We start from the raw sequence: 56,676 nt of genomic DNA on the forward strand, positions 1-56,676 counted from the left end.
CATCGACCCCATTCCAGCCTTGGCTATCTGCCTCCCGTCAGCCGGCTGCCCTTACTGAACAACCTGGTGGCTTTACACACCTAGACCCGGGCCGCCAGACGCAGGGCGGCGATGCGGTTCACCTGGGCCACCGCCGTGGCCCGCTCCGTATCCGGATCGTTGCGCACCCGCGCTTCGAAGGCGGCAAGAATGTCGCGACGATGCAGGCCGCGCACCGCAAGGATGAAGGGAAACCGGAAACGCGCCTTGTATTCCTCGTTGAGCGCCTGGAAGCGCTCGAACTCCGCCGGCGTGCACTGATCCAGGCCGGCACCGGCCTGTTCGGCGCTGGAGTCGGCGGTGAGCACCTCGCCCACCGCCAGCTTGCCGGCCAGGTCCGGGTGGGCGCGCAGCACCGCCAGTTGGGCCGCCGCGTCGGCGGCGTCGAACACCGCCGCCAGCCGCGCGGCCAGGGCCGCCGGGGAGTCGTCATCCTCGCCCAGGCCCTGCCGGTGGGCCTGGCGGGCGATCCAGGGGGAGTGTTCATAGACGTCGCCATAGCAGGCCACGAACGCCTCCTCGTCCAGGGTGCTGGGGCGTGGCGACAGCAACGGAGTATCAGCCATGGTGCTCCATCCAGTGGCGAGCGATGTCGATGCGGCGCGTCACCCAGACGTCCCGGTGGGCGCTCACATGCTTGAGGAATTTTTCCAGAGCGGCGGCGCGGCCGGGGCGCCCGGCGAGCCGGCAGTGCAGCCCCACGGACAGCATGCGCGGCTGTTCCGCGCCTTCCTGGTAGAGGTAATCGAAGCTGTCGCGCAGGTAGTTGAAGTACTGCTCGCCGTTATTGAAGCCGGCCGGTGACGAAAAGCGCATGTCATTCACGTCCAGGGTATAGGGCACCACCAGATGGCGGCGGTCGGCCACCCGGGTCCAGAACGGCAGTTCGTCGTTGTAGTCGTCGGCGTCGTAGAGGAAACCGCCGTGCTCCACCACCAGGCGCCGGGTATTGGGGCTGGTGCGGCCGGTGTACCAGCCCAGGGGCGGGGTGCCGGCGGCGCGGGTCAGCGCCTCCACGGCGCGGCCGATGTGCTCCGCTTCCACCGCCTCGGGCACGTACTGATAGTCGATCCAGCGGTAGCCGTGGCTGCAGATCTCATGGCCCTCGTCCACCAGGGCGCGGATGGCGTCCGGATGACGCTCGGCGGCCATGCCCACGGCGAACACGGTGAGTGGCATCCGGTAACGGCGGAACAGGCGCATCAGCCGCCACAGCCCCACCCGGCTGCCGTATTCGTAGAGCGATTCCATGCTCATGTGGCGCACGCCGGGCCGGGCCTCGGCGCCCACCATTTCCGAGAGGAAGGATTCCGAGGCGGCGTCGCCGTGGAGCACGCAGTTCTCGCCGCCCTCCTCGTAATTAAGCACGAACTGCACCGCCAGCCGCGCGCCACCGGGCCAGCGCGGGTCCGGCGGGTGCGGGCCGTAGCCGATCAGGTCCCGGGGATAATCCCCGCCGGAATGCGGTGCGGCCATGGCGTTTCCTCCTTGCTCATTGGTGGTGACGGGTCGGTGACGGTCGATGCGTCCGGATTGTACATGTATACATTTCTATGATTTTATTGTCGACATTGAAATGTACAAATCCGAGGAGCGGCCCATGGGGCGTCTTACCACGCATGTTCTCGACACCGCCTCGGGGCGGCCCGCCGCCGGGCTGGCGCTGCAGCTGTGGCGGCTGGATGACGGCGAACCGCCGGTCCTGGTATCCCAATGCAATACCGATGCCGACGGCCGCTGCCCGGCGCCCCTGCTGGAGGGCGACGCCCTGCGGCCCGGTCGCTACCAGCTGGTGTTCCAGGCCGGCGAGCACTTCCGCCGACAGGGCACCGCCCTGCCGGAGCCGGCCTTCCTGGACGAGGTGGTGGTGCGCTTCGGCGTCGCCGAAGCGGAGCGCCACTACCATGTGCCGCTGCTGCTTTCCCCCTACGGCTACAGCACCTACCGGGGAAGCTGATGGAAGCGCACCTGTATGAATGGGCCAACCTGCTGATCCGCTGGCTGCACATCACCGTGGGCATCGCCTGGATCGGTGCCTCCTTCTACTTCAACTGGCTGGAGAATCAGCTCGAACGGCACGGCGACAAGCCGGACGGCGTGGAGGGCACCCTGTGGGCGATCCACGGCGGCGGCTTCTACCACCTGCAAAAATTCCAGGTGGCGCCGGCGCGGCTGCCGGAGCGTCTGCACTGGTTCAAGTGGGAGGCCTACTACACCTGGATCAGCGGCATTCTTCTGCTGGCGGTGGTCTATTACCTGAACGCGCGCACCAACCTGATCGACCCGTCCGTGGCGGACCTGTCGCCGCTGGCCGCCAGCCTGATCGGCCTGGCCACCCTGGCGCTGAGCTGGCTGGTCTACGACGGCCTGTGCCGCTCGCCGCTGGGGCGGCGGCCGGTGGCGCTGGCGGCGGTGCTGTTCGGCCTGCTGGTGCTGCTGGCCTGGGGGCTGAGCCAGGTGTTCAGCGGCCGCGGTGCCTACATCCACGTGGGCGCGGCCATCGGCACCTGCATGGTGGCCAATGTGTTCTTCGTGATCATTCCCGGCCAGCGCGCCATGGTGGAGGCCATGAAGGCCGGCCGGGAGCCGGACGGCGCCCGGGGCCGGTCCGGCGCCCTGCGCTCCCGGCACAACAACTACCTGACCCTGCCGGTGCTGTTCATCATGATCAGCAACCACTTCCCGAGCACCTACGGCAGCGGCTGGAACTGGCTGATCCTCACCGCCCTGGCGCTGGCCGGCATCGTCATCCGCCATTATTTCAACCGCCGTCACCTGCCCGGCCGGCACTGGGGCCTGATGGCCCTGGGCCTGGCCGGCCTGGCGGCGATCATCCTGGCCACCGCGCCCCGCGCCCCGGACCGCCAGGCCGGCGCCGACACCCCGCCGGTGACCCTGGAAGCGGTCAACGCGGTGGTCGAGCAGCGCTGCGCCGCCTGTCACGCCGCCGCGCCCTCCTTCGCCGGCTTCACGGCGCCCCCCAAGGGCGTGCGCCTGGACAGCGAGGCGGCGATCCGCCAGCACCGGGACCAGATCGGCCAGGTGGCGGTGCGCACCCGCATCATGCCGCCGGGCAACCTGACCGGCATGACCGACGACGAGCGCGCCCTGCTGGAACGCTGGCTGAACCAGCCCGCCGACCCGCCCTGACGCGGCGGCGCCGCGAGTTGCCTCGCCGCCATGCGGTGTATACATTTCGGGCTCGACCAGGGAGATTGAATCTATGGCAACGGCCCCCGATTCCGGCAAGCCGACCGCGGCCCAGGCCCTCGCGCCCGACAGCGGCAACCGCAAGGCCAGCGACCAGAGCATCTATGAGTCCATCTACGAGGCGGTGCTCACCCAGCGCCTGCCGCCGGGCTCGCGGTTGCCGGAGGTGGCCCTCAGCGAGCTGTTCGGCGTGAGCCGTTCAATCATCCGCAAGGCGCTGACCCGGCTGGCCTCGGACCACGTCATCGAGCAACGCCCCAACCAGATGGCCATGGTGGCGCGCCCGGACGTGGAGGAAACGCGCCAGATTTTCGCCGCCCGCCGGCTGGTGGAGGGCGAGGTGCTGCGGCTCACCGCCGGCACCCTGAGCAAGGCGCGCCTGCAGGAACTGAAGCGACTGGTGAAGGACGAGAAGAGCGCCCACCAAAGCGGCCGCGACCAGGACCGGGTGCACTGCTCCATGGAAGTGCACCGTTTTCTGGCCCGGCACTGCCCCAATCAGGTGCTCGGCCGGATGATGCGGGACCTGGTGCTGCGCACCTCCATCGTCATCGCCCTGTACAAGTCACCGGGCATGAGCGCCTGCTTCCTGGGCGACGACCACGCCCGGCTGGCGGAGTTGATCGCCAAGGGCGAGGGGGACCAGGCGGCGGCGCTGGCCCACCGGCATCTGCGCGCCCTGGAAGACCTGCTCGACCTGAACGAAGCGGACGCCGCCATCGACCTGGCCCGCATCCTGCGCCCGGACGCCTGAGCGCGGCGGCCGATTCCGGCACGGCTCCTGCTTGACTGCAATCCGCATCGCCAACTGTATACAAAAAGGCCGAGAGGAGAGCCGCCGCATGCCCCGCACCCTGCTGCTGAAGAACGCCACCGTGGTGGCGACGATGGACGATGAACAACGGGAAATCGCCGACGGCGCCGTGTTCATCACCGACAACCGCATCACCGCCGTGGGCCCCACCGCCGAGCTGCCCGCCGACGCCGACCAGGTGATCGACCTGAGCGGCCACGTGCTGATGCCGGGCCTGGTGAACACCCACCACCACATGTTCCAGTCGCTCACCCGGGCCCTGCCGGCGGCCCAGAACGCGGAGCTGTTCGACTGGCTCAGCGCCCTGTTCCCGGTGTGGGGCAACATCACCCCGGAGATGATGACGGTGTCCGCCCAGACTTCCATGGCGGAGCTGATGCTGTCCGGCTGCACCACGGCGGCGGACCACGCCTATTTCTACGTCAACGGCTCGCGGCTGGAGGACAACCTGGAGGCGGCCCATCGCCTGGGCATGCGTTACCACGGCGTGCGCGGCGCCATTACCCTGGGCCGGAGCCAGGGCGGCCTGCCGCCGGATCACGTGGTGGAGCGGGACGAGGACGCGGTGCTCAAGGAAATGCAGCGGGTGGTGGAAGCCCACCACGACCGCGCCGACGACGCCATGATCCGCGTCGCCCTGGGGCCTTCCTCGCCGTTCACCGTGAGCCCGGACCTGATGCGCCAGAGCGCCGTGCTGGCCCGGGATCTGGGCGTGCTGATGCACACCCACACCGCCGAGAACAGCAAGGACCTGGCGTTCAGCCAGGAGCGCTACGGCATGACCCCGGCCCAGTTCGCCGAGGAAACCGGCTGGGTGGGCGACGACGTCTGGCACGCCCACTGCGTGCACCTGGACGACCATGGCATCAAGCTGTTCGGCCGCACCGGCACCGGCGTGGCCCACTGCCCCTGCTCGAACATGCGCTTGGCGTCCGGCATCGCGCCGGTCCGCAAGATGCTCGATCACGACGTCAAGGTGGGGCTGGGCGTGGACGGCACCGCCTCCAACGACGGCAACGACCTGCTCGGCGAGGCCCGCCAGGCGATGCTGGTGGCGCGCGTGCGCCACGAGGACCCCACCGCCATGAGCGCCCGGGAAGCCCTGTGGCTGGCCACCCGGGGCGGCGCCCGGGTGCTCGGCCGCGACGACAACATCGGCCGCCTGGCGCCAGGTTACTGCGCCGACCTGATCGCCTTCGACCTGGGCGACATCGCCTATGCCGGCGGTCAGATCGACCCGCTTGCCTCGCTGCTGTTCTCGGCGCCACGCCGGGTCGCCTACAGCATCATCAACGGCCGCACCGTGGTGGACCAGGGCCGGCTTACCCCCATTGAGCTGCCGGCCCTGGTGGAGCAACACAACCGCCTGGCCCGGCAACTGGTCGACGGCTGACCATGGCCACCCGGCTGCGCGTTCACTCGCCAGCGGTGCTCTACTTCGACGCGGTGCGGCGCGCCGGCTCCATCCGTGAAGCGGCGCGCCGCCTGCACGTGGCGTCGTCGGCGGTGAACCGGCAGATCCTCAAGCTCGAGGACGAGATCGGCGCGCCCCTGTTCGAGCGCCTGCCCGGCGGCCTCAAGCTCACCGCCGCAGGCGAGGTGTTCGCCCGCCACGCCATCGTGGTGCTGCAGGACGCGGAACGCGCCCGCTCCGAGCTGGACGCCCTCAAGGGCCTGCGCACCGGCCATGTGGAGGTGGCCACCGTGGAGGGCGTCACCACGGATCTGCTGCCCACCGTGATCGGCCGCCTGCGCGAGGACTTTCCCAACATCACCATCGGCATCGCTACCCTGGGTTCCCAGGCGATTCCCGACACCGTGGCGAGCGGCGCCGCCGACCTGGGGCTGGCGTTCGCCCTGCCGCGCACCGCGGAACTGCGCCAGCTCACCCTGGCGCGCTTCCGGCTCGGCGCGGTGGTGCCGCCGGACCATCCCCTGGCCCGCCGCCAGGAAGTGAGCGTGGCCACCTGCATGGCCTACCCACTGGTGCTGGCCAAACAGGACCTGTCCGTGCACCACCTGATGCGCCCGGCCATGGAACGGGCCGGCGCCGACACCCGGGGCGTGGTGCGCTCCGGCTCCGTGGAGCTGAGCAAGGAACTGGCCCGCCGGGGCATCGGCGTGGCCTTTCAGACCCGCATTGGCCTGGAGGCGGACCTGAACCGGGGCAGCCTGGTGCATCTGCCGCTCAACGACGCCGGCCCGGTGTACAGCGACCTGGGCATCTATGCCCGCGCCGGCCGCGCCCTGCCAGTGGCGGTGGACGCCTTCGCCCGCCTGCTGGGCGAGGAAATGGCCCGCCGCGAGGCCGCCGAGGCGGTGCAACTGCCGGCCCCCTCCTGACCGGCCCGGCCACCGGCGCCGATGCCGATTCGGCATCACCGTGGTCGATATTCTCTGCTTTGGCGTACAGCCCGGCCGGCGCACACTGAATGCCGGATTAATGACCGCCAGCCTTGCCCGGAGGGCAAACCACCATGAACGCCGATTTCGAAGCGATGCGAGTGTCCCAGGGCGCCCTGCCCATCATCGACGTGTCCGGCCTGCGCTCCCCGGACCCGGCGGAACGCCGGGCGGTGGGGCGGGCGCTGCGCGCCACCTGCACCGACAAGGGCTTTTTCTACATCCGCAACCACGGCGTGGACCCGGCCCTGCAGGCGCGGGTGTTCGACGCCAGCCGGCGCTTCTTCGCCCGCCCCATGGACGAGAAGAACCGGGTCGGCATGGCCCGGTCCGCCGCCAACCGGGGCTATGACCCGCTGCGCGGCCAGACCCTGGAGGCCGGCGCGCCGCCGGACCTGAAGGAAAGCTACTACGTGGGCGAGGAACGGGGCCCGGACGACCCCAAGGTGAAAGCCGGCAAGTTCAACCACGGCCCCAATCAGTGGCCCCAGGGCGTGGAGGACTTCCGCCCGGCCATCGAAGCCTACTACCGGGCCATGACCGAACTCAGCGAGCTGATCATGCGCGGCCTGGCGCTGTCCCTGGATCTGGACGAACACTACTTCGACGACTTCTGCGTGGACCCCCAAGCCATCGTGCGGCTGCTGCACTACCCGCCGCAGCCCGCCAACCCGGCGCCCAACGAAAAGGGCTGCGGGGCGCACACGGATTTCGGCGGCATCACCCTGCTGCTGCAGGACGACAGCCCCGGGCTGCAGGTGTGGAATCAGGCCCGCGGCACCTGGATTCACGCCGACCCGGTGCCCGGCACCTATGTGGTCAACCTGGGCGACATGATCGCCCGCTGGACCAACGACCGCTACCGCTCCACCTTGCACCGGGTGGTGAACATCTCCGGCAAGGAACGCTACTCCATCCCCTTCTTCTACTCCGGCAACCCGGACCACCAGGTGCGCTGCCTGCCCGGTTGCCTGGCCGAGGGCGAACGGCCCAAGTACCCGCCGGTGACGGTGGAAGAGCATCTGATCGAGATGTACCGGCGGACCTATGCCTGAAAACATGCCCGAGCACCTGATTCTGATCCACGGCGCCTGGGCCGGCGGCTGGGTGTGGGAGCGCCTGCTGGCACCCCTGCGCGCCGCCGGCTTCCAGGCCCATGCCCTGGAGTTGCCGGGCAACGGCCATGGCCCGCGCGGCGACCTGGACGCCGGCCTGGACGACTACGAACACACCGTGATGGAAACGCTGGCGGCGCTGCCCGGCCGGGTCGGCCTGGTGGCCCACTCCGGCGGCGGCGTCACCGCCACCCGGGTGGCGGACCGGGCCCCGGAGCGCATCACCGGGGTCGCCTACGTGGCCGGCATGATGCTGCCCTCCGGCATGGGCTTCGCCGAGCTCACCGCGCCGCTCAAAACCGCCGACCCGGACGCCGCCGGCATCGTGCCGCACCTGCAATGGGACGCCGAACGCCGCGCCAGCCGGGTACCGCCGGAGGCGGCCCGGGCGATCTTCTTCCAGGACCTGCCCGACGCCGAGGCCGAGGGCGCCGCCGGGCGGCTCACGTCGCAGCCGGAAAAAGCCCGCGCCGCCGCCCCGAGCTGGAGCACGGAGCGCTTCGGCCGGGTGCGCCGGCTCTATGTGGAAGCCCTGCGCGACCGCTCCGTGGTGCCCGCCGCCCAGCGTCGCATGCAGGACCTGGTACCCGGCGCCCGGGTGGTGTCCCTGGACACCGGCCACGCCCCCCAGGTGTCCGCCCCGGACGACCTGGCCGCCGCCCTGACCGCGTTTTTCGGGTCCGCCCGGCCCTGAACGGGCACGCCCATTGCATACCGAGATGTATACAACATAAATATCGAGGAGTGACGCCATGACGTTCCGTGCCCTGCGATCCGTATTGCTCGCCTTGGGGGTGAGTGCCCTGTCCGCCACCGCCGGCGCCGCCGACAAAATCCGCTGGTTGAACGACTGGCTGCCCGCCGGCGACAAAGCGGTGATCTACCTGGCCGTGCAGGAAGGCCTGTTCGAGGACGCCGGCATCGAGGTGGAAATCAACAGCGGCCGGGGCTCCAGCGACGTGGTCACCAAGCTGGGCACCGGCGCCGCCGACATGGGCACCGGCGGCCTGTCCGCCCTGATGCAGGCCCAGGCCGGCGCCGAGGTGCCGGTCACGGCGGTGATGTCGATCTACACCAAACAGCCGGACGCGGTGTTCGTGGCCAAGGGCGACGGCATCGACAGCCTGCAGGATCTGAAGGGCAAGACCCTGGCCACCGCCACTTTCTCCGCCTCCAACGTGACCTGGCCGCTGGTGCTGGAAGCCAACGGCATGGAGCCGGACGCGGTGAAAGTCCTCAAGGTGGACCCGGGCGCCATGGGCCCCATGTTCGCCACCGGCCGGGTGGACGGCACCATTAACTGGCTCACCAAGCTGCCCGCCTTCGCGGCGCTGATGAACGACGCCGGCAAGGAAATCCAGGTGCTGCCCTGGTCCGAGTACGGTTTCAACGGCTACGGCCTGTCGGTGTTCGCGTCCGACCGCCTGATCCAGGAGAACCCGACCCTGGTGGCCAAGGTGCTGGACATCTACAAGAAGGCCCTGCGCATCGCCATCGACGACCCGGCCAAAGCCGGTGCCGCCCTCAAGGCCATGGTGCCGGACGTGGACGCGGACATCGCCGCCGAGGAATTCGCCGCCTCCGCCCGCCTGATCGACACCGACCTGGCCGAGCAGGACGGCCTGGGCGCCTTCGAGCCGGAACTGCTGGCGGAGACCTGGCGTTGGGTGGCCAAGGCCCAGGATCTGCCCGAGGACAGCCTGGATCCGGAAACCTCGGTGACCCGCGAGTTCATCCCGGAGTAACGCCATGACCACCCGCATCGAACCGGACGGCAGCCGCCCGGCGATCCGCTTCGACCGCGTCGGCCAGGTGTTCAGCGGCTCCGACGGCGGCAGCGTGACCGCCCTGGAGGACGTCAGCTTCACCCTGCGCCGCCACGAATTCGTGGCGGTGATCGGGCCCTCCGGCTGCGGCAAGTCCACCCTGCTGCGCATCATCGCCGGGCTGGTGAAGCCCACCGGCGGCCAGGCGGAAATCTACGGCCTGCCGGTGACCGGCCCCCGCGAGGAGGTAGGCATCGTGTTCCAGCAGCCCACCCTGCTGCCGTGGCTGAACGTGCGCGACAACGTGACCTTCCCGATGAAGCACAAGCACGGGCGGGTCACCCCGGCGGAGAAGCAACGGGCCGGGGAACTGCTCGCCATGGTGGGCCTGGAGGACTTCGCCACCCGGCGGCCCAACGAACTGTCCGGCGGCATGCAGCAGCGCGTGGGCATCGCCCGGGCCCTGCTCCACGACCCGGACATCCTGCTCATGGACGAGCCGTTCTCGGCCCTGGACGCCCTGACCCGGGACGAAATGAGCTTCGAGCTGCTGCGCATCTGGACCGAACGGCCAAAGACGGTGCTGTTCATCACCCATTCCATTCCCGAGGCCCTGCTGCTGGCGGACCGCATCCTGGTGATGTCGGCGCGCCCGGGCCGGGTGCGGGAAATCATCGACGTGGGCCTGGCCCGGCCCCGTTCCATGGAGACGCTGTCGGAGCCCCGCTTCCATGAAATCGCCAACCATATCCGCGCCCAGGTCTTCCGGCCGGCGGCGCTGGCCTGACATGGGTCGCGCCCTGCTCAAGGTGCTCGACCGGGGCGCCCCGCTGTTCGCCTCCCTGCTCCTGCTGCTGATCTGGGAACTGGCGTGCCGGCTGTTCCAGGTGCCCGCCTACCTGCTGCCGACACCCAGCGCCATCGTCCAGGGCGCCCTGGCGGTGGCCCTGGAAAGCTGGCTGGGCCACATCTGGGCCACCCTGCGGGTGAGCCTGCAGGGCTACGCCCTGGCGGTGGCCATCGGCATTCCCCTGGCGGTGGCCCTGGCCAACAGCCGGCTGCTATCGCGCACCCTGTATCCGCAACTGGTGATCATCCAGTCCACGCCAATCGTGGCGGTGGCGCCGATCATCGTGGTGGTGCTGGGTGCCGGCGACGCGCCCCGGGTGGCGATCACCTTTCTGATCACCTTCTTCCCGATCGTGGTGTCCACGGTCACCGGCCTGCTGGCGACGCCACCGGCGATGCTGGAGCTGTCCCGCTCGCTGGGCGCCAGCCGGCTGCGCGAGGTGAAGAACATCCAGTTGCCGTTCGCGGTGCCCTACATCTTCTCGGCGCTGCGCATCTCCGTGACCCTGGCGATCATCGGCGCGGTGGTGGCGGAGTTCGTGGCCGCCGAGGACGGGCTGGGCTTCTTCATCGCCTTTTCCACTTCCTTCTTCAAGGTGCCCCAGGCCTTCGCCGCGCTGGGGGTGCTGGTCACCCTGAGCCTGGCGTTGTTCCAGCTGGTGTCCCTGACCCAGCGCCTGCTGTTCCCCTGGAGCCTGCCCGACGCGGAGAAATAGCATGACCGACGCCCTCGCGGCCCTGGATCACGAACACTACCTGCGCCTCGCCTTCCAGGTGGCGCGGCGCGCCCTGGACGCCGGCGGCCACCCGTTCGGCGCCCTGCTCGCCGGGCCGGACGGCGAGATTCTGATGGAGCAGGAAAACGCCTTCCTGCCCGACCACGACATGACCGGCCACGCCGAGCGGGTGCTGATGACCCGCGCTTCCATGACCTGGTCGCCGGACGTTCTCGCCGGTTGCACCCTGTACACCTCCGCGGAGCCCTGCGCCATGTGCGCCGGCGCCGCCTACTGGACCGGCCTCGGCCGGGTGGTCTACGGCCTGTCCGAAAAGCGGCTCAAGGCGCTCACCGGCGATCACCCGGAAAACCCCACCCTGGACCTGCCCTGCCGGCGGGTTTTCGACAGCGGCCAACGGCCGGTGGAAGTGATCGGGCCACTGCTGGAGGACGAGGCGGCGGCGCTGCACGAACACTTCTGGTCACAAGCGTGACCGGTCGTCCACTGGCCAAAATAACCGTTCGGCATTAACATATAACCACTTTCTTTACCCTTCCCGCGCCCGCGCCGCCGGGCGCCCGTGGTTATTCGCCGGAGACATCAATGAGCGTCTGGACGCGCCTGCTGCCGTTCCTCGGCTGGCCCCGTCCCACCCGCCAATCCCTGCGCCAGGACCTGTTCGCCGGCCTCACCGTGGGCCTGGTTCTGGTTCCCCAGGCCCTGGCCTACGCCACCCTGGCCGGCATGCCGCCGGTCACCGGCCTGTACGCCGCCCTGCTACCCGGGGTGGTGGGCATTCTGTGGGGCTCCTCGCCGCTGCTGGCGGTGGGCCCGGTGGCCCTCACCAGCCTGCTCACCTTCGCCGCCATCAGCCCCATGGCCACGCCGGAAAGCGGCGAGTGGGTGACCCTGGCGATCTGGCTGGCGATCTATTCCGGGCTGATCCAGTTCCTGCTCGGCGCCCTGCGCCTGGGGCTGATCGCCAACTTCGTCTCCAACGCGGTGATCACCGGCTTTCTCAATGCCGCCGCCTTGATCATCCTGGTGTCCCAGTTGCCCGCTCTGTTGGGCGTGGACGGTGGCGGCCTGCAGAGCGCCTTCACGGCCCTGGGCGGGCATCTGGCCCACCCGGACCCGGCCTGGCTGTGGACCCTGGCCTTCGGCCCCGGGGCCATGCTGCTGCTGTGGCTGCAGAAACGCTGGCTGCCACGGGCTCCCGGAGTGCTGGTGGTGTGCGTGCTGGGCATCGCCGCCAGCGCCCTGCTTGGCTACGCCGGCTTCGGTGGCGCCGTGGTGGGCGCCGTGCCCGCCGGCCTGCCGGAGTTCGGCTGGCCCGCCGGCCTGACCCTGGAGCAGCACCGGGCACTGCTGCCGGCGGCGTTGATCATCGCCCTGATCAGCTTCACCGAGGCCATGTCCAGCGCCCGCTCGCTGCCGTCCCCGGATGGCCGCCTGTGGGACCAGAACCAGGAGTTGGTGGGCCAGGGACTGGCCAAGGTGGCCAGCGGCCTGAGCGGCGCCTTCCCGGTCAGCGGCTCGTTCTCGCGCACCGCCCTGAACCGCTACGTGGGCGCCAACAGCGGCTGGTCGGCGCTGTTCGCCGCGCTCTGCACCCTGCTGTGTCTGCTGTTCTTCACCGGCTATCTGCAACACCTGCCACGGGCCATCCTGGCGGCGATCATCATGGTGCCGGTGTTCGGGCTGATCAGCCCGATGGCCTTCGTGCGCCTGTGGCGCGCCTCCCTGGACGACGGCGTGGTGGCCGTCGCCACCTTCGTGGTGACCCTGGCGTCGGTGCCCTATCTGCACTGGGGCGTGTTCACCGGCTTCGTGCTGGCGATGCTGTTCTTCCTCTACCGCCGCGCCCACCCGCGCCTGATCGAGCTGGGCCTGCACCCGGCGGGCACCCTGCGCGACCGGCGCTTGCACGACCTGCCGCCGCTGGCCCCCGGCGTGCTGTCGCTGCGCCTCGACGCCTCCCTGACCTACCTGACCGCGCCGTTGCTGGACCGCTTCGTGCGGCTGCGCCTGCGCGACGAGCCGGATATCCGGGTGGTGCTGATCTGCGCCTCGGCGATGAACGCCATGGACGCCACCGGCGCGGAAACCCTGGAGCGGCTGCACCGGGACCTGGCCGGTCGCGGCGTGCGGCTGGCGTTCTCCGGGGTCAAGAAGCAGGTCCGCGACGTCATGGAGCACACCGGCTTGCTGGCACGGCTCGGCGAGGACAATCTGTTCGTCAACAACCGGGAGGCCATCGAGGCCCTGGCCGGCCCCGGAACCGCCGCCGGCTGAACCGGTCGAACCGACACATCGACGCGAGGAGCCAGGAATGCACCTTGTCCGCACCCTGCCGCTGGCGCTGCTGGCACTGGCCGGCGCTGTCGCCGCCGACGACTACGACTACATTCGCGGCGACGACATCTACAGCGAGGACTACAATTACGGGCTGAACTACGACCGCCTGCGCAGCGTGCCGGAGACCCCGGACGCCGACCTGGGCGGAGCCGGCGCTTCGCCGGAATCCATCGGCGAGCGCGACGGCGCCATGGGCGCCGGCGACCAGGGCCGCGCCGCCGACGGCGACCGGCAACCCTCCATGACGCGCCGGATTCAGGAACTGCGCCGCGAGACCTACCCGGACCCGCTCAATCCGGGCCTCGACGACGACGGTGACGCCCGGCCGGAAAGCGGCGCGCCACCGGTGCCCGGCCGTTGACCTGACAAGCCGCCCGGTTTCCGGGAAAATCAGGGTCCCATGGACAGGATGCGACATCCCGAATGAAGCGTTTCTTTCTTTCCGTGCTGGGGCTGCTGGCGATCGCCGCCATCGCCTCCCAGCTCTGGTATCTGGGCCAGATACTGCAATTGCGGGGGCAAAACCCCCAGGACACCGCCTTCATGGAGCGGGCCCGGGAACACGGGCGCGTGCTCTACCAATGGCGGGACTACGACGCCATCGCCGACGACCTGAAACGGGCGGTGCTGATTTCCGAGGACGCCCGCTTCGTGGAGCACTTCGGCTTCGACTGGCGCGGCATCCGCCACGCCATGGAGCGCAACGAGGAAGCGGGCCGGCCGGTGGCCGGCGGCTCCACCATTACCCAGCAACTGGCCAAGAACCTGTACCTGAGCAGCGAGAAAACCTATATCCGTAAGGGCCAGGAAGCGCTGATCGCACTGATGCTGGAGCTGACCCTGTCCAAGCAACGCATCCTGGAGCTGTATCTGAACACCGCCCAGTGGGGCAACCGGGTGTTCGGCGCCCAGGCGGCGGCCCGCCACTACTTCGGCGTCGACGCCGACCAGCTGTCGCCGGACCAGGCGGCGCAACTGGCGGTGCTGCTGCCCCGCCCCAGCTACTACGACGTGCGCGGCACCACCGACTACGTGCAGCAACGCAGCCAATGGATCCAGGAGCAACTGCCGCTGGTGCGCATCCCGTCGCCCTGAATTCGCCCGACGGCCACCGCACCGGACGGCGGCCGCCCAACCGACTCGTGGAGAAAGCAGTATGAGACCGCTTTGGTTCGTTCTTCCCCTTTTGCTCACCCTCGCCGCCTGCGACGATCCGGACGCGCCGGCGCCGCCCTCCGGCGAGGCGCCCGTCGCCGAGCCGCCGGCCACCCAGGCGCGCGAAGGGCTGGCCGGCATCTGGCGGCCCCAGGGCGACAGCGACCTGAACGCCCTGGTGCTGGAGGACGAAGGCCAGCTCTACCTGGTCGGCGACGGTGAGCGCCGCGGCCTGCGCTGGGAGAAAAACGGTGACGGCGCCGTCACCCTGCACTATCTCGGTGGCGGCGACACGGTCACCGAGGACGGTCTGCAAGCCACCCTGGACAACCCGGCCCTGACCCTGGAAGGCGATTCCCCGTTCGCCGGCGAATACCGCCGCGACCCGGCCGGCATCGGCACCCTGGAGGGCCGCGTCACCCTGCCCGAGGACGGCGCCGTGCCGGACAAGGGCGTGCTGGTGCTGACCCTGCGCGATCTGTCCGCCGCCGACGGCGACCAGGACGGCCAGCTGGCCCGGCGCCTCACCCGGCTGTCCCTGGAAGGCGACCTGGCCATGCCGTTCCGGCTCTACTTCGACCAGACCCGGGTCGACGGCGCCCACCGCTACGCGCTGGACGCCCGGGTGATCGCCGACGGCGGCACCCTGTTCGCCCTGCCCGCGCCGCGCCGCGTGCTGAACGCCGACGGCGACCGCCAGGGCGTGACCCTGCCGCTGAGCCCCACCAGCGCCAACGCCGGCCTGGTCAACACCTACTGGCGGCTGGTGCGGGTCGGCGACCGGGCCGCGCCGCCGCCGGCGGACCAAGCCGCCCAGGCGCACCTGGTGCTGCACCGCGACGGCGGCCGCCTGAAAGGCGCCACCGGCTGCAACCGCCTCCAGGGCCAGTACCAAACCGAGGGCAATGGCCTTACCCTGAGCAATCTGACCCGCACCGAGAAGGCCTGCACCGGCGACAACGTGGCGGACGACTTCGTCGCCGCCCTGGAAAACACCCGCCGCTACCGGGTACAGGGCCAGCAGCTCACCCTGCTGGACGACCAGGACCAGCCACTGGCGGTGCTGCGGGCGGAATACCTGTACTGACCCGGCCAGGAGGCGGCCCATGCGCGTTCACTATCTGTCCCACGTGCCCTTCGAGAAGCTCGGCACCCTGGCCGAATGGTTCGATGCCCACGGCCACCCGGTGAGCGCCTCGCGCCTGTACCAGGGCGCTCCGCTGCCGGCGCCGGAGGACCTGGACGCCCTGGTGGTGATGGGCGGCCCCATGGGCGCCGACGACGAGGCGCGCTACCCCTGGATGGCCGACGAGAAACGGCTCATCGAGGCCTGCATCCAGGCCGGCAAGAAGGTGCTCGGCGTGTGCCTGGGCGCCCAGCTCATCGCCCGGGTGCTGGGCGCGCCGGTGGCCGCCAACCCGGAACGGGAGATCGGCTGGTTCCCGGTGCAAAGCACCGAGGCCGGCGCCGGCGATCCGCTCGGCGCCCTGTTCAGCGACGGCGCCCCGGTGCTGCACTGGCACGGCGACACCTTCGCGATTCCCGAGGGCGCCGTGCATCTGGCGCGCAGCTGGGGCTGCGACAATCAGGCGTTCCGCTACGGCGACCACGTGCTGGGGCTGCAATTCCATCTGGAGCTGGCGCCGGACAACGCCCGCGCCCTGTGCCGGGAATGCGCCGACGAGCTCCGCGACGGCGGCCCCTGGGTGCAGTCCGAGGCGGAGATGCTCGCCGACCCGGCCCTCTTCCACGCCGCCCGCCAGCGCCTGCACCGCCTCCTCGACCTCTTCTTCGCCTGACCGGCGCGGGGGTGCGGCGCCGGGCCCTCCAGCCGGGACGCGGCCTGGCTGGAGGGAACCAACCAGCACGCTCCCACAAAAAAGCCCGCCCCTCTTTCGAAGGGCGGGCTTTTTCGTGAGCGCCGGGGATCAGGCCTGGGCGCGCACCGGCTGCTCGGCCTCGGCGGCGGCCACCCGGCCGGCGGCGGACAGGATCGCCTGCAAGGCCGCGGCGGTGGTGTCGGCGGCCAGGGCCACGGTGCTCTGCACCTGCTCGCCCACCCGCACCCGCACACAGGCCATGGCGTTGGCCTCGGTGTTGTCGCCGAGGGAGTACTCGTCGAACGCCTCCACCCGGATCTGCCAACCGTGGCGACGATTGAGCGCGTCCACCAGGGCGCCCATGGCCCCCTCGCCGCGCCCCTCGATGTCCTCGGTGGGGCCGTTCTCCTCGCCGATGCTGATGCGGGCACGCACGCCGTCATCGGCCCGGTGCAGGTCGTAGGAACGCAACGTCCAGCCCAGCGGCACGTTCAGGTAATCGCCGTTGAAGCGCCGGTGAATGCGCTCGCCGGTGATTTCGCCGCCGTCTTCCTCGGCGTCGCGTTGCACCACCAGGGCCAGTTCCTGCTGCAACCAGCGCGGCAGGCTGAGGCCGAAGTCCCGCTCCAGCACGTGGGCCACGCCGCCCTTGCCGGACTGGCTGTTGATGCGCACCACTTCCTCGTAGCGGCGGCCCAGATCGTGCGGATCGATGGGCAGGTAAGCCACCCGCCACACGTCGCCGGGCTTGTATTGCGCCAGGCACTTGCGGATCGCGTCCTGGTGGCTGCCGGAGAAGGCGGTGAACACCAGATCCCCCGCGTAGGGATGACGCGGATGGGTGTCGATCTCGGTGATCTCCTCCACCAACGCGCGGATTTCCTTCATGCGCGAGAAGTCGATCTCCGGGTCGATGCCCTGGGCATACAGGTTCATGCCCGCGGTCACCAGGTCCATGTTGCCGGTGCGCTCGCCGTTGCCGAGCAGGGTGCCTTCCACCCGGTCGGCGCCGGCCATCACCGCCAGCTCCGCGGCGGCCACGCCGCAGCCCCGGTCATCATGGGTGTGCACGCTGATCAGCACATGCTCCCGGTAGCGGATGTTCTCGTGAACCAGCTCCACCTGGTCGGCGAACACGTTCGGGGTGCTCACTTCCACGGTGGCCGGCAGGTTGATGATCACCCGCTGGCCCTGGTCCGGCCGCCATACCTCGTTGACCGCGTCGATCACCTCGATGGCGAAATCGGTCTCGGTGGCGCTGAAGGTCTCCGGGGAATACTGGAACGACCATTCAGTGTCCGGCTGTTTCGCGGCGGCGTCGCGCACCCACTCGGCGGACTTCACGGCGATCGCCTTGCAGCCGGCCTTGTCCACGCTGAACACCTGCTCGCGGAAGATCGGCGAGGTGGCGTTGTAGATGTGGACGATCCCCTTCTTGGCCCCCTGCAGGGACTCGAAGGTGCGCTGGATCAACTCCGGCCGGGCCTGGCTGAGCACCTGGATGTGCACGTCGTCCGGCACCAGGTCTTCCTCGATGAGGGCGCGGCAGAAGTCATAGTCGATCTGGCTGGCGGAAGGGAAACCGACTTCGATTTCCTTGTAGCCGAGCTCCACCAGCAACTGGAAGAACTGTTTCTTCTGAGCCACCGACATGGGTTTGATCAGCGCCTGGTTGCCGTCGCGCAGGTCCACCGCCGCCCATAGGGGGGCTTTCTCGATGCGCTTGGACGGCCACTGGCGGTCCGGCTTGTCGATGGCGGGGAAAGGCGCGTACTTGCGATGATCGAAACTCATGGGTTGCTCCTTGGGTAGGTGTGGACCCTGAATAATGACTCGGCGTCGTGGCCACATCCGGGATCACCGGCTGGCGGCGTTCGCCTTCAAGTCGGCCCCGGTTCCCGCCCGGTAAGGCGGGAACCCGACCGGCCGCGGTCGGACTTGTGGTCTTCCCGTGGCGACAAGAAACAGTCTAGGGGAGCGGCCCGGCAATGTGCTTGCTTTTTTCCCCTGAATTCGCCACCGTTGGCAAACATATCACGCTAAAACGATATCTTACGGGATTTTATTGCGTGTCTGAAAAAACACTGGCAAAACTCGACCGAACCGACGTGCGCATCCTGGATGCCCTGCAACGCGACGGGGGCCTCTCCAACCAGCAACTGGCGGAACAGGTGGGCCTGTCGCCCTCGCCCTGCTCCCGGCGGGTGCAGAAGCTGGAGGAGGCCGGCGTGATCCTGCGTCGGGAGACGGTGCTGGACCCGCGCAAGCTGGGCCTGGACCTGACCGCGATGATCCAGATCAGCATGGACCGGCACACCCCGGAGCGCTTCGCCAACTTCGAGGCCACCGTGGCCGAGTACCCCCAGGTGCAGCAGTGCTATCTGGTCACCGGCCAGGAGGCGGACTACCTGCTCAAGGTGGTGGTGCCGGACATCGACCAGTATCAGCAGTTTCTGCTCAACAAGATCACCCGCATCGAGGGGGTCAGCGGAGTGCGGTCGAGCTTCGTGATGCGGCGGGTGATCGATACCACCGCCGTGCCGCTGACATACATTGATTGATGTAGAAGCGGCCCGCTCGCTGCTAACCTGGACGCCATGAAGAATTTACTGATCGTCGCCCATGCCCCATCGCCCAACACCCGCCGCCTGGCGGAGGCCGCTCTGCGCGGCGCCGGCCACGAGGACATCGAGCAGGTTCGCGCGGTGTGGAAGCCGCCCCTGGAGGCGGGCCCGGAGGACGTGCTCGCCTGCGACGGCATTCTGCTTGGCACCACCGAGAACCTGGGCTACATGAGCGGCGCCCTGAAGGATTTCTTCGACCGCACCTACTACCACGTGATCGACGACAAGCAGGGCCTGCCCTGCGCGCTCTACATCCGCGCCGGCCACGACGGCACCGGCACCCGCCGGGCGATCGAATCCATCGTCACCGGCCTGCGCTGGAACTGGGCCCAGGAGCCCCTGCTGTGCCGGGGCGAGTGGCGCGACGACTTCGTCGACCAGGTGGAGGAGCTGGGCCTGTACCTGGCCGCCGGCCTGGACGCGGGGGTGCTCTAGAGGAAGTCCAGCAGGCCGGTGAGCAGGTTGGTGATCGGCGAGAGCAGATCCAGCAGCCCGCCCAGCGGCCCCAGAGCCCGATCCAGCTGGGCGGTGATTTCCCGCACCAGGGTGGCCAGCACCGAGGACAGGGCGTCCCCGGGCAGCGTGGCGCCGTCCACGCTTTCCAGCCACAGCACGTCGTCCACCACCTGCTCCAGAGTTTGCTGAATGGTGCCCACCAGCTGCTCGCCGGTGGCGCTGGTGTCGAGCAGCACCAGTTGCTCCAGGGAATTGGCCACGCCCAGGGACACCGTGGCCAGCACCTTGGTAAGGCCGGAGAGCACCGGCACGTCCGGGGTTTGCTCGTCGATGCCGTCGACGATGTTTTCCAGGTTGCGGGCCAGTTGCACCAGGGGCCCGGCCAGGAAGGCCACGTCTTCCAGGGTGCCGGTCCGTTCGAAGTCGGCGCCGTTGCCGAGGCCGGCGCTGAGTGCCTCGAAGGCACCACCAAGTTGATCGAACGGCGCCGGCAGGCCGGAGGTGTCGATGGCGTCCAGTTGCTGGGCCGCCGCCAGCACCGCCTGGAAGGACTGATCCATGTCGCCGGCGTCGCCGCCGCTCACCGTGGCGGCGGCCCCGTCCAGGGCGCTGAACAGGGTGTCCAGGCCGTCCAGCAGCCGCGCCGCTACTTCCTGTTGGGGGCCTTCCGGCAGGTTGCCCAGGGCCTGGTTGAAGCCGGAGATCAGCTGGTCGCGGAACGCCTGCAGCGGGCCGCTGAAATCCGCGTCGAAACCGTCCGGCAGAGGCAGCGGGAAGCCGCCGCCACCGGCGAAGATGTCGCTGGAGAAGTCATTGCTGGGCGCCAGGTTGGCGGGCGGCTGTTTGTCGTAGCAGCGCGTGTAGGCCGGCGAGGCGTGGGCGCCATTGAGCACGCCCAGGTCGTCCGCGTCCGGGTCCACCACATAGGCTTCCAGGCACAGTTGCGCCGGAGCGCCGGTGTCCGGGTCGGCATCCACCGCCTCCATCCAGAAGAAACCGTAGGCGTCGCCGCGCTGGAACGGCGCCGCGTTGCGCTGGGGATCATCAATGCTACGGGTTTTGCTGGCGGCGCCGCTGACCACGAATTCGGTGCGGCCGCATTCCGGCACCGCGTCGAGCACCTGCAGGTCGTGGTCGTGGCCGGCCAGGAAAAAGTCGGTCTTGTCGCACACCGCTTCCTCCATGAAGGCCCGCCAGCGGTCCCCCGCCAGCACCGGCAGGATTTCGCTGGGCACGCCATCGTAGTTGCCGGCATTGCCGTGGCTGCCATTGGACAGATAGGGGTGGTGGGCCATGGCGATCTTGAATTCCGCCTGGGAACCGCCCACGGCGCTCACCGTCCAGTTGAGCTGGTTGATGCCGTAGGTGTGGTAGGCGTAGTCCAGGTCGGCGTCGGCGAAACCGCCGGCGATGGGGTTGGAATCCAGGGCGAACAGGCTCACCAGCGGGCGGCCGTCGGCGGTTTCACCCTCGTCGTGCTGGAAGTAGCGATCCGGCATTTTCCAGCGGTCGGAGAGGCGTCCGTCGAAGTAGGTGTAGTCCACCTGGAATTCACCGCGCGCGTTGCCGGCGCCGTCACCGCCCACATAGCCGGTGTTGTCGTGGTTGCCGAGCACCATGTAGAAGGGCAGTTGCACCGGCTCGAAGGGTTTCTCGAACTTCTCCGCGAACTGGGGATCGTCGACACTGGTGACGCCGGCCTCATAGATGTTGTCGCCCAGCCCCACCACGAAATCGCAACCGGCCCGCTCGGGCTGATTGTCGGCGCCGGCCTTGGCCGCGCACACATCGGCGATCGCCTGGCCCACGGCGAAGGCGCCGTCGGAGCCGCTGCCGGAATCGCCCATGGTGATGAAACGCACCCGCTCCAGCACGGTGGGCTCCGGTTCCGGCTCCTGGGGCTCCTCCGGCTGCTCCGGTTCATTGGGTTCAGGGGTCTGATCACCGCCCCCACCGCCGCCGCCGCCACCTCCGCCACAGGCGGCCAGGGTCAGACCCAGGGCGGCGGCCAGGGCCAGCCGTTGGTTACTCCAGTTCATGCGGTTTCCTCCCGGGTGGCCGGCACCGGCGGGTGCCAGAGGGCGGTGCGCAGGGTGCGCGGCCGCGACGGACGCAGCCCTTCCTCGCGCAACCGGCTGTCGCCGTCGTAAACGGCCACCAGCTTGGTTTTGCTGTCATCGATCTGGCCGCGCAGGTCGAAGGATTCGATGTCGCGGGCGTAATAGAACTCGGCCTGGGCGCGCTGGCGGGTCACGTCCACCAGAATGAAGCCCCGGGATTTCGCCTCCACGTAGCGAATGTGCGGATTGACCACCGGAATCACCACGCCGGCCAGCTCCGCGGCGCCTTCCGGAAAGCCCGGACTGGTCACCGCCGGGGTGACGAATTCCGCCGCCAGGGGCGCGTCGAACAGGTCCCCCAGCAGCGACGACGGGTTGCGATAGATTTCGCTGGCCCAGGAGGTGTGGATGTCGCCAGTCAGCACCACCACGTTGTCGATGTGGTTGTCGTCCAGATGGTCGAGGATGGTTTGGCGGTCGGCGGCGTAGCCGTCCCACTGATCCATGTTGATGGCCGACAGGTTGCCGCGCAGGCGCACCTGATCCTCGGTGAGCGTGGGCAGCTCGGCGATGTTGAGCTGGGCGAACATCACCTGCTGGCCGATGAAACGCCATTTGGCGGTGGAATCGCTCAAACCGTCCAGCAGCCACTGCATCTGGGTGTCGCTGATCAGGTGCCGGTCCGGATCATTGCGGGCCGGGTCCAGGGGCACGGTGAGCGGCTCGTCGCGGCCTTCCAGGCGGGTGTCGAGCATATGCAGGTCGAGCAGGTCACCGAACCGGAAGCGCCGGTACAGGGTGGCGAAGTCGTCCGGGTTCCGCTCACGCACCGGCATCCACTCGAAGTAGACGCGCTGGGCGATGGCCTTGCGTTCCCGCCAGTCGCCCTCGCTGGCGGGCTGATGGTTCTCGGCGCCGTCCCGGTAGCTGTCGTTGGCGCTTTCGTGGTCGTCCCAGACACAGATCATCGGGTACTGAGCATGCACCGCCCGCAGATCCGCGTCGCCCTTGTACTGAGCGTGGCGGCGCCGGTAATCGTCCAGGGTGACCATCTCGTGGGGCGGCTCCGGGTCCCGGTCGGGCACGTCGCCGTACTCGCCGATGCCGTATTCGTAGAGGTAATCCCCCAGATGCAGCACGAAATCCAGGTCGCCGTGCTCGGCCAGGGTCTTGTAGACGGAGAAGTAACCGTGGGAGATATTGGCGCAGGACACCACGGCGAAGCGGGCCCGATCCACGAACCGGTTGGCGGCGGGCAGGGTGCGGGTACGCCCCACCGGCGAGACGCGGTCGCCCACCCGGAACCGATAGTAGTACCAGCGACCGGCTTCCAGGCCGTCCGCGTCCACCTTGACGCAGTAATCGGTGGCGGCGGAGGTGCTGGTTTCCAGCCGCGTCACCGGTTGATTGAACGCCGGATCCCGGGCCAGGGTAACGGTGACCGGCACGGACTCCGGCGTGGCTTGCTCCGGCGTGGCTTGCTCCGGCGAAATACGGGTCCAAAGAATCACCCGGTCGGCGAGCGGGTCGCCGGAGGCGACACCGTGCTCGAAACGCACCCGGGGCACCGCCGGCTCCTGGGGCGCGGGTTCCTGGGGTGACGGTTGCGACGGCGACGGGCTCTCCGTCGTGCCGCCACCGGAGGACGAGGAACCGCCCCCACAGCCGGCCAGCGACACGGTGCCGCCCGCGGCCAGGGCCTGTACCAGGCGGCGGCGCTGTTGATCCATGATGACTTCCCCCTGAGTTGGTCTCAGTGGGAAGATTAAGCAGGAAGTTGCACGGCGACAGTTGCACGAAAGTGCCAAACTGTTGCCGTCCGTGACGCTGTGCAACCGCCCAGTTAAAGATGACCGGCGCATGACCGTGGCCGGTCAAGGCGGTGACGGATTCACCGTCCGCCGGGGCCGCACCTTGAAAAAACGGCTCCGGGCACGCACAGCATGAGCAGCGATGATCCGATAATCAGGAGGAAACCATGCGCATTACCGTCGAAGGCATCAGCGAAGGCAAGCCGATTCCCGGCCCGTTCGCGTTCGCCGTGCCCGACCCCAAGGAACACATGAACCTGAGCGACAACCGCAACCCCAAGGTGGTCTGGGACGGCGCCCCGGAGGGCACCCGAAGCTTCGCCCTGCTGGTGGTGGACCCGGATGCCCCCACCGACGCCTCCGACGTGAACCAGGAAGGCAAGACGGTGCCCGAGGAACTGCCCCGCGCCGATTTCTATCACTGGGTGCTGGTGGACATCCCCGCCGAGGTACGCCAGATCGACGAGGGCGAGGACTCCGACGGCGTGACCCCGCGCGGCAAGAGCACCGGCCGGGTGGAAAAGGGCGTGCGCGGCGCCAATGACTACACCGACTTCCTGGCCGGCGATCCGGACATGAAGGGCGTGTACGGCGGTTACGACGGCCCCTGCCCGCCGTGGAACGACGAGCGCCTGCACCACTACATCTTCACGGTGTACGCCCTGGACGTGACCAGCCTGGGCCTGGACGGTGATTTCCGCGGGCCGGACGTGGTCAAGGCCATGGAGGGGCACATCCTCGACCGGGCCAGCGTCACCGGCACCTACACCCTGAACGCCAACGTTTAACCCCTGCCCTCCTTGTAGGAGCGGCTTCAGCCGCGATAGCCCGATCGCGGCTGAAGCCGTTCCTACAGCGTCCGGCCGGGCCCGGCGGCGCCGCTCAGACCGCCGTGAAAGCCCCGGGCAGGTGCTGGCGCAGGGTAATCAGGTTCTCCTCGCGCACCGCCATGTCGCCGAAGCAGTTGGCCACCGTGCCCGCGTAATCGAGGCCGTCGGCGCGGATCGCCTCGGCGGTGAGCAAGGCGTGGTTGATGCACCCCAGCTTCATGCCCACCACCTGAATCACCGGCAATTGCAGTTCCACCGCCAGACCCGCCAGCATCTCCCGGTCGTTGAGCGGCACCCGCCAGCCGCCGGCGCCTTCCACCAGCACCAGATCCGCCGGATGGCTGTTGAGCGCGCCACGCACATAGCCCGCCAGCCGGGTCAGGTCGATACGCCGGCCCTCCTGCCGGGCGGCGATGTGCGGCGCGATAGCCGCCTTCAACGCCACCGGATTGACCTGCTCGTAGGGCAGCGTCATCGAGGACGCCGCCATCAGTTGCAGGGCGTCGTCGTTGCGGAGCCCTTCGGCGGTGTCCTCGCAGCCCGCCGCCACCGGCTTCAGGCCGTAACAGCTGAGGCCCGCGTCCCGGGCCCGTTCCAGCAACCGGCAACTGACCCAGGTCTTGCCCACTTCGGTGTCGGTGCCGGTAATGAAGAATACGCCGCGCAGTACCGGCAGCGGCGGCGGAGTGGCGATGGAAGGCTCGGCCATGGGGTCCTCGAACATGGGGTCCTCGAAACGGTCGGGTTGATCAGGGAATCCGGGTGGCGTCCACGAACAGCACGTCCCAGCTGAGCGGCAGGCCGGCGGTTTCGCGGCGCGCCTCGTAGGCCGCCGCCATGGCGCGCCAGGCGCTCTTGCCGGTGAGGCCGGTGGCGCCGCCCTGGACGTGATCCACGCCGGTGGCCTTGAAGGCGCGCACCAGGGTTTTCACGTCCGGGTAGTGCTCGGTGATGCCCAGGCGCTGGTGCCGCTGAATCGCCAGGCCGGCGCCCTCCAGGGCCCGGCGCCAGTCCGATTCCGCCGGCAGCCGGTTGACCCGGGGGCGGCCGTCGGCGGCGGCCCAGCTTTCCGACATTTCCCACAGGGAGCCGGCCAGCGGTACCGCCAGCAGCAGGCTACCGCCGGGCATCAGCACCCGGGCCAGTTCCCGGCTTACCCGGGCGGGATCACACCATTGCAGGGCGAAGCTGGAAAACACCAGGGCCACGCCGGCGTCCGCCAGGGGCAGGTGTTCCGCGTCGGCGCACAGGGGCCGGTAGTCCGGCCCGGTGCGACCCCGTTCCCGGGCCTCGGCGAGCATGGCCGGCGACAGGTCCACCGCCAACCAGCGGGCCTCCGGCCAGCGCGCGCGCTGCTGGCGGGCCAGGGGCGCGGTGGCGCAGCCCAGGTCCACGGCGGTGGCGCCGGGCAGCTGCTCCGGGCCCATCGCCAGCAAGCTGCGCGCGCAGGACAGCTGCAACCCGGCGTGGGCATCGTAGCTGGCGGCGGCGCGGCCGAAACGCCGGCCCACCGCGCCCTTGTTCATGGATTCAGGACGCAACGAAGCGGTGTTGGCGATGGAAGTCATGGATGGCCTGCATGAAAGTGTCGGGGGCGGACAGGAAAGGCACATGGGCGACCTGCTCGATCAGCGCCGTATCACCCTGGTCGTTGAGCAGCGGCTCCACCGCCGCCATGGCCGCCGCCGGCACGATGTTGTCGCGCTCGCCGAAGATCATCCGCGACGGCATGGTCAGTTTCGCCAGGTCGGCGCGCAGGTCGGTATCGCGCAGGATCGCCAGCCCTTCGCGCAGGGCGCGGTGGGCGGGCAAGCCACAGAAGTAGAGAATCTCCTTGAGCCGCGCCACGTCCCGGCGCATGGACTCGGCGCCCTTGCAGTTGAGCGCCAGGAAACGCACCAGGGTGCCCTCGTAATCCTCCCGGCACATTGCCTCGAAGGCTTCCAGAATCTCCGGCTTCATGGCCGCCGGCCAGTCGTCGCTGGCGGTGAAACGCGGCGTGGTGCCCACGGTGACCACGGATCGCACCCGCTCCGGCCGGGTCAGGCCGAGGCGCATTGCCACCAGGCCGCCCAGGGACCAGCCCAGCAGGTGGGCCCGCTCGGGCATCACGGCGGCCACCTGGTCGGCCAGGAAGTCCAGGGTGTAGGGGTCGTTGGGCAGCGGGCTCTGGCCCATGCCGGGCAGGTCCACCACGGTGACCCGGAAGCGCTCCAGCAGCGCCGGCACGATGTCGTCGAACACGATGGCGTGCAGACCCCAGCCGTGCAGCAGCACGATGTCGCCGGCGTCCCGGTCGGCCACCCCGGTGGCGCGGTAGGTGTTGTGGAAGGGAATCAGTTTCGGCACTTGGCGGTCTCCAGGGCGTCCAGCAACCGGTCCACGTCACGTTCTTCATGGGCCGCCGACAGGGTCACGCGCAGCCGTGCCTGGCCCTCGGGCACCGTGGGCGGGCGGATGGCGGTGACCAGCAGGCCGCGCTCCGCCAGGGCCTGGCTCAGGGCCAGGGCATCGGCGTCCTCGCCCACGCGGATCGGCTGGATCGGCGTGCCCGACTCCATCAGAGCGTAGCCCAGCTCGGCGGCGCCGTGGCGGAAGCGGCGGATCAGCGCCGCCAGCCGGTCCCGGCGCCAGGTTTCGGCGACGGCCTTGGCCAGGCTGACCCGGGTGGCGGCGGCCACGGCGGCGGGCATGGCGGTGGTGTAGATGTAGCTGCGGGAAAATTGTATCAGCGTTTCTATCAGTTCCTCGGAACCGGCCACGAAGGCGCCGGAAGTCCCCAGCCCCTTGCCCAGGGTGCCCATGTACACCGGCAGGCGCTCGTTCACGCCCTGGGCGAAAGCGGTGCCCCGCCCTTGCCCGTCGAGCACGCCCAGGCCGTGGGCGTCGTCCACCATCAACCAGGCGTCGGCCGCTTCGCAGGCATCCAGCAAGGGCGCCAGCGGCGCCTGATCGCCGTCCATGCTGAACACGCCGTCCACCGCCACCAGCTTGCGCCCGGCGTCGGAACGGGCCAGCTGCCCGGCCAGCGCGCCGGCGTCGTTGTGGGCGAAGCGCCGGAAGCGGGCGCCGCTGAGCAGGCCGGCGTCGAGCAGGGAGGCGTGGTTGAGGCGGTCCTCGAAGATGGCGTCGCCCCGGCCCACCAGGGCGGTGATCACGCCCAGGTTGGCCATGTAGCCGGTGGAGAACAACACCGCCCGGGGGCGGCCGGTGTGGGCCGCCAGGGCTTCCTCCAGGTCCTGGTGGGGGCGCTGGTGGCCACACACCAGATGGGAGGCGCCGCTGCCCACGCCCCACTGGTCGGCGGCGGCGCGAAAGGCGGCGACCACCTCGGCGTCGGCGGCCAGGCCCAGGTAATCGTTGGAACAGAAATTCAGGTAGTCGCGGCCGTCCACCCGGGCGACACGGCCGCAGGGCCCGTCCTGGACGCGGGGGTGGCGATAGCGGTGCCGGGCGCGCCGTTCATCCAGGCGCGCGCGCAGATCGAAGCCCAAGGGGTCGCTCCCGGATCAGGCGTCCAGGGCCCGGTGGGCCGGGCGGCCGGTGTCCTTGTCGAGCACGTGCTTGGCGGCGCGCTGTTCCTGGCCGGTTTCCAGAGCGTTGTGGAACAGCCCCCGGCTTTCCGCGTCCCGTTCCGCCACCTGCTGGCGCAGCGCTTCCTCGTGGGCCTCGTCGGAGGCCTCGTGGCGCGGGTCCAGCGGGTGGATGCCGAGGCGGTCGAACAGCAGCCGGTCGTGGGTGGCTTCCGGGTTGTCCGTGGTCAGCAGCCGTTCACCGTAGAAGATGGAGTTGGCGCCGGCCAGGAAGCACAGGGCCTGGGCCTCGTCGTGCATCTCCTGGCGCCCGGCGGACAGGCGCACATAGGATTCCGGCATCAGGATGCGCGCCACGGCGATGGTGCGCACGAATTCGAACGGGTCCAGATCGGCCACGTCGGCCAGGGGCGTGCCCTCGATCTTGACCAGCATGTTGATGGGCACGGATTCCGGGTGGTGCGGCAGGTTGGCCAGCTGCTGCAGCAGGCCCACGCGGTCGTCCCGGTTCTCGCCCATGCCGACGATGCCGCCGCAGCACACCTTCATGCCGGCGTCGCGCACATTGGCCAGGGTGGAGAGGCGGTCGTTGTAGGTGCGGGTGGTGATCACCTGGCCGTAGTACTCCGGCGAGGTGTCCAGGTTGTGGTTGTAGTAGTCCAGGCCGGCCTCGGCCAGATCCTTCGCCTGGCGGTCATCGAGCATGCCCAGGGTCATGCAGGTTTCCATGCCCAGGGCCTTCACCTGGCGCACCATGTCCAGCACATAGGGCATGTCCTTAGCGCGCGGGCTGCGCCAGGCGGCGCCCATGCAGAACCGCGAGGCGCCCTTGTCGCGGGCGGCGCGGGCTTCCTCCACCACCCGGGACACTTCCAGCAGCTTTTCCTTTTCCAGCTCGGTGTTGTGGTGACCGGACTGGGAACAGTACTTGCAGTCCTCCGGGCAGGCGCCGGTCTTGATCGACAGCAGGGTGCTCACCTGCACCGCGTTGGGATCGAAATGCTCGCGGTGCACCTGGGCGGCTCGGAACAACAGATCGTTGAACGGCAGGGCGAACAGGGCTTCGATCTCACCCCGATGCCAGTCATGGCGTACAGCATTCAGAGCGGAAGTCGTCTTGGGCGTGGCGGCGGCTACAGTCATGATCACTCTCTCCGAAGGAATAGCGACAGCCTAGCAGTCCGCCGGGGGCTGTCAACTTGAAGAAACCAGGAAGGTTTACATCTGGATGTTTTTTGATCTTTCGAATCAGTGCGTACTGTGCGGGCGCCGGGCCGACTCCGGCCTGTGCCCCCATTGCCACCGGGAACTGGAGCGCCACTGCGCCCTGTCCGGCCCGCTGTGCCGCTGCGCCTTGCCCGGCCCCGGCCTGGACCCCGGGGCCCTGTGCGGGCGCTGCCTGGATCGGCCACCGGGCTTCGCCGCCAGCTATTGCGCCTGGGCCTACCGCTTTCCCCTGGACCGGCTGCTCAACGCCTACAAGCACCGGGGCCGGCTCACCGTGGAGCGGGCCCTGGAAACCCTGACCCGGGCCCAGCCGCTGCCCTGGCCGGAGGCGGATCTGATCTGCCCGCTGCCGGCCCATTGGCGGCGGCGCTGGTGGCGTGGCTTCGATCAGGCGGAACGGCTGGCGGCGAGCCTGGGGCGGCGCTGGCGGCGGCCGGTGGTGCCGGTGCTGACCCGGCCCCGGGCCACCCGCCATCAACAGGGCCAGAGCCGGGCCACCCGGGTGCGCAGCCTGCGCCATGCGTTCCGCGCCGACCCCCGCGCCCGGGGGCGGCGCATCCTGCTGGTGGACGACGTCATGACCACCGGCGCCAGCGCCCGGGCGGCGGCGCGGGCGCTGGGCGAAGCCGGCGCCGCGGAAGTGCGGGTATGGGTGCTGGCGCGCACCCTGCGCAGCGGCGCCGGCGGGAGCTAGCGCTCAGCCCGCTCCCTGGCCGCGCACCACGTCGATGCGCGGCACCGGGTCGAAGGTGACGCCCATCACCAGGGCGTCCTCGCCGCCGTCGGAGGCGGCCATGTCGATGTCCTGGGGCCGCAGCCGGGGGTGGCGGCCGTCCAGGAATTTCTTGGCGGCGAAGGCGTTGCGGGTGCGCTCCCGGGCCTGGTCCAGGCTGATGCCCTCGCCGCCCAGCAGGCCGCGCAGGTATTCCGCGCAGGCCACGTCCTCGTCGCCGGTGGGGTGGGACGCCACCAGCACCACGGTTTCCGGGTTGCGTTCGCGAATGTAGCGGGCGGTGGCGCGGGCGTTGACCAGGGCCCCCACCAGCACCTGCTGGCTGTCCCGGGCGCGCAGGGTGGCGGTGACGCCGTTGGTGGTGCGCATGATCAGATAGCGGTCGCGCACATCGGTATGGCGGATCTCCCAGGGCGAGTTGCCGTGGTCGAAGCCGTCGATGGGCAGCGCCTGGATCTCGCCCACCAGCAGCCCGTCCCGGTAGGTCTCGCGCAGCTGGAAGGCGTCCTCGGCGGTGGCCACCGGGTAGATGTGGCTGGCGCCGCCGAGGAAGGCCTCGTGGCTGGTGGTGAAGGCGCGGATCACGTCGATCACCACGGTGATGCCGTGAATGTTGTGGGGCGGGTTGTGACCCTGGGCGATCTTGATTTCCATGCGCTCGGCCGGTTGCGGTGCGAAACGCGCATTATGACGGATCGGCCACCCGGCTTAACAGTGCGCCGGGGCCTGACCGTTTCCCTCACCGGGGTCGCCACCGATGATCAATGACGGCCCCGGCGGCGCCTGCTAGCGTCCTTGCATCGCAAATCGAACACGGAAACCGTCATGATCGAGTGGAACGAACAACAACGAATGATCCAGAAAATGGTGCGCGACTTCGTGGCCAAGGAAGTGGTGCCCAACCTGGACGACATCGAATACAACGGCGTGCCGCCCTACGACATCCTGCGCAAGATGATCAAGACGTTCGGCATGGACGTGATGGCGACGCAGAATTTCGAGAAGCGCATCGCCCGGGAAAAAGCCGGCGACCAGGCCCCGAGGGAGGACGACGGGGAAGGCGGCGGCTCCGGCGAGCAGGCCGCCATGACCATGATTCCGATCATCGAGCTGAGCCGCCATGCCCAGGGCCTGGTCACCGCCATGGGCGTGTCCATGGGGCTGGCCGGCGGCGCCATCATGAGCAAGGGCACCCTGGCGCAGAAGGAGCGCTGGGCCCTGCCGCTGCTGACCCTGGAGAAGGTGGGCGCCTGGGCGATCTCCGAGCCCAACTCCGGCTCCGACGCCTTCGGCCAGATGAAGACCCTGGCGCGCCGGGACGGTAACGACGGCTACGTGATCAACGGCAGCAAGACCTGGATCACCAACGGGCCGTTCGCCGACACCATCATCCTGATCTGCAAGCTGGACGAGGAAGGCGTCGAGCCCCGGGACCGCAAGATCGTGTCCTTTATTCTCGACAGCGGCATGGAGGGCCTGGAGCAGTCCAAGCCGTTCAAGAAGATGGGCATCGGCAGCTCCCCCACCGGCGAACTGTTCTTCAGCGATCTCAAGGTGGGCGCGGACCGGCTGCTGGGCGGCAGCGAGACCGCCTACGGGCGCTCCGGCGCCAAGGCCACCTTCATGCAGGAGCGCGCCGGCGTGGCGGCCATGGCCCTGGGCATGGTGGAGCGCGCCCTGGAGCTGAGCACCGCCTACGCCCGGGACCGGGAGCAGTTCGGCCGGCCGATCGGCGATAACCAGCTGATCCAGCTGAAGCTGGCGAAGATGGAGGTGGCCCGCGCCAACCTGCAGAACATGGTGTTCCGCTATATCGAGATGACCGCCGCCGGCAAGCGGATGACCCTGGCCGAGGCCTCGGCGATGAAACTGTACGCCGCCCAGGCGGCCATGGAGGTGTCCACCGAGGCGGTGCAGATCCACGGCGGCTACGGCTACATGCGCGAATCCCGGGTCGAGCAGCTGATGCGCGACGCCAAGATCCTGCAGATCTACGCCGGCACCGACGAAATGCAGGTGATCGCCATCGCCCGGGATCTGATCGGCCGCGACTGACCGCCGCCGTGATGGAGAAGGGGGTTGCCTCGCCGCCGGGCGGCCCCCAACCTTACCGGGACGGAGACGAAAACGACCAAGGAGGCTGCCATGTCCCTGCAACAACAACACTGCGAGGCCTGCCGCGCGGACGCGCCGCGCATCACCGAGGACGAGGCCCGCGAGCTGCGCCCGCAAATCCCCGACTGGAAGCAGGTCGAGGAGGACGGCGAGGAAAAGCTGCAGCGCCAGTTCAAATTCGCCAACTTCGCCGAGGCCCTGGCGTTCACCAACCAGGTGGGTGATCTGGCCGAGGACGAAGGCCACCACCCGGCCCTGCTCACCGAATACGGCAAGGTCACCGTGACCTGGTGGACCCACAAGATCGGCGGCCTGCATCGCAATGATTTCATCTGCGCGGCCAAGACCGACGCCCTGTTCGAGGGCCGTTGATCCATGGACGCTCCCGCCCCCTGGCTGCTCACCGGCCGCGCCTTCGTGGCGGCTCTGTCCCTGCCCGCCGACCTGCGTCATGAGCAGGGCGGCGCGGCGGCGGCCCTGGGCGAACCGGCCCGGAGCCCGGCGCTGGTGATGCTGGTGGATTACCGGCGCTCGGAGGTGGGCCCCTACCAGGAGCTGCTGTTCATGCCCGGCCCGTTGCGCTTCCCGGACGGGCGCCGGCGCTGGAGCATCGGCCGCATCTATGTGTCCAGCCAGGCCAGCGCCGACAACGGCAACCGCAACTGGGGCCTGGACAAGAAGGTGGCGGAATTCGACTGGCGGCGCCAAGGCCGCCAGGAAACCGTCACCGTGCATCACCAGGGCCGGGAAATCGCCCATCTGGCGCTGTCCAGGCTGGGGCCCGCCCTGCCCTTCCCGGGCGCCGTGCTGCCGGCGCGCTGGCGCACCCTGGGCCAGATCCGCGATGGCCACCGGTTTCTGTACACCCCCTCGGTGAGCGGTCGCTTGGGCCTGGCACGGCTCACCGAGGCGCGCGGCGACGGCGAGCACTTCCCGGCCCTGCAGCACGGCAAGCCCCTGGCCGCCGCCAGCCTGCCGCGCTTCCGCATGCATTTTCCGGTGGCGCGCATCGATCCCCTGGCCACGCCCACCGACCCCGCCACCTGACCGGAACCATCAGCGCGCTGTCGTTTCCCGCCAGCGCATCCCCGGCCCGCGGCGCCTAGCATGGGGCCAGACAGAAGCGGAGAGACCCCATGGCATTGACCGAAACACAGAAAGAACAAATCAAGGCGGCCTCGGACAAGACCTTCCCGTTCGTGGAGCGCTGCGGCGCCCGCACCCTGGACGTGGAGCGCGGCTACTGCCGCATGATGATGCCCCTGGAACCGAACCTGAACCACGTCGGCATCATGTACGCCGGCGCCCTCTACACCCTGGCGGAATTGCCCGGCGGCGTGATCTACATGTCTTCCTTCGACGTCAGCCGGTTCTACCCCATCGTCAAGGACATGCGCATTCGTTTCCGGCGCCCGGCCACCACCGACATCACCGTGGAGGTCCATCTGGACGAGGCGGAGATCGAGCGCATCCAGGCGGAAGCCGAGGCCAACGGCAAATGCGATTTCGAGTGGGACACCGAGCTCAAGGACGCCCACGGCGAGGTGGTGGCTCTGACCCATAACATCTACCAACTGCGCCGTATCGGTCAGTAGGTCACGCGGATACAAGCGTTAATTGTTTTTAACGCAAAGGGGACAGACAATTTTCCCTTTGGATCAACGATGTTTCCGCAAATAATTGTCACCGATGCAAAAAGAAAGTTGACACCCTTCGCCAAGCAGAGCTAGCCTGCAAGTGCATCCTACGCGGCAGGAAGCCCGGGGGTGTGATTTCGAGTGACATGAGAGTCTGGAAATCTCGCGCGGCCTTCGGGCCGCGCTTTTCATTTTCGGTGAACCATTTCACCAACTTCGCCCTTCCCCCCGGCCTCCGGAGCGACGATGCGCTAGCATGCGCGGTTTCGTTAACGGAGGGCTGTCATGGGTTTCCTGGTCGTCCTGAAGCTGCTGCTTCTGGTCATCGTCATCGGCACCGCGATCTATTCCGGGATCGTCTATTCCGCCCGCCGGCGTGGCAGCGCCAAGGAGCTGTCCAACCTGCGCGAGCAGGCGCAACCCCTGCGGCGCTTGTCCGCCAACGAGCGGGAAACCCTGACCCCTTTCCTGGTACAGCCCCACAAGCCCGGCAAGCCGGTGCACCTGAGCGGGGACGACGTCTTTCCCCTGCGCGGTGAGTACCAGCGCCACGGCATCGAGACCAACGGCCAGCAGACCTGGCACCACATGATTGGCGGCGTGGAAGTGATCCTGCCGTTCGACGCCGACCTGTTTCTGGACCACGACAACCAGGCCGAAGTGGTGTTCGCCGACAAGCTGGCGGTGGTGGTGCGCCTCAACGGCTTCGAACTGCTCGAGGGCGCGGCCCGGGAAGCGCGCCGGGACACCGCCCGCGACCAGTGGCGGGAAGGCGCCCGGGGCCACCTGGAAGAAGTGTTCGTGGACGACGGGGACACCCCGGCGGAAGCGGAGGACGAAGCGGAGGCCGCCCGCCGCCGCGTGGAAATTCACGACCAGCGCCCGGAAACACCGGCGGAAACCGAGGCCCGGCTGGGCCGTGGCCTGGGCCTGCTGCCCGGCCTGTTGTGGTCCCTGGCGTTCCTGGCCCTGGGCATCGCCACTTTCCGCGAGACGCTGACCTGGATGGGCATCTGGGCGGCGCTCGCCCTGGCCCTGGGGAGCTGGGGGCTGTGGCTGTTCTGGCGGCGCCGGCGGCCGGGCCCGGCGGACAAGGTGAACCGCGTCTCCGGGGTGGTCAATCTGGTGCCGCTGAGCATCGACGAAGCCAGCGGCACGGTATCGGTGGCGGCCACCCTGGGCGGCAAACTGACCTTCCAGCTGCCCGATCACTGGCGCCCCCACGCCCCCGTGGAGGACGGCCAGCGCCTGGAGCTGGACCTGCGCGTGGACGACTACTCCGTGGTCACCTACGACCGCAAGCTGTCCCTGGACGAGGAATACCGGCGCTGCCCGCCGGTGTACTGGGGCCGCCACCTGAGCCTGGCCCTGGTGGCGGTGGTGGCGCTGCTGGTGGGCCTGGGGGCACGCCCCGACCCGGCCGGGGACCTGGCGCAAACCGCCTACTGGCTGGGCAGCGCCGGCACCCTGCGCGCCGATACCCCGGAGACCCTGGCCAACGACCTGCCGGAAAGCGGCCGCCGCGTGGTGCTGGACGGCCAGGGCCGCTGCCAAGTGATGCCGGTGGGCAGCGACTGGTCAAGGGCGGATATCCGCTGCGACCGGCTGCGCTGGGGCGGCGACGACCTGGAGCGCCCGGACCTGGAACTGGACGAGACCACGCTCGCCCTGACCGCCGACGATGCCCTGGAGACCAAAAGCGATCCCCGGCTGCGCATGCTCGCCCTGCTGCGCGGCGGCGGCACCGGCGACCGCGAGCCCCTGCTGCTGACCAACGCCTCGGAGCTGGTGGCGCGGGTGGACCGGGCGTGCCCGGAGGACGACCCGCCGCGCGCCTGCGCCACCCTGCGCACCGTGATCCTGGGGGCATTGAACTTCCCGGAGCTGGGGCAATTGAAGGACTGGGACGACCTGCGCCGGCAACTGGAGGAGTGGGATCAGGAAGCGTCACCGCAAGCCGTGACCCTGAGGGGGCATCTGGCGTCCATTCGCCGCCAGCTGCGTTCCGTGGCGGAGCAGCGGACCCGCGACCAGGTGGCGCGGCTGGCGGAGGCGATCGCCGGACAACAACGGGGTGGCGTGCTGGTGGAAATCACCGCCGGCACCGCCGCCGGGCCGATTCCGGTGGGCGCCGACGCCCTGCAGCGCTGGCGGGCCCTGCAGGACCTGTTCGGCGAGAACGGCGAGCAGCCGTTCCATGTGGAGGGCGTGGTCACCCATAGCGGGGCCGACGAACACGGCACCCCCGGGCTGATCGTGGACCCTCGGCGCGGCGAGCGGCCCTGGCAGGCGCTGTTGCGTTCGATCTGGATTCTGCTGGCCGCCGCCCTGCTGCTGGTGCACGGAGCGCTGTGGCTGCGCAACCTGGTCGCCGCCCGGCAACGGCGCCGGGCGGTGGCCCGGCTGCACGGCTGGCCGGCGGCCTGAGCGTCGGCTACCCGGCTTAGCGGGAGCTCAGCTCGACCACCGCCTCGATGAAGACCCGGGCGTGTTCCGGGTCCACCTGGGGGGTGATGCCGTGGCCCAGGTTGAAGATGTGGCCGGGGTGGTCGCCGAAATCATCCAGGATGCGCTTCACCTCGGCGCGGATCGCCGCCGGCGGCGCGTACAGCACCGCCGGGTCCAGGTTGCCCTGCAGCGCCACCCGCTCGCCCACCCGGCGACGCGCCTCGCCGATGTTGATGGTCCAGTCCAGGCCGAGGGCGTCGCAACCGCTGTCCGCCATGGTTTCCAGCCACAGGCCACCGTTCTTGGTGAACAGGATCACCGGCACCTTGCGGCCTTCATGGTCGCGGATCAGGCCATCCACGATGCGCTTCATGTAACCCAGGGAGAATTCCGGGTAGGCCTCCGCGGACAGGGCGCCGCCCCAGGTATCGAAGATCTGCACCACCTGGGCGCCGGCGCGGATCTGGGCGTTAAGGTAATCGGTGACCGCCCGGGCCAGCTTGTCGAGCAGGGCGTGGGCCAGCTCGGGGCGGCCGTACACCATGCCTTTCAAATGGCGGAAATCCTTGCTGGGGCCGCCCTCCACCATGTAGGTGGCGAGCGTCCAGGGACTGCCGGAGAAACCGATCAGAGGCACCCGGCCATTGAGTTCACGGCGGATGGTGCTCACCGCCCGCATCACGTAGTCCAGGTCGCGCTCGGCGTCGGGCACCGGCAGCGCCGCGATGTCTTCCTCGGTGCGCACCGTCTTGCGGAATTTCGGGCCCTCGCCGGGCTCGAAGTACAGCCCCAGCCCCATGGCGTCGGGGATGGTGAGGATGTCGGAGAACAGGATCGCCGCGTCCAGCGGGTAGCGCTCCAGAGGCTGCAGAGTCACCTCGCAGGCCAATTCCGCGTCGCGGCACAGGTCCATGAAGGAGCCGGCTTTCTCGCGGGTGGCGCGGTACTCGGGCAGGTAACGACCGGCCTGGCGCATCATCCACACCGGGGTGCGATCCACCGGTTCACGGGCCAGGGCTTTGAGAAAACGGTCGTTCTTCAGCGGCGCATTCACAATATCAGCCTCTCTAAACGTGGCAGCGAACACAGGAGCCTCGAACGGGCCTGAACGTGAATCCGCCGATGCCATTTTGGTTCCGAATCAAGGCGCGCCGACGCAGGCGTGCTGACGGCACGTCAAGGAGGTGCAACGCGGAGTCGGGGCCAAAATGGCATTGGCCCCGAAGGGGTTACGACCTTCAGGTCGTAACGGAGTTCGCGTTCAGGCCCGGTCGAGGCTCCTAGACGTCCAGGTAGTCGAGAATACCCTTGGCGGCCTCGCGGCCTTCCCAAATGGCGGTCACCACCAGGTCGGAGCCACGCACCATATCACCACCGGCGAAGATCCTCTCGTTGCTGGTCTGGAACGGGAACGCCTGCTTCTCCACCGCGGTGACGCGGCCGGAGTCGTCGGTGATCACGTTCTTGGCGTCGAACCAGTCCGCCGGGCTGGGGCGGAAGCCGAAGGCCACGATCACGGTGTCCGCGGGCAGCACTTCCTCGCTGCCGGGGATCGGCTCGGGCCGGCGACGGCCGTTGTTGTCCGGCTCGCCGAGCTTGGTTTCCACCACCTTCACGCCGACCACCTTGCCGTTCTCGCCGACCACCTCGATGGGCTGGCGGTTGAACAGGAACTGCACGCCCTCTTCCTTGGCGTTGGCCACTTCGCGGCGGGAGCCGGGCATGTTCTCCTCGTCACGGCGGTAGGCGCACACCACGCTTTCCGCGCCCTGGCGGATGGAGGTGCGGTTGCAGTCCATGGCGGTGTCACCACCACCCAGCACCACCACGCGCTGGCCGCTCACGTCGATGAAGTCCGCCGGGTCCTTCTCGAAACCCAGGTTGCGGTTGGCGTTGGCGACCAGGAAAGGCAGCGCCTCGTGCACGCCGTCCAGGTCCTCGCCGGGGAAACCGCCCTTCATGTAGGTGTAGGTGCCCATGCCCATGAAGACCGCGTCATAGTCCTCGAGCAGCTCGTCGATGGTGACGTCGGTGCCCACCTCGGTGTTGAGGCGGAACTCGATGCCCATGCCTTCGAACACTTCCCGGCGCTTGGTCATCACCGGCTTTTCCAGCTTGAACTCGGGGATGCCGAAGGTCAGCAGGCCACCGATTTCCGGGTAGCGGTCGAACACCACCGGTTTGACACCGTTGCGCACCAGCACGTCGGCGCAGCCGATGCCGGCCGGGCCGGCGCCGATCACCGCCACTTTCTTGTCGGTCCACACCACTTTGGACATGTCCGGCCGCCAGCCCATGGCCAGGGCGGTGTCGGTGATGTACTTCTCGGTGGCGCCGATGGTCACCGCGCCGAAACCGTCATTGAGGGTGCAGGCACCCTCGCAGAGGCGGTCCTGCGGGCACACCCGGCCGCACACTTCCGGCAGGGAGTTGGTCTGGTGCGCCAGCTCCACCGCTTCCATCAGGTTCCCCTCGCTGATCAGCTTCAGCCAGTTGGGGATGTAGTTGTGCACCGGACACTTCCACTCGCAGTACGGGTTGCCGCAATGCAGGCAGCGGTGCGCCTGGTGTTCCACTTCCCGGGTTTCGAACGGGTAGTAGATTTCCTCGTATTTATGGCGACGCTCCTCGATGTCCTTCTTCCGCGGGTCCAGACGCGGGACATCCAGGAACTGAAAGTGATTGTTCAGACGTTCAGCCATGTTCTTCTCCGTTATGCCGGATTGGCGCGCGTGCTCTTGAGCAGGTCTTCCAGGCTGGCGGCCTTGGGTTTGACCAGCCAGAACTTGCGGCTCATGGCATCGAAATTATCCAGAATGTGCTGACCCCACTCGCTGCCGGTCTCGTCCACGAATTCCTGAATCACGTGGCGCAGATGGCTGCGGTGGGACTCGGTGGATTCGGAGCTGATGCGGTGCAGCTCGATCAGCTCCGGATTGACGCGGTCGAAGAAGTCGTTCTCTTCGTCCAGCACATAGGCGAAACCGCCGGTCATGCCGGCACCGAAGTTGTGGCCGGTGCGGCCCAGCACGGTGACGCAGCCGCCGGTCATGTACTCGCAGCAGTGATCGCCGGCGCCTTCCACCACGGCGTGCACGCCGGAGTTGCGCACGCCGAAGCGCTCGCCGGCGGTGCCGGAGGCGAACAGCTTGCCGCCGGTGGCGCCGTACAGGCAGGTGTTACCGACGATGGCGGTGTCCTGGGTCTTGAACGGGCTGCCCTTGGGCGGACGGATCACCACCCGGCCGCCGGCCATGCCCTTGCCCACGTAGTCGTTGGCGTCACCTTCCAGGTACAGGTGCAGGCCGCCGGCGTTGAACACGCCGAAGCTCTGCCCGGCGGTGCCGGTGAAGCGCACGCGGATGGGCGCGCCATCCATGCCCAGATTGCCGTGGTGCTTGGCGATCACGCCGGACACCGTGGCGCCCACGGAGCGGTCGCAGTTGGTGATGGTGTAGTGGAAGGAACCGCCGGATTTGTTTTCCACGGCGGCGCGCATCTCGTCCACCATCCTGGCGTTGAGCACGCCCTTGTCGAACGGCTCGTTGCGTTCCACCTGGCAGTGGGTGGGCTTGTCCGCCGGGATGTGATCGTTGCGCAGCATGGGCGTCAGGTCGAGACGCTTGTGCTTGTCGGTGGCGCCCTCGATGCGCTCCAGCAGATCGGTGCGGCCAATCAGCTCCGGCAGGCTCTTCACGCCCAGCGCGGCAAGCAGCTCGCGCACTTCCCGGGCGACGAAGGTAAAGTAGTTGATCAGCATGTCCGGGGCGCCGATGAAGTGCTCCTGGCGCAGGTCGTCACGCTGGGTGGCCACGCCGGTGGCGCAGTTGTTCAGGTGACAGATGCGCAGGTACTTACAGCCCAGCACGATCATCGGCACGGTGCCGAAACCGAACGACTCGGCGCCCAGGATGGCCGCCTTGACCACGTCCAGGCCGGTCTTCAGGCCGCCGTCGGTCTGCAGGCGGATCTTGTCGCGCAGGTCGTTGGCGCGCAGCGCCTGGTGGGCCTCGGACAGGCCCAGCTCCCAGGGGGAGCCGGCGTAGCGGATCGAGGTCAGCGGGCTGGCCGCGGTGCCGCCGTCGTAGCCGGAGATGGTGATCAGGTCGGCGTAGGCCTTGGCCACGCCGGACGCCACCGTGCCGACACCGGGCTCGGACACCAGCTTCACGGACACCTGGGCGTCCGGGTTGACCTGCTTGAGGTCGAAGATCAGCTGCGCCAGGTCCTCGATGGAGTAGATGTCGTGGTGCGGCGGCGGCGAAATCAGGGTGACGCCGGGCACGGAGTGGCGCAGCCGCGCGATCAGAGCGTTGACCTTGCCGCCGGGCAGCTGGCCGCCCTCGCCGGGCTTGGCGCCCTGGGCGATCTTGATCTGCAGCACCTCGGCGTTGACCAGGTAATGCGGGGTCACGCCGAAGCGGCCGGAGGCGATCTGCTTGATCTTGGAGACGCGCTCGGTGCCGAAGCGGGCCGGGTCCTCGCCGCCCTCGCCGGAGTTGGAGCGCCCGCCCAGCCGGTTCATGGCGGTGGCGATGGCCTCGTGGGCCTCGGGGCTGAGCGCGCCCAGGGACATGCCCGCGGAGTCGAAGCGCGGCAGGATGCTTTCCAACGGCTCCACCTGGTCCAGATCGATGGAGGTGGCGTCCTGGCGCAGACTCAGCAGGTCGCGCAGGGTCGCCACCGGACGATCATTGACCAGGGCGGCGAATTCCTTGTACGCCTCGTAATCGTCGTTCTGGGTGGCGCGGTGGATAGCGTGCACCACGTCCGGATTGAAGGCGTGGTATTCCTTGCCGTGGATGTACTTGAGCACGCCGCCGGCGTCCACCGGCTTGCGTTGCTTCCAGGCGTCCTTGGCGATGATCAACTGATCATTCTGGAAGTCCTCGAACCCGGCGCCCTCGATGCGGCTCTGCACGCCGCGGAAGCACAGGTCCACCACGTCGCTGGCCACGCCCACGGCTTCGAACAGCTGGGCACCGCGGTAGGAGGTGATGGTGGAGATCCCCATCTTGGAGAGGATCTTCATCAGGCCCTTGTTGATGCCCTTGCGGAAGTTCTTCTGCAGCTCCACCGGGTCGCCCAGCAGCTCGCCGCTTCTCACCATGTCGGCGATCACATCGTAGGCCAGGTACGGGTAAACGGCGGTGGCGCCGAAACCGAACAGCACCGCGAAGTGGTGGGAATCCCGCGCGGTGGCGGTTTCCACGATGATGTTGGCGTCGCTGCGCACGCCCTTGGTGGTCAGGTGGTGGTGCACCGCGCCGGTGGCCATCAGGGCGTGGATGGTGAGCTGGCCCTGGGCGATGCCGTGGTCGGACAACACCAGGATCACCTTGCCGTCGGCGACCGCTTTTTCCGCCGCCGCGCACAGATCACGCACCGCCTGCTCCAGGCCCACTTCCGGGTCATAGTGCAGGCTCAGCCGTTCCTGGCTGTAGCCGGGACGGTCGATCTTGAGCAGGTTGGTGAACTTGGAATGCGACAGCACCGGGGTCGCCAGGATCGCCCGGTCGGCGTGGTCCGGGGTTTCCTCGAACACGTTGCGCTCGGCGCCCACGCAGGTTTCCAGGCTCATCACGATGGCTTCGCGGAGCGGATCGATGGGCGGGTTGGTGACCTGGGCGAACTGCTGCCGGAAGTAGTCGTACAGCGGGCGCTGGCGCTCGCTGAGCACCGCCATGGGGGTGTCGTCGCCCATGGAGCCGGTGGCTTCCTGGCCGGATTCCGCCAGCGGGCGGATCACCTGATCCCGCTCCTCGAAGCTGATCTGGAAGAACTTCTGGTAGCTCAGCAGATCCTGGGGATCGATGTCGTCGGTACGCTCCACCTCGTGGTCGTAGTTGGCCTCGATGCGCAGGGCGTTGTCCTTGAGCCACTGACGGTAGGGATGACGCACCTTGAGGTGATCATCAATGGCCGGAGTGTGCAGCAGCTCGCCCTTCTCGATGTCCACCGCCAGGATCTGGCCGGGGCCGACGCGCCCCTTGGCCACCACGTCCTCGGGCTGGTAGCTGTACACACCGATCTCGGAAGACAGGGTGATGAAGCCGTTCTTGGTGATCACCCAGCGGGCCGGGCGCAGGCCGTTGCGGTCCAGCATGCAGACGGCGTAGCGGCCGTCGGTCATGACCAGGCCGGCGGGGCCGTCCCAGGGCTCCATGTGCATGGAGTTGTATTCATAGAAGGCGCGCAGATCGGCGTCCATGGTGTCCACGTTCTGCCAGGCCGGGGGCACCATCATGCGCACGGCGCGGAACAGGTCCATGCCGCCGGCGAGCAGCACTTCCAGCATGTTGTCCATGCTCGAGGAGTCGGAGCCGCTGCGGTTGACCAGGGGGCTCAGGTCGCTCAGGTCGGGCAGCAGTTCGTTCTCGAACTTGCTCTCCCGGGCCAGCGCCCAGTTGCGGTTGCCCTGAATGGTGTTGATCTCGCCGTTGTGAGCCAGGTAGCGGAACGGCTGGGCCAGCGGCCACTGCGGCGAGGTGTTGGTGGAGAACCGCTGGTGGAACACCACGATGGCGGTTTCCATGGACTCGTCGCCGAGGTCCGGGAAGAAGGCCGGCAGGTCCACCGGCATCATCAGACCCTTGTAGGACACCACGGAGGCGGACAGGGAACAGACGTAGAAGTAGCCGTCGTTCTCGATGCGCTTCTCGGCGTGGCGGCGGGCGTAGAACAGGCGCCGGTTGAGCTCTTGGTCGGAATCGCCGTCGGCGGCCACCAGAACCTGCGCGAAGCCGGGCAGGGACTGCTTGGCCAGATCACCCAGGCAGGACGGGTCCGTGGGCACGTCGCGCCAGCCCAGCACGCGGATGCCCTGGCCCTGGAGCTGCTCCTCGATCACCGCCTTCTGGGCGCGGGCGCGCTCGGCGTCCGGGTGGGTGAAGATCATGCCCACGCCGTAGGTGTCGGGCAGGTCCACGCCCAGATCCCCGGCTACCTTGCGGAAGAAGGAGTCCGGCTTTTTCAGCAACAGCCCGCAGCCGTCACCGGTTTTTCCGTCGGCGTTGATCCCGCCCCGGTGAGTCATGCAGGTGAGCGCTTCGATGGCGGTTTGCAAGAGCTCGTGGCTGGCCTGGCCCTCCATGTGGGAGATCAGACCGAAGCCGCAATTGTCCCGGAAATCTCCGGGCTCATAGAGCCCCTGCACCAGCTTGGAATTCTGCTGCATCAAAACCAATCCTCTTGAAATTCAGAGACTTACAGAAGGCGGTACTGGCGTCGAAAAGATGGCGACGGCAAAAAAGGGATAGGCATTCTACACGGAGAGCCCATGGGCGACAAACACGACGACGGCGCCACCAGGGAAGGTGGCGCCAAAAACCGGTCGGTTTCGCTGGAGATCAGCGCAATTCGTTACGAATTGACCCCATCTCCCGAGGGAAGGGCCCGCCGCGACGGAGCGTTTCGGGCAGCGTCTCGCGGGCCTCCAGGGCCGCTTCGCGGCTGGGGTAGGGGCCGGCCAGCACCAGATAGACCTTGTTTTCGCCTCTTTCCGCCCGATAGTAGGCACCCTTGCGGTCGATGCGGTCAAGCACCCCGCGGGCGCCGTCCTCGCGGCCGGTGGCCACCAGTTGCAGGAACCATTCGCCGTCGTCCCGGGTGGCCAGCCAGTCTTCCTGGCGGTAGCCCAGGCGCGCGTCCAGGCCACTGAGCTCCGGCTCGCTGGCGCTCACCGTGCGCTCGCCGGACGGGGCCTCCGCGTCCGCGCCGTCGTCGGCGTTATCGCTATCGCCCGCCTTGTCGGCGGTGGTGGTGGTACCGTTAGTGGCGGTGGTGCCGTTATCGGCGTCCGGGGTTGTGGCCGGCTCCGGGCGCGGCGCCGGCTGCCCGGCTTCCGGTTCCGGTTCCGTGGGCGGCGCCGGCGCCGGGTCGCCGTTGCCATCGTCCTCGCCAGCGGCGCCGTCCTCGCCGGTGGCGTCGTCCGGGCGGCGCGTTTCCGCCTGCTCGAAATCCGCGGCGTTGTCGTGGAATTCCGCCAGGGCGTTGCGGGTCCGCTCCGGGTCGGACACCAGGCCGTAGTCGTGGCCGTCCTCGGCGGTCTCCGGCTCCAGGTTCTGGTCCGGATCCACGGTTTGCGCGGGCCGCTGGGGCAGATCCAGGTTCACCACCTGCTCCGCCTCCGGTTCGTCGTCGCCGCTGGCCAGCCACAGCACCAGCACCACCAAAACCAGGGCGCCCACCGCCAGGCCATGGCGCCAGGGCACCGGCTTGCGGGCCGGCGGCGCGACGGCCTCGGCGCGCTCCTCCAGCAACGCCAGCAGCGGCCCCAGGCGCCCCTCACTCTCGGCGCGCAGGGCTTCCGCCTCGTCCTCGTCCAGGGACAGGTCGTAAAAGTCGTCCGCCAGGGCAAGGATGTCGCCGCCGTCCAGGGGCGGCAGCACCAGGGTGTCGGCCACCGCCAGGCCACCCTCGCCCACCGTGTCGGCGGTGCCGGATTCGCCGCCGAACACATAGGTGAGGCGCTGGCCCAGCTTGTCCTTGAGCGAGGCCATGGTGGCCAGGGCGGCTTCCGGCACCCGGCCGGCGTTGTCCACCAGGATCACCAGGCGGTTCTGGGCCAGGGACTGCTTGAGAGTGTCCGCCAGGTCGTCACGCTCGATGCCGAAATGCACCAGCATGGCGTCCACCACGGCGTTGGCGCCCAGGTCGTCGGCGCCGTCCAGGCGGATCAGTTCATAGTCCCCCACCAGGGACATGGCCAGCATGCCCAGCAGGGTGGAGACGCCGCTGCCCGGCTCCCCTTCCAGTACCACGGTGGCGCCTTCGTGGGCGTGGCCGTTCAGCGCGTCCAGGAGGTCGCCGCGCTCGGCGCCCTCGTAGAAAAAGTCCTCATCTCTCACAAAAGGCCTCGAGCGTTCGCGTCAATGCGGTCGGGTCGTAATCGCCTGTGACCAGGGCATCGCCGATTTGGTTCAGCAGCACCAGCCGCAGGCGCCCGTTCTGTACTTTCTTGTCCAGCGCCATGAGATCGTTGAAATCGGCCGTGGTCATGCCCTCCGGGGCGCTCACCGGCAGCGACCAGGCGGCCAGGGAGGCGCGCACCCGCTCCACGTCGGCCCGGTCCAGCCAACCCAGCTCCGAGGACATGCGCGCGGCCATCACCATGCCGGCGGCCACCGCCTCGCCGTGCAGCCAGTCCCGGTAGCCGGTGAAGGTTTCCATGGCGTGGCCGAAGGTGTGACCCAGGTTGAGCAGGGCCCGGTTGCCCTGCTCGGTTTCGTCGGCGGCCACCACTTCCGCTTTGTTGCGGCAGCTGCGCAGAATCGCTTCCGCCAGCGGCGCCTGTTCGCGGGCCGCCAGCGCCGGCTGGCGATCCAGCAGCCACTGGAAGAAGTCCGGGTCGCGGATCAGGCCGTACTTGAGCACCTCCGCCATGCCGGCGGCGAATTCCCGGGCCGGCAGGGTGTCGAGCACGGCGGTGTCGATGATCACGGCGCGGGGCTGATGGAAAGCACCGATCATGTTCTTGCCGCGCGGATGGTTGACCGCGGTCTTGCCGCCCACGGAGGAATCCACCTGGGCCAGCAGGGTGGTGGGCACCTGGATGAAATCCACGCCGCGCTGATAGCAGGCGGCGGCGAAGCCCACCATGTCGCCGACCACGCCGCCGCCCAGGGCCACCAGGGTGGTGGTGCGCGAGTGCCGGTTCGCCATCAGGGCGTCGAAGATGGTTTCCAGGGTGGCCAGATTCTTGTGGCTCTCGCCGTCGGGCAGCACCAGGGTGTCGCACCGCAGGTCGTCCAGCCCGGCGGTGACACGCTCCAGGTACAGGGGCGCGATGGTCTCGTTGCTGACCACCATGACCTGGTTGCCGCGAATGTGCTCGCGGATCAGGCCGCCGTCGAGCAGGCCACGGCCGATATGAATGGGGTAACTGCGCTCGCCCAGCGCCACGTCAAGCTTATGCATAGTGTCTCGAATCGCCGGAGGGGATGCCCGGCATTATCGGTTGGCGTGTTCGGCCAGACAACCGAGGATCTGGTCGGTGACCTTCTTCAGGTTACCGGAGGCGGTGGACACCACGGCGTGCGCCACGTCCCGATACAGAGGATCGCGCTGCTCGAGCAGCGCCCGCAGGCGCGTTCTCGGGTCCTCGGTGCGCAGCAGCGGCCGGTTGCGATCGTTGCGGGTGCGCGCCAGCTGCAGCTCCACCGGCGTCCACAGATAGATCACGCAGCCGCGATCGTGGAGGTGGCGACGGTTATCCGCCACGGTCACCGCTCCGCCGCCGGTGGCGAGCACGATGCCCGGCAGGGTGGTGAGCTCGTCAATCACGTCCCGTTCGCGGCGGCGAAAACCGTCCTCGCCTTCCACGTCGAAAATCCAGGGGATGTCGGCTCCGGTCTTTTCCTCGATGACCCGATCGGAATCGTAGAACGGACGGTCCAAAACCTGCGCCAGGTGGCGCCCCAGGGTACTCTTGCCGGCCCCCATGGGCCCCACCAGGTAAAGAGGGGTTACTGCCTTTTCATTCACCGACTGACCATTGCGTCTTTCACCAGGCGAGGCGTGATAAAGATCAGCAGTTCCTGCTTGTTATCACGGTTCACCTTTTTGCGGAACAGGGCGCCCAGCCAGGGGATGTCACCCAGGAAAGGCGTTTTGATCGTCGAGTTTACCTTTTCCTGCTGGAAAATGCCGCCCAGAACCACGGTCTCGCCGTCATTCACCAGCACCGTGGTCTCCACCCGGTTGGTGTTGATCGCCGGATTGTCCAGGTCGGTGCCCAGGGAATCGTTGTTCACCTTGAGCTGCATGATGACGTCGCCTTCCGGGGTCACCTGGGGGGTGACCTCCAGGCGCAGTTCCGCTTCGATGAATTCCACGGCGGTGGCGCCGGAGGCGGTGGAAACGTTGAACGGCACTTGCTGGCCGGAAGCGATCACCGCCGGCTGCTGGTCGGCGGTGAGCACCTTGGGCGTGGCAACCAGCTCGCCGTGGCCCTCGGATTCCAGGGCGGACAACTCCAGCTCGATGAGGCCGGAGTCCAGGGAGGTGAAGCCGATGGAGAAGCGGGTGGCGTCGGTGGACTCCACGCCCATGTCCACGATCAGGTCGTTGTTCTCTTCTTCGTCGAATTCCTCGAACTCGCCCAGGCTGCCGTCGTCGTCACGGTCGATGTTGGCGTAGTGCAGCTCGCGCAGGGAGGTATGGCGGCCGGAAATGGCCACCGATTCGCCGTCGCTGTAGAGGCTGTCGGTCCAGCCCAGGCCGCCCCAGCGCACGCCGAACTCATCGGCCACATTGGTGCTCGCCACTACCACCCGGGCCTCGATCAGCACCTGCTGGACCGGTACGTCCAGCCGCTGAATCAGGTCGCGGATGTCTTCCAGGCTGTCGGCGGTGTCCTGCACGATCAGGGTATTGGTGCGCTGATCCACGGTCACCGAACCGCGCTCGCTGACCAGGGAGGAACCGTCGGAGCCGCCCCGGGAAGTGATCAGGCTCTGCAGCTGCTCGGCCCGGGCGTAGTTGATGCTGATGTACTCGGTGCGCAGCGGCGCCAGGGAGGCGAGCTGCTTCTGGGCTTCCAGTTCCTGCTTTTCGCGGGCGGCGATTTCATCCGCCGGCGCCACCAGCAGCACGTTGCCCACCTGGCGCTTGTCCAGGCCCTTGGTTTTGAGGATCAGATCCAGGGCCTGGTCCCAGGGCACGCTCTGCAGGCGCAGGGTGATGCGGCCGGTGACGGTGTCGGAGGCCACCAGGTTGAGGTCGGTGAAGTCGGCGATCAGCTGCAGCACGGAACGCACTTCGATGTCCTGGAAATTCAGGGACAGTTTCTCGCCGTCGTACTTGAAGGCCTCGCGGCGCTGGCGCTCCTTCTCGGAGGCGGTGAGCGGCTTGATGTTGATGCTGAACTGGTTGTCGGCCTGGTAGGCCAGGTAATCCCAGGTGCCTTCCGGTTCGATGGTGATCACCGCGCCGCCCTCGGTGCGACGGGTGTCCACGTAACGGACCGGGGTGGCGAAATCGGTCACGTCCAGGCGCCGCACCAGGTCGTCACCGATGTCCGCGCCCACGAACCGGGCGATGATCTTGCCACCTTCCTCGCTCACGTCCACCGGCATGGACGCCTTGGACAGCTGGATCATGACGCGGCCTTCGCCGTCGCCACCGCGCCGGAAATCGATGTCGCGGATCGCCGATTCATTGCTGGCCGCCGCCATCGGCGACGGGCTCGCCGGGTCGGTGCTGGGGGTGCGCTGGCCGCCGCCCAGGGTGATCACCAGTTGCTGGCCTTCCACCCGGGTGTCGTAACCGGTGAGCTGTTCGAGATTGAAGATCAGACGGGTGCGATCCTTGGCTTCCACCACGGTGACGCTGCGGGCGTTGCCGGAGCCCAGGTTGTGGCGCTTGAGGTCCACGTTGCTGCCGGTGCCGAGCAGGTCCAGGGCGATGCGCGCCGGCCGCTCGATGCTGTAGCCCTTCACCTCGGGGGCGGTGCCCTCGAAATCCAGGCGCACTTCCATGCCGTCACCGGGCAGGGTGTTGGCCTGCAGGTTGGTGAGGGTAGCCGCCCGCGCCGGGGACATCAGAGCGGCCCCCAACAGAACCAGCAGCACCGCGATCCAGTGCCGGGGCGCTGCGCTTGTTTTTGTCGACGTGAAGAAAATCATAACTGGCATCCCCAGCAGCAGTTAGTCAGCAAGCGTGATATTGCGGGACCGTTCCACCCAGCCCCCCTGTCCGTCCGGAACGATTTCCACCAGGGCGAGCTGGCCGGCGGAGACTTCCACCACGCGGCCGTAGTTCTTGCCCATGTAGCTGCCCACCCGCACCCGGGTCACCGAGCCGGACGGGTCCTCGACCAGGGCCTCCAGCGCGCTGCCGGGGCGGGTGATGGTCCCCACCATGGCCAGCGCGTCCAGGCTGAAGCCCTCCAGGTATTCCTTGGGCCGGCTGAGATCCGGCTCCACCGGCTTGCCCTCCGGCACCTCCAGCAGCTTCTGGTCCTGCGGCGGGCTGAACGGCGGACGCAGCTTGTGCGCCGCGTAGCTATAGGTGGCGATCGGCTTGAATTCCGGCGGCGGTTCGATGCGACCGCGCGGGCGCGCCTTGATCTCCTGCAGGCGGGCGTCGAGCTGGCCAAGATTGGCGCCGCCGCCGCAACCGGGCAGCAACGCCGCCACGGCCATGACCATGATCCCCTGCGCGATGGCTTTTCGTGCACTCATCCGTTTTCCCCTCAGGAGCGACCGCCCTTCTTGCCCTTGTTCTTGCCGTCGCTGTTATCCCCGCCTTCCGCGTAGCGGTAGGTCTTGGCCGTGATCGCCATGTCCAGCAGCCCCCCGGACGCGCTGCTTTCATCCTTGACCGGCGTGATCTTGAAATCGTGCAGGGTAACGATACGCGGCAGCGCCGCCACCCCGGACACGAAGGAACCGAAGCCGTGGTAATCGCCGACCACCTGGATGTCGATGGGCAGCTCGGCGTAGAACTCCTTCTTCACTTCGTCCTTGAGCGCGATGGTCTCGAATTCCAGACCGCTGCCCAGCCCGGTGTGGGTGATGTCCTCGAGCAGGCCGGGCACCTCGGTGTCCCGGGGCAGCTGGCTCTTGAGCGTCTCGAAGCGGGCTTCCATCTCCGCCAGTTGCTGACGGTACTGGTCCAGGTTGTGGGCCTGGAAGGCTTTCTGTTCATAGCTGTCCAGCAGCGAGGTTTCCTCGCGCTCCAGTTGCGCGTGGCGGCTGTTCAGATCCTTGATGCCGAGGAAGTAGCCGAGAAACAGAATGGCGCCGAACACCAGGATGGCGGCGCCAATCTTCACCGGCAGCGGCCAGCCGCCCACGTTCTCGAAATCCAGGCTGTTGAGCTCGTCGATGAGCTCGCGCACGTCGAGGTTCTTCAGTTCGGACGCTTTCATTCCGCGGCCTCCTCTTCTTCCTCGCTACGCGGCGAGCCCTGCTTGACGGTGAGCACGAAGCTGTTGGCCTGCTCGCCCTCGGCGCGGTTGTCCGGGTCCAGGGCCCGCACATTGAGCAGGTTGGGCTCGATGAACCAGTCGGAGGCGTCCAGGTTGCGCATCAGCCGGGAGATGCGGTTGTTGGATTCCGCCACCCCTTCGATGGTGTAGCTGTCCCCCTTGCGCTCCACCGTGGTGTAGTAGACGCCGTCGGGCAGAGTGCGCACCATCTGGTCGAACACATAGACGATGGTGGGCCGGTTGCCCTGCAGCTCCTGGATTACCTTCATGCGCGCCACCAGCTCGTCGCGGCGACGCTGCAGCTCCTTGATTTCCTTGATCTGGGTGTCCAGCTTGGAAATCGCGCTCTGAATATGATTGTTGCGGCTCTGCTGGTCGGCGATCTGGCCTTCCACCATGCCCTTCCACAGCCAGAAGATCAGCCCGGCGACGATCGCCGCGAAGATCAGCATGGCCACGAATTCGTGCTGTTTCTGCTTGCGCCGCTCTTCACGCCAGGGGAGGAGGTTGATGGTGGTGGTCATTGTTCAAAGCTCCTCAGCGCCAGTCCGCAGGCGATCATCAGGGCGGCGGCGTCATTCGCCAGCGCCCGGGCGTTGACCTTATTGGCCAGCGCCATGTCGGCGAACGGGTCGGCCAGGGAGCAGCCGGTGCCGACCTTTTCCTGAATCAACTCGGGCAGCCCCTGGATCGAGGCGGAGCCCCCCGCCAGCAGGATGTAATCCACTTCGTTGAACTGGGTGGAGCCATAGAAGAACTGCAGCGACCGGTTGATCTGCTGCACGATGGCGTCCTTGAACGGACGCAGCACCTCGGACTCGTAGTCCTCCGGCAGCTCCCCGGTCTTCTTGGCCAGGCCGGCCTCTTCCATGGAAATGCCGTAGCGGCGCTGGATTTCCTCGGTGAGCTGCTTGCCGCCGAACAGTTGCTCGCGAGTGTAGACGCTGCGTCCCTGATGGAAGACGTTGAGCGTGGTCATGGTGGCGCCGATGTCGAACACCGCCACGGTTTCCAGCTCCTCGGCGTTGGGCAGGGTGGGCAGGAGCATCTGGAAGGTACGCTCCATGGCGTAGGCCTCCACATCCACCACCTTCGGCTGCAGGCCGCCGATTTCCAGGGCGTCGGCGCGCATCTCCACGTTCTCGGTGCGCGACGCCACCACCAGCACCTCGGCCCGCTCCGGGTTGTCCTCCACCGGGCCCAGCACCTGGAAGTCCATGCGCACTTCATCGAGGGGGAAGGGAATGTACTGGTCCGCCTCCACCCGCAACTGGGTCTCCATGTCGTCCTCGCTGAGCGAGGCGTCCATTTCGATCACCTTGGTGATGGTGGCGGAACCGGGCACCGCCACGGCGGCGGTTTTCACCCCCGGCCGGGCGCGCCCCACGAGGCGGGCGACCACGTCCCCGACCCCCTCCACGTCATTGAGATTCTTTTCCACCACGGCGTTGGCCGGCAACGGTTCGACGCCATAGCTTTCTACCTTGTAACGGTTCCCCGCCCTGGAGAGCTCCAGCAATTTGACGGCGGTGGAACTGATGTCGATCCCCAGCAGTGTCTGGGCCTTTTTTCTGAGAAAAGGCAGCACAGTCGTCGTCCCGTGTGTTTGTAATGAAGGCTTTTTTGCTTCAAAAATATGTAGTTACGTGGTTTTTATGCCTAACCACTTTAGAAATTAGTAATAACAGAACGGATATTAGATCACAACAACCTTTCCACCGTATAATGACCTGCTTCACGGGTCTGCTAGGCCTTTCTTCCGATCGCCGGAGCAATTGCAACAATATGCGTTTGACCGTCTCCTGGATCCGGGCCCTCGCGCTGCTCGCGCTGGCCGCCGTTACCGGCGCCCTCCTGGTCCTCGCCGCCTGTTACCTCTACCTGGCCCCGCAGCTTCCGGCCGCCGGCGCCATCCGTGAAGTGGAATACCAGATCCCGCTTCGAATCTATACCGAAGACGGCAAACTGCTCGCCGAGTACGGCGAGAAACGCCGCGAGCCGGTCACCTACGAGGACCTGCCGCCGCTGTTCGTGCAGGCGGTGCTGGCCGCCGAGGACGACCGCTTCTTCGAGCACCCCGGGGTCGACCCCAAGGGGCTGCTGCGCGCCGCCCTGGAGCTGCTGCGCTACCAGGAGATCCGCTCCGGCGGCTCCACCATCACCATGCAGGTGGCGCGTAACTTCTTCCTCGACCGGGAGCAGCGCTTCCTGCGCAAGTTCAACGAGATCGTGCTGGCGATCCAGATCGAGCGCATCCTCAGCAAGGAGGAAATCCTCGAGCTGTATCTGAACAAGATCTACCTGGGCCACCGCGCCTACGGCGCCGAAGCCGCCGCCCAGGTTTACTACGGCAAACCCATCGGCGAGCTGTCACTGGCCCAGTGGGCGATGATCGCCGGCCTGCCCAAGGCGCCCTCCGCCTACAACCCGATCACCAATCCGGATCGGGCCCGGGTGCGCCGCAACTGGATCCTGCAGCGCATGGTGGGCACCGGCGCGATCAGCGAGGAACGGATGGAAAGCGCCCGCCAGGCGCCGGTGACCGCCCGCTACCACGCCGCCCGGCCGGAGGTGGAAGGGGCCTATATGGGCGAACTGGCGCGCGTGGCCGCCGAGAAGCTGGTGGACCAGGACATCTATACCGAGGGCGTGCGCATCTTCACCACCCTGGACGCCAAGCGCCAGAACGCCGCCGTCGCCGCTCTGCGCCAGGGCCTGCACGCCTACGACGAACGCCACGGCTACCGGGGCCCGCTGGGCAAGGTGGACATCGACGGCCTGCCGCAACCGGGCTGGCCCGAGCCGGAGGACACCGAGGCGGCGCCGGACCAGGACCAGCCGGAACCGGAACTGGCCGAGGAAACCAAGCCGGACCCGGCGGACACCCTGGACGACGACCGCGCCGCCTGGGTGGACACCTTCCGCGACCAACCCGCCTACGGCCCCCTGCGCACCGCCGTGGTCACCGCCCTGCGCGAGCGCCAGGCGGCGGTGTTGCTGGCCGACGGCAAGCAGGCGGTACTCGACTGGGACGACCTGCGCTGGGCCAAGCCGGCCCTGCGCAAGGGCTATGTGGGCGAGGCGCCGAACCGGGCCGCCGACGTGCTGCAACCGGGCGACATTATTTATGTGCGCCCGGTAGGGGGCGGCGAGGATTCCCACTGGCGCCTGGCGCAACTGCCCAAGGCGCAATCGGCGATCGCCTCCGTGGACCCGGACACCGGCGCGGTGCGCGCCCTGCAGGGCGGCTACAGCTTCTACGCCTCCAAGTTCAACCGGGCGGTTCAGGCACGCCGCCAGGTGGGCTCCGCGTTCAAGCCGTTCGTCTACACCGCCGCCCTGGAAAACGGTTTCACCCCCGCCACCATCATCAATGACGCCCCGGTGGTGTTCGACGACGCCAACCTGGACGAGGCCTGGCGGCCCACCGGCGCCAGCGACCGCTTCTACGGCCCCACCCGGCTGCGCGAAGCGCTGTACCGGTCGCTCAACCTGGTGTCCATCCGCATTCTGCGGCAGATGGGCATCAGCCAGACCATGAACACCCTGGACCGCTTCGGCCTGCCCACCGACCGCTTCCAGCGCGACCTGTCCCTCGCCCTGGGCAGCGCCTCCCTGACGCCGCTGGAGGTGGCCACCGCCTACGCCATCTTCGCCAACGGCGGCTACCGGGTGCGGCCGTTCTTCGTCGAACGCATCGAGGACAAGAACGGCAAGGTGCTGTGGAAGGCCCCGGCGGTGGAGAAGTGCGAGGCGCCCTGCGCCGTGGTGGACGACGCCGGGAGCGTGCCGGAAAGCACCCCGGAGGCCGACGACGAGGGCCGCTTCATCCAGCCGCCGCCGGTGAAGGCGCCCCGGGTGATCGACGAGGACACCATCTGGCTGATGAACTCCCTCCTCCACGACGTGGTGATGCGCGGCACCGGCCGCGACGCCCGCCGCCTGGGCCGCGATGATCTGCACGGCAAGACCGGCACCACCAACGATCAGGTGGACGCCTGGTTCTCCGGCTTCTCGCCGGCCCTGGTGACTACCGTCTGGGTGGGTTTCGACAACCCGGCCACCCTGGGCTGGGGCGAGTACGGCGGCCGCGCCGCCCTGCCGATCTGGATCGACTACATGGGCAAGGCCCTGGACGGCGTGCCGGAACGGCATCCGCCGCAGCCGCCGGGCGTGGTGTCCGTGCGCATCGACCCGGAAAGCGGCCTGCGTGCCCGGCCGGACAACGATGACGCCATCTTCGAGTACTTCCGCGAGGACAACGTGCCGGAGCTGGAAGCCCCGCACAGCAATGATGGGCGCAGCCCGGAGCAGATCTTCTAAACAAGAGCGGCGCCTTTCGGCGCCGCGATGCAGGATTCAGGATACAAGATGAAGGGCCAGGCACCGTGCCATACCCTGTATCCTTCATCCTTCATCCTGCATCGGGCGGCCCCGGGCCGCCCTTTCTCAAAGCTCCGGGAAGATCTCGTCCAGCGAGTTGAGCGGGTAATGGGACGGGTACCCCTTACGGGCAACGCCGGATTCCACCGCCGCCTCGGCCACCGCCGCGGCAACCCGCCCCAGCAGACGCGGGTCATTGGGCTTGGGAATGATGTAGTCCGCGCCGAACTTCAGCTCACCGCCGCCGTAGGCCTCCAGCACTTCCTTGGGCGGCGCCTCGCGCACCAGCTCGGCGATGGCGTGCACGGCGGCGATCTTCATCTCCTCGTTGATGGAGGTGGAGCGCACGTCCAGAGCACCCCGGAACATGTACGGAAAGCACAGCACATTGTTCACCTGGTTCGGGTAGTCCGACCGGCCGGTGGCGATGATGGCGTCGGCGCGGGCCGCCTTGGCCACTTCCGGGCGGATCTCCGGATCCGGGTTGGCCAGCGCGAAGATGATCGGCTTGGGCGCCATCTTCTTGACCATCTCCGAGGTCAGCATGTCCGGCCCGGACACCCCGATGAACACATCCGCGTCTTCCACGGCGTCGTCCAGGGTACGCTTGTCGGTGTCGTTGGCGAGCGCCGCCTTGTACTGGTTGAGATCGTCGCGGCGGCTGTGGATCACGCCCTTGCGGTCCAGCACCAGGATGTTCTCCTTGCGCGCGCCCATCTCGATGAGCAGGCGCACGGAGGCCACGCCCGCGGCGCCGGCGCCCACGCACACCACCTTGATGTCCTCGATGTTCTTGCCCTGGATCTCCAGAGCATTGAGCAGGCCGGCGCCCACCACGATGGCGGTGCCGTGCTGGTCATCGTGGAATACCGGCACGTCGCACTGCTCCTTGAGCACGCGCTCGATCTCGAAGCATTCCGGCGCGCGGATGTCCTCGAGATTGATGCCGCCGAAGGTGCGGTGGATGCGCACAACGGTGTCGATGAACGCCTGCGGGTCCTCGGCTTCCACCTCGATGTCGAACACGTCGATGCCGGCGAACAGCTTGAACAGGATCCCCTTGCCTTCCATCACCGGCTTGGACGCCAGCGCGCCCAGATTGCCAAGACCGAGAATGGCGCTGCCATCACTGATCACCGCCACCAGATTGCCCTTGGAGGTAAACCGGTAAGCCAGCTCCGGCTCGCGGGCGATTTCACGCACCGGCTCCGCCACCCCCGGGCTGTACGCCAGGCTGAGGTCACGGCTGGTCGCCGCCGGCTTGGTCACCTCAACGCTGATCTTCCCCGGACGCGGTTTCGCGTGGTATTCCAGGGCCGCCTTTTTCAGATCCTCGGACATGGGGGTCTCCACAAACACTCAATAACAAAAAATACTCTGCGAAAAGCAAAAAGCACCCTGGCGGGTGCTTTTCACAGGCAAGACGAAACGCGTTTTAGTCTTTACTTGTTCTTGCCTGAGCGCATCATGCCGAAACGCTGCTTGAACTTGTCGATCTGGCCACCGCTTTCGGCCTGCTTCTGCTTGCCGGTGTAGAACGGGTGGCAGGCGGAGCACACATCCACCTCGTAGGTGCCGCTCAGGGTGGAACGCGTTTCGATCACGTTCCCGCAGCTGCAGGTGATGGACACGTCCTGGTAATCGGGATGGATCTCTGTTTTCATAGCTAAGCTCCTTCGGGTGTCGCTACCCGAGCCGATCGTCGGGCACCACACTGGCTTGCGCCGGGCAAAAGTGAAGGCGAATCATAACAGCTTGACACCGATGCGCAAGAGATAACCGGACGCTTCCCGTGCCGTCTCCATCCGTTGTACAGGTCGCCCTGCCGGTGCCCCTGCCCGGCTGCTTCGACTACCGTCTGCCCCCCGGCGCGCCGGCCCCCGCCCGTGGCTGTCGCGTGGAAGTGCCGTTCGGCCGCCGCACCCTGGTGGGCCTGGTCCACGACCACCAACCCAGCGAGCTGAAACAGCTCAAGACCGTCAAGCGCGTGCTCGACGACGAACCGGTCATCGACCCGGCTCTGTATGCCCTGTGCGAACGCGCCGCCCGCTACTACCACCACCCCCTGGGCGAAGTGCTCAACTTCGTGCTGCCGGCGTTGCTGCGCCAGGGTCAGCCGGCCCGCGCCGGCGGCGAGGTGCGCTGGCGCCTCACCGACCGTGGCCACCATGTGGCGCCGGACCGGCTGGCCCGGGCACCGCGCCAGCTTCAGGCCATGGAAATCCTCGCCGAGCACCCGCGCGGGCTCACCCCGGCCATGCTGGAAGCCCTGTCGGTGTCGCGGCCGGCGCTGCAGGCCCTGCGCGACAAGGAATGGGTGGAGCGGGTGGAAGTGGCCGAGACGCCGCCGCCGGAGGTGGACGAGGTGCGCGCCGAACCGGCCCTGCACGCCAACGCCGAGCAGCGCGCCGCCATCGAGGCGATCACCGGCGCCGAGGGCTTTCAACCCTTCCTGCTCGACGGCGTCACCGGCAGCGGCAAGACCGAGGTGTACCTGCAGGCCATGGCGCCGGTGCTGGCCGCCGGCAAGCAGGTGCTGGTGCTGGTGCCGGAAATCGGCCTCACGCCGCAGACCCTGCGCCGCTTCCGGCAGCGTTTCGCGGTGCCGGTGACGGTGCTGCATTCCGGCCTCACCGAC

General features: G+C 68.1%; 51 protein-coding genes (1 of these 51 only partly in view). 27 read left to right on the forward strand and 24 right to left on the reverse strand.

The window, feature by feature from the left end; translation table 11 throughout:
* Window positions 1-80: 80 nt before the first annotated feature.
* Window positions 81-605, reverse strand: a complete 525-nt coding sequence (uraD, locus tag HMJ39_RS08325) for a 2-oxo-4-hydroxy-4-carboxy-5-ureidoimidazoline decarboxylase (RefSeq protein WP_194296951.1) — start codon at window positions 603-605, stop codon at window positions 81-83.
* Window positions 598-1,515 (reverse strand): allantoinase PuuE, encoded by a 918-nt coding sequence (puuE, locus tag HMJ39_RS08330; protein WP_194296952.1) that lies wholly within the window; start codon window positions 1,513-1,515, stop codon window positions 598-600. The genes uraD and puuE overlap by 8 nt, the downstream gene beginning before the upstream one ends.
* Window positions 1,516-1,639: 124 nt before the next feature.
* Between puuE and uraH the strand changes: the two genes are divergently transcribed.
* The 16 genes from uraH to HMJ39_RS08410 all read left to right on the forward strand — a co-directional run bounded on the left by uraH (window position 1,640) and on the right by HMJ39_RS08410 (window position 16,227).
* Window positions 1,640-1,996: a hydroxyisourate hydrolase gene (gene uraH / locus HMJ39_RS08335; protein ID WP_194296953.1), complete on the forward strand. Its 357-nt coding sequence runs from the start codon at window positions 1,640-1,642 to the stop codon at window positions 1,994-1,996.
* A complete protein-coding gene (locus HMJ39_RS08340; RefSeq protein ID WP_194296954.1) occupies window positions 1,996-3,189 on the forward strand; it encodes a urate hydroxylase PuuD in 1,194 nt (397 codons plus the stop codon). The genes uraH and HMJ39_RS08340 overlap by 1 nt, the downstream gene beginning before the upstream one ends.
* Before the next feature lie 73 nt (window positions 3,190-3,262).
* Window positions 3,263-4,003, forward strand: coding sequence for a GntR family transcriptional regulator (locus HMJ39_RS08345; protein WP_194296955.1), 741 nt, complete (start codon window positions 3,263-3,265; stop codon window positions 4,001-4,003).
* 88 nt (window positions 4,004-4,091) lie between these two features.
* Window positions 4,092-5,456 (forward strand): 8-oxoguanine deaminase, encoded by a 1,365-nt coding sequence (locus HMJ39_RS08350; RefSeq protein ID WP_194296956.1) that lies wholly within the window; start codon window positions 4,092-4,094, stop codon window positions 5,454-5,456.
* Between the two features lie 2 nt (window positions 5,457-5,458).
* Complete coding sequence (locus HMJ39_RS08355; RefSeq protein ID WP_194296957.1) at window positions 5,459-6,406, forward strand: LysR family transcriptional regulator; 948 nt, start codon at window positions 5,459-5,461, stop codon at window positions 6,404-6,406.
* A gap of 134 nt (window positions 6,407-6,540) precedes the next feature.
* Entirely contained in the window at window positions 6,541-7,521 is a 981-nt protein-coding gene (locus HMJ39_RS08360; RefSeq protein ID WP_228462238.1) for an isopenicillin N synthase family dioxygenase, read from the forward strand.
* Complete coding sequence (locus tag HMJ39_RS08365; RefSeq protein ID WP_194296958.1) at window positions 7,514-8,275, forward strand: alpha/beta fold hydrolase; 762 nt, start codon at window positions 7,514-7,516, stop codon at window positions 8,273-8,275. Before HMJ39_RS08360 ends, HMJ39_RS08365 begins: the two co-directional genes overlap by 8 nt.
* Before the next feature lie 58 nt (window positions 8,276-8,333).
* Entirely contained in the window at window positions 8,334-9,326 is a 993-nt protein-coding gene (locus HMJ39_RS08370; RefSeq protein WP_194296959.1) for an ABC transporter substrate-binding protein, read from the forward strand.
* Window positions 9,327-9,330: 4 nt separating this feature from the next.
* Window positions 9,331-10,134, forward strand: coding sequence for an ABC transporter ATP-binding protein (locus HMJ39_RS08375; protein ID WP_194296960.1), 804 nt, complete (start codon window positions 9,331-9,333; stop codon window positions 10,132-10,134).
* 1 nt (window position 10,135) lies between these two features.
* Complete coding sequence (locus HMJ39_RS08380; RefSeq protein WP_228462239.1) at window positions 10,136-10,912, forward strand: ABC transporter permease; 777 nt, start codon at window positions 10,136-10,138, stop codon at window positions 10,910-10,912.
* Window position 10,913: 1 nt separating this feature from the next.
* Window positions 10,914-11,408, forward strand: a complete 495-nt coding sequence (locus HMJ39_RS08385) for a nucleoside deaminase (protein ID WP_194296962.1) — start codon at window positions 10,914-10,916, stop codon at window positions 11,406-11,408.
* Between the two features lie 110 nt (window positions 11,409-11,518).
* Entirely contained in the window at window positions 11,519-13,210 is a 1,692-nt protein-coding gene (locus tag HMJ39_RS08390; protein ID WP_194296963.1) for a SulP family inorganic anion transporter, read from the forward strand.
* 37 nt (window positions 13,211-13,247) lie between these two features.
* Entirely contained in the window at window positions 13,248-13,634 is a 387-nt protein-coding gene (locus HMJ39_RS08395) for a hypothetical protein (RefSeq protein WP_194296964.1), read from the forward strand.
* 62 nt (window positions 13,635-13,696) lie between these two features.
* Window positions 13,697-14,368 (forward strand): monofunctional biosynthetic peptidoglycan transglycosylase, encoded by a 672-nt coding sequence (gene mtgA / locus HMJ39_RS08400; RefSeq protein WP_161384223.1) that lies wholly within the window; start codon window positions 13,697-13,699, stop codon window positions 14,366-14,368.
* Window positions 14,369-14,429: 61 nt separating this feature from the next.
* A complete protein-coding gene (locus HMJ39_RS08405) occupies window positions 14,430-15,515 on the forward strand; it encodes an META domain-containing protein (protein ID WP_161384224.1) in 1,086 nt (361 codons plus the stop codon).
* 19 nt (window positions 15,516-15,534) lie between these two features.
* Window positions 15,535-16,227 (forward strand): type 1 glutamine amidotransferase, encoded by a 693-nt coding sequence (locus tag HMJ39_RS08410; RefSeq protein WP_194296965.1) that lies wholly within the window; start codon window positions 15,535-15,537, stop codon window positions 16,225-16,227.
* A gap of 129 nt (window positions 16,228-16,356) precedes the next feature.
* Here the strand turns inward: HMJ39_RS08410 and HMJ39_RS08415 are convergent, their stop codons facing one another.
* A complete protein-coding gene (locus HMJ39_RS08415) occupies window positions 16,357-18,042 on the reverse strand; it encodes a 2-isopropylmalate synthase (protein ID WP_194296966.1) in 1,686 nt (561 codons plus the stop codon).
* A 275-nt stretch (window positions 18,043-18,317) separates the two neighbouring features.
* On the opposite strand from HMJ39_RS08415, the gene HMJ39_RS08420 reads away from it, so the two are divergent.
* Window positions 18,318-18,809 (forward strand): Lrp/AsnC family transcriptional regulator, encoded by a 492-nt coding sequence (locus HMJ39_RS08420; protein ID WP_321206052.1) that lies wholly within the window; start codon window positions 18,318-18,320, stop codon window positions 18,807-18,809.
* A gap of 36 nt (window positions 18,810-18,845) precedes the next feature.
* Window positions 18,846-19,307 carry a flavodoxin family protein gene (locus HMJ39_RS08425; RefSeq protein WP_161384233.1) on the forward strand — a complete coding sequence of 154 codons (462 nt, stop codon included), beginning with the start codon at window positions 18,846-18,848 and terminating at the stop codon, window positions 19,305-19,307.
* Here the strand turns inward: HMJ39_RS08425 and HMJ39_RS08430 are convergent.
* Both HMJ39_RS08430 and HMJ39_RS08435 read right to left on the reverse strand, forming a co-directional pair.
* Window positions 19,304-21,367, reverse strand: a complete 2,064-nt coding sequence (locus tag HMJ39_RS08430) for a metallophosphoesterase (protein ID WP_194296967.1) — start codon at window positions 21,365-21,367, stop codon at window positions 19,304-19,306. The genes HMJ39_RS08425 and HMJ39_RS08430 overlap by 4 nt on opposite strands.
* A complete protein-coding gene (locus tag HMJ39_RS08435) occupies window positions 21,364-23,118 on the reverse strand; it encodes an alkaline phosphatase D family protein (RefSeq protein ID WP_194296968.1) in 1,755 nt (584 codons plus the stop codon). The genes HMJ39_RS08430 and HMJ39_RS08435 overlap by 4 nt, the downstream gene beginning before the upstream one ends.
* A 248-nt stretch (window positions 23,119-23,366) precedes the next feature.
* On the opposite strand from HMJ39_RS08435, the gene HMJ39_RS08440 reads away from it, so the two are divergent.
* Window positions 23,367-23,987: a YbhB/YbcL family Raf kinase inhibitor-like protein gene (locus tag HMJ39_RS08440; RefSeq protein WP_161384236.1), complete on the forward strand. Its 621-nt coding sequence runs from the start codon at window positions 23,367-23,369 to the stop codon at window positions 23,985-23,987.
* Window positions 23,988-24,081: 94 nt separating this feature from the next.
* Here the strand turns inward: HMJ39_RS08440 and bioD are convergent, their stop codons facing one another.
* Genes bioD through bioB form a run of 5 tightly spaced genes read right to left on the reverse strand, consistent with a single transcriptional unit; the run spans window position 24,082 to window position 28,705 of the window.
* Entirely contained in the window at window positions 24,082-24,753 is a 672-nt protein-coding gene (bioD, locus tag HMJ39_RS08445) for a dethiobiotin synthase (RefSeq protein WP_228462240.1), read from the reverse strand.
* A gap of 25 nt (window positions 24,754-24,778) precedes the next feature.
* Entirely contained in the window at window positions 24,779-25,597 is an 819-nt protein-coding gene (locus HMJ39_RS08450) for a methyltransferase domain-containing protein (protein WP_228462241.1), read from the reverse strand.
* Window positions 25,560-26,378: a pimeloyl-ACP methyl ester esterase BioH gene (gene bioH / locus HMJ39_RS08455; protein WP_194296970.1), complete on the reverse strand. Its 819-nt coding sequence runs from the start codon at window positions 26,376-26,378 to the stop codon at window positions 25,560-25,562. Before bioH ends, HMJ39_RS08450 begins: the two co-directional genes overlap by 38 nt.
* On the reverse strand, window positions 26,366-27,523 hold the full coding sequence (bioF, locus tag HMJ39_RS08460) for an 8-amino-7-oxononanoate synthase (protein ID WP_194296971.1): 1,158 nt from the start codon (window positions 27,521-27,523) through the stop codon (window positions 26,366-26,368). The genes bioH and bioF overlap by 13 nt, the downstream gene beginning before the upstream one ends.
* A 15-nt stretch (window positions 27,524-27,538) precedes the next feature.
* Window positions 27,539-28,705: a biotin synthase BioB gene (bioB, locus tag HMJ39_RS08465; protein ID WP_161384241.1), complete on the reverse strand. Its 1,167-nt coding sequence runs from the start codon at window positions 28,703-28,705 to the stop codon at window positions 27,539-27,541.
* 85 nt (window positions 28,706-28,790) lie between these two features.
* On the opposite strand from bioB, the gene HMJ39_RS08470 reads away from it, so the two are divergent.
* Window positions 28,791-29,483 carry a phosphoribosyltransferase family protein gene (locus HMJ39_RS08470; RefSeq protein ID WP_194296972.1) on the forward strand — a complete coding sequence of 231 codons (693 nt, stop codon included), beginning with the start codon at window positions 28,791-28,793 and terminating at the stop codon, window positions 29,481-29,483.
* Window positions 29,484-29,486: 3 nt separating this feature from the next.
* On the opposite strand, the gene HMJ39_RS08475 is transcribed toward HMJ39_RS08470, so the two are convergent.
* Window positions 29,487-30,176: a 2-phosphosulfolactate phosphatase gene (locus HMJ39_RS08475; protein ID WP_194296973.1), complete on the reverse strand. Its 690-nt coding sequence runs from the start codon at window positions 30,174-30,176 to the stop codon at window positions 29,487-29,489.
* 171 nt (window positions 30,177-30,347) lie between these two features.
* On the opposite strand from HMJ39_RS08475, the gene HMJ39_RS08480 reads away from it, so the two are divergent.
* The 5 genes from HMJ39_RS08480 to HMJ39_RS08500 all read left to right on the forward strand — a co-directional run bounded on the left by HMJ39_RS08480 (window position 30,348) and on the right by HMJ39_RS08500 (window position 35,701).
* Window positions 30,348-31,577, forward strand: coding sequence for an acyl-CoA dehydrogenase family protein (locus HMJ39_RS08480; RefSeq protein ID WP_194296974.1), 1,230 nt, complete (start codon window positions 30,348-30,350; stop codon window positions 31,575-31,577).
* A gap of 90 nt (window positions 31,578-31,667) precedes the next feature.
* Window positions 31,668-32,009, forward strand: coding sequence for a 4a-hydroxytetrahydrobiopterin dehydratase (locus HMJ39_RS08485; protein WP_194296975.1), 342 nt, complete (start codon window positions 31,668-31,670; stop codon window positions 32,007-32,009).
* 3 nt (window positions 32,010-32,012) lie between these two features.
* Window positions 32,013-32,684 carry an acetoacetate decarboxylase family protein gene (locus HMJ39_RS08490; protein WP_161384246.1) on the forward strand — a complete coding sequence of 224 codons (672 nt, stop codon included), beginning with the start codon at window positions 32,013-32,015 and terminating at the stop codon, window positions 32,682-32,684.
* Window positions 32,685-32,773: 89 nt separating this feature from the next.
* Window positions 32,774-33,232 (forward strand): YiiD C-terminal domain-containing protein, encoded by a 459-nt coding sequence (locus tag HMJ39_RS08495; protein WP_194296976.1) that lies wholly within the window; start codon window positions 32,774-32,776, stop codon window positions 33,230-33,232.
* 327 nt (window positions 33,233-33,559) lie between these two features.
* Window positions 33,560-35,701: an IgaA/UmoB family intracellular growth attenuator gene (locus tag HMJ39_RS08500; RefSeq protein WP_194296977.1), complete on the forward strand. Its 2,142-nt coding sequence runs from the start codon at window positions 33,560-33,562 to the stop codon at window positions 35,699-35,701.
* A 16-nt stretch (window positions 35,702-35,717) separates the two neighbouring features.
* On the opposite strand, the gene hemE is transcribed toward HMJ39_RS08500, so the two are convergent.
* The 11 genes from hemE to HMJ39_RS08555 all read right to left on the reverse strand — a co-directional run bounded on the left by hemE (window position 35,718) and on the right by HMJ39_RS08555 (window position 51,243).
* Complete coding sequence (gene hemE, locus HMJ39_RS08505; protein ID WP_194297004.1) at window positions 35,718-36,779, reverse strand: uroporphyrinogen decarboxylase; 1,062 nt, start codon at window positions 36,777-36,779, stop codon at window positions 35,718-35,720.
* 223 nt (window positions 36,780-37,002) lie between these two features.
* Window positions 37,003-38,424, reverse strand: a complete 1,422-nt coding sequence (locus HMJ39_RS08510) for an FAD-dependent oxidoreductase (RefSeq protein WP_194296978.1) — start codon at window positions 38,422-38,424, stop codon at window positions 37,003-37,005.
* Between the two features lie 11 nt (window positions 38,425-38,435).
* Window positions 38,436-42,899 carry a glutamate synthase large subunit gene (gltB, locus tag HMJ39_RS08515; protein WP_194296979.1) on the reverse strand — a complete coding sequence of 1,488 codons (4,464 nt, stop codon included), beginning with the start codon at window positions 42,897-42,899 and terminating at the stop codon, window positions 38,436-38,438.
* Window positions 42,900-43,071: 172 nt separating this feature from the next.
* A complete protein-coding gene (locus HMJ39_RS08520; RefSeq protein WP_194296980.1) occupies window positions 43,072-44,571 on the reverse strand; it encodes an SPOR domain-containing protein in 1,500 nt (499 codons plus the stop codon).
* Window positions 44,561-45,640, reverse strand: a complete 1,080-nt coding sequence (aroB, locus tag HMJ39_RS08525; RefSeq protein ID WP_194296981.1) for a 3-dehydroquinate synthase — start codon at window positions 45,638-45,640, stop codon at window positions 44,561-44,563. The genes HMJ39_RS08520 and aroB overlap by 11 nt, the downstream gene beginning before the upstream one ends.
* A 33-nt stretch (window positions 45,641-45,673) precedes the next feature.
* Window positions 45,674-46,207, reverse strand: coding sequence for a shikimate kinase AroK (gene aroK, locus HMJ39_RS08530; RefSeq protein WP_323370868.1), 534 nt, complete (start codon window positions 46,205-46,207; stop codon window positions 45,674-45,676).
* Entirely contained in the window at window positions 46,204-48,294 is a 2,091-nt protein-coding gene (gene pilQ, locus HMJ39_RS08535) for a type IV pilus secretin PilQ family protein (protein ID WP_323370869.1), read from the reverse strand. Before pilQ ends, aroK begins: the two co-directional genes overlap by 4 nt.
* Window positions 48,295-48,369: 75 nt before the next feature.
* A complete protein-coding gene (locus HMJ39_RS08540) occupies window positions 48,370-48,906 on the reverse strand; it encodes a pilus assembly protein PilP (protein ID WP_161384255.1) in 537 nt (178 codons plus the stop codon).
* An 11-nt stretch (window positions 48,907-48,917) separates the two neighbouring features.
* On the reverse strand, window positions 48,918-49,595 hold the full coding sequence (locus HMJ39_RS08545; protein WP_161384256.1) for a type IV pilus inner membrane component PilO: 678 nt from the start codon (window positions 49,593-49,595) through the stop codon (window positions 48,918-48,920).
* Window positions 49,592-50,179: a PilN domain-containing protein gene (locus HMJ39_RS08550; RefSeq protein ID WP_161384257.1), complete on the reverse strand. Its 588-nt coding sequence runs from the start codon at window positions 50,177-50,179 to the stop codon at window positions 49,592-49,594. The genes HMJ39_RS08545 and HMJ39_RS08550 overlap by 4 nt, the downstream gene beginning before the upstream one ends.
* Complete coding sequence (locus HMJ39_RS08555; RefSeq protein WP_161384258.1) at window positions 50,176-51,243, reverse strand: pilus assembly protein PilM; 1,068 nt, start codon at window positions 51,241-51,243, stop codon at window positions 50,176-50,178. The genes HMJ39_RS08550 and HMJ39_RS08555 overlap by 4 nt, the downstream gene beginning before the upstream one ends.
* A 197-nt stretch (window positions 51,244-51,440) precedes the next feature.
* Here HMJ39_RS08555 and HMJ39_RS08560 point away from each other — a divergent pair, with 197 nt between their 5' ends.
* Entirely contained in the window at window positions 51,441-53,978 is a 2,538-nt protein-coding gene (locus HMJ39_RS08560; RefSeq protein WP_194296984.1) for a penicillin-binding protein 1A, read from the forward strand.
* 126 nt (window positions 53,979-54,104) lie between these two features.
* Here HMJ39_RS08560 and HMJ39_RS08565 read toward each other — a convergent pair whose 3' ends face one another.
* Complete coding sequence (locus HMJ39_RS08565) at window positions 54,105-55,379, reverse strand: malic enzyme-like NAD(P)-binding protein (protein WP_194296985.1); 1,275 nt, start codon at window positions 55,377-55,379, stop codon at window positions 54,105-54,107.
* Window positions 55,380-55,480: 101 nt separating this feature from the next.
* Entirely contained in the window at window positions 55,481-55,702 is a 222-nt protein-coding gene (gene rpmE, locus HMJ39_RS08570; RefSeq protein ID WP_161384261.1) for a 50S ribosomal protein L31, read from the reverse strand.
* Window positions 55,703-55,830: 128 nt separating this feature from the next.
* On the opposite strand from rpmE, the gene HMJ39_RS08575 reads away from it, so the two are divergent.
* Window positions 55,831-56,676: the start of a primosomal protein N' gene (locus HMJ39_RS08575; protein WP_194296986.1), read on the forward strand. The gene runs 1,341 nt beyond the window's last position; the window shows 846 of its 2,187 coding nt (coding positions 1-846); it begins with the start codon at window positions 55,831-55,833; its stop codon lies beyond the right edge, outside the window.

This window comes from Alloalcanivorax profundimaris (genome assembly GCF_015265435.1).
Taxonomy (GTDB): Bacteria; Pseudomonadota; Gammaproteobacteria; order Pseudomonadales; family Alcanivoracaceae; genus Alloalcanivorax; species Alloalcanivorax profundimaris.

Excerpts from the sequence above, each read along its gene's own strand:
- uraD (WP_194296951.1), bottom strand. The coding sequence starts at position 605 with ATGGCTGATACTCCGTTGCTGTCGCCACGCCCCAGCACCCTGGACGAG.
- puuE (WP_194296952.1), bottom strand. The coding sequence starts at position 1,515 with ATGGCCGCACCGCATTCCGGCGGGGATTATCCCCGGGACCTGATCGGC.
- uraH (WP_194296953.1), top strand. The coding sequence starts at position 1,640 with ATGGGGCGTCTTACCACGCATGTTCTCGACACCGCCTCGGGGCGGCCC.
- HMJ39_RS08340 (WP_194296954.1), top strand. The coding sequence starts at position 1,996 with ATGGAAGCGCACCTGTATGAATGGGCCAACCTGCTGATCCGCTGGCTG.
- HMJ39_RS08345 (WP_194296955.1), top strand. The coding sequence starts at position 3,263 with ATGGCAACGGCCCCCGATTCCGGCAAGCCGACCGCGGCCCAGGCCCTC.
- HMJ39_RS08350 (WP_194296956.1), top strand. The coding sequence starts at position 4,092 with ATGCCCCGCACCCTGCTGCTGAAGAACGCCACCGTGGTGGCGACGATG.
- HMJ39_RS08355 (WP_194296957.1), top strand. The coding sequence starts at position 5,459 with ATGGCCACCCGGCTGCGCGTTCACTCGCCAGCGGTGCTCTACTTCGAC.
- HMJ39_RS08360 (WP_228462238.1), top strand. The coding sequence starts at position 6,541 with ATGAACGCCGATTTCGAAGCGATGCGAGTGTCCCAGGGCGCCCTGCCC.
- HMJ39_RS08365 (WP_194296958.1), top strand. The coding sequence starts at position 7,514 with ATGCCTGAAAACATGCCCGAGCACCTGATTCTGATCCACGGCGCCTGG.
- HMJ39_RS08370 (WP_194296959.1), top strand. The coding sequence starts at position 8,334 with ATGACGTTCCGTGCCCTGCGATCCGTATTGCTCGCCTTGGGGGTGAGT.
- HMJ39_RS08375 (WP_194296960.1), top strand. The coding sequence starts at position 9,331 with ATGACCACCCGCATCGAACCGGACGGCAGCCGCCCGGCGATCCGCTTC.
- HMJ39_RS08380 (WP_228462239.1), top strand. The coding sequence starts at position 10,136 with ATGGGTCGCGCCCTGCTCAAGGTGCTCGACCGGGGCGCCCCGCTGTTC.
- HMJ39_RS08385 (WP_194296962.1), top strand. The coding sequence starts at position 10,914 with ATGACCGACGCCCTCGCGGCCCTGGATCACGAACACTACCTGCGCCTC.
- HMJ39_RS08390 (WP_194296963.1), top strand. The coding sequence starts at position 11,519 with ATGAGCGTCTGGACGCGCCTGCTGCCGTTCCTCGGCTGGCCCCGTCCC.
- HMJ39_RS08395 (WP_194296964.1), top strand. The coding sequence starts at position 13,248 with ATGCACCTTGTCCGCACCCTGCCGCTGGCGCTGCTGGCACTGGCCGGC.
- mtgA (WP_161384223.1), top strand. The coding sequence starts at position 13,697 with ATGAAGCGTTTCTTTCTTTCCGTGCTGGGGCTGCTGGCGATCGCCGCC.
- HMJ39_RS08405 (WP_161384224.1), top strand. The coding sequence starts at position 14,430 with ATGAGACCGCTTTGGTTCGTTCTTCCCCTTTTGCTCACCCTCGCCGCC.
- HMJ39_RS08410 (WP_194296965.1), top strand. The coding sequence starts at position 15,535 with ATGCGCGTTCACTATCTGTCCCACGTGCCCTTCGAGAAGCTCGGCACC.
- HMJ39_RS08415 (WP_194296966.1), bottom strand. The coding sequence starts at position 18,042 with ATGAGTTTCGATCATCGCAAGTACGCGCCTTTCCCCGCCATCGACAAG.
- HMJ39_RS08425 (WP_161384233.1), top strand. The coding sequence starts at position 18,846 with ATGAAGAATTTACTGATCGTCGCCCATGCCCCATCGCCCAACACCCGC.
- HMJ39_RS08430 (WP_194296967.1), bottom strand. The coding sequence starts at position 21,367 with ATGAACTGGAGTAACCAACGGCTGGCCCTGGCCGCCGCCCTGGGTCTG.
- HMJ39_RS08435 (WP_194296968.1), bottom strand. The coding sequence starts at position 23,118 with ATGGATCAACAGCGCCGCCGCCTGGTACAGGCCCTGGCCGCGGGCGGC.
- HMJ39_RS08440 (WP_161384236.1), top strand. The coding sequence starts at position 23,367 with ATGCGCATTACCGTCGAAGGCATCAGCGAAGGCAAGCCGATTCCCGGC.
- bioD (WP_228462240.1), bottom strand. The coding sequence starts at position 24,753 with ATGTTCGAGGACCCCATGGCCGAGCCTTCCATCGCCACTCCGCCGCCG.
- HMJ39_RS08450 (WP_228462241.1), bottom strand. The coding sequence starts at position 25,597 with ATGACTTCCATCGCCAACACCGCTTCGTTGCGTCCTGAATCCATGAAC.
- bioB (WP_161384241.1), bottom strand. The coding sequence starts at position 28,705 with ATGACTGTAGCCGCCGCCACGCCCAAGACGACTTCCGCTCTGAATGCT.
- HMJ39_RS08470 (WP_194296972.1), top strand. The coding sequence starts at position 28,791 with ATGTTTTTTGATCTTTCGAATCAGTGCGTACTGTGCGGGCGCCGGGCC.
- HMJ39_RS08475 (WP_194296973.1), bottom strand. The coding sequence starts at position 30,176 with ATGGAAATCAAGATCGCCCAGGGTCACAACCCGCCCCACAACATTCAC.
- HMJ39_RS08480 (WP_194296974.1), top strand. The coding sequence starts at position 30,348 with ATGATCGAGTGGAACGAACAACAACGAATGATCCAGAAAATGGTGCGC.
- HMJ39_RS08485 (WP_194296975.1), top strand. The coding sequence starts at position 31,668 with ATGTCCCTGCAACAACAACACTGCGAGGCCTGCCGCGCGGACGCGCCG.
- HMJ39_RS08490 (WP_161384246.1), top strand. The coding sequence starts at position 32,013 with ATGGACGCTCCCGCCCCCTGGCTGCTCACCGGCCGCGCCTTCGTGGCG.
- HMJ39_RS08495 (WP_194296976.1), top strand. The coding sequence starts at position 32,774 with ATGGCATTGACCGAAACACAGAAAGAACAAATCAAGGCGGCCTCGGAC.
- HMJ39_RS08500 (WP_194296977.1), top strand. The coding sequence starts at position 33,560 with ATGGGTTTCCTGGTCGTCCTGAAGCTGCTGCTTCTGGTCATCGTCATC.
- HMJ39_RS08510 (WP_194296978.1), bottom strand. The coding sequence starts at position 38,424 with ATGGCTGAACGTCTGAACAATCACTTTCAGTTCCTGGATGTCCCGCGT.
- gltB (WP_194296979.1), bottom strand. The coding sequence starts at position 42,899 with ATGCAGCAGAATTCCAAGCTGGTGCAGGGGCTCTATGAGCCCGGAGAT.
- aroB (WP_194296981.1), bottom strand. The coding sequence starts at position 45,640 with ATGCATAAGCTTGACGTGGCGCTGGGCGAGCGCAGTTACCCCATTCAT.
- HMJ39_RS08540 (WP_161384255.1), bottom strand. The coding sequence starts at position 48,906 with ATGAGTGCACGAAAAGCCATCGCGCAGGGGATCATGGTCATGGCCGTG.
- HMJ39_RS08545 (WP_161384256.1), bottom strand. The coding sequence starts at position 49,595 with ATGAAAGCGTCCGAACTGAAGAACCTCGACGTGCGCGAGCTCATCGAC.
- HMJ39_RS08550 (WP_161384257.1), bottom strand. The coding sequence starts at position 50,179 with ATGACCACCACCATCAACCTCCTCCCCTGGCGTGAAGAGCGGCGCAAG.
- HMJ39_RS08560 (WP_194296984.1), top strand. The coding sequence starts at position 51,441 with ATGCGTTTGACCGTCTCCTGGATCCGGGCCCTCGCGCTGCTCGCGCTG.
- HMJ39_RS08565 (WP_194296985.1), bottom strand. The coding sequence starts at position 55,379 with ATGTCCGAGGATCTGAAAAAGGCGGCCCTGGAATACCACGCGAAACCG.
- rpmE (WP_161384261.1), bottom strand. The coding sequence starts at position 55,702 with ATGAAAACAGAGATCCATCCCGATTACCAGGACGTGTCCATCACCTGC.